At 69.3% G+C, this 45,866-nt stretch carries 45 protein-coding genes and 2 tRNA genes (1 of these 47 only partly in view); 23 read left to right on the top strand and 24 right to left on the bottom strand.

What is annotated here, in order from left to right; genetic code table 11:
• Positions 1-71: 71 nt before the first annotated feature.
• Genes NJ4_RS08265 through NJ4_RS08245 form a run of 5 tightly spaced genes read left to right on the top strand, consistent with a single transcriptional unit; the run spans position 72 to position 5,004 of the window.
• On the top strand, positions 72-1,070 hold the full coding sequence (locus NJ4_RS08265) for a beta-ketoacyl-ACP synthase III (protein WP_067432873.1): 999 nt from the start codon (positions 72-74) through the stop codon (positions 1,068-1,070).
• Between the two features lie 59 nt (positions 1,071-1,129).
• A complete protein-coding gene (locus tag NJ4_RS08260) occupies positions 1,130-1,375 on the top strand; it encodes an acyl carrier protein (RefSeq protein ID WP_067432871.1) in 246 nt (81 codons plus the stop codon).
• A gap of 59 nt (positions 1,376-1,434) precedes the next feature.
• Positions 1,435-2,685 carry a beta-ketoacyl-[acyl-carrier-protein] synthase family protein gene (locus NJ4_RS08255; RefSeq protein ID WP_067432868.1) on the top strand — a complete coding sequence of 417 codons (1,251 nt, stop codon included), beginning with the start codon at positions 1,435-1,437 and terminating at the stop codon, positions 2,683-2,685.
• Positions 2,685-4,103, top strand: a complete 1,419-nt coding sequence (locus NJ4_RS08250; RefSeq protein WP_067432865.1) for an acyl-CoA carboxylase subunit beta — start codon at positions 2,685-2,687, stop codon at positions 4,101-4,103. The genes NJ4_RS08255 and NJ4_RS08250 overlap by 1 nt, the downstream gene beginning before the upstream one ends.
• Positions 4,104-4,134: 31 nt before the next feature.
• Entirely contained in the window at positions 4,135-5,004 is an 870-nt protein-coding gene (locus NJ4_RS08245; protein ID WP_067432862.1) for a crotonase/enoyl-CoA hydratase family protein, read from the top strand.
• 80 nt (positions 5,005-5,084) lie between these two features.
• Here the strand turns inward: NJ4_RS08245 and NJ4_RS08240 are convergent, their stop codons facing one another.
• Complete coding sequence (locus tag NJ4_RS08240) at positions 5,085-5,624, bottom strand: DUF3145 domain-containing protein (RefSeq protein WP_067432859.1); 540 nt, start codon at positions 5,622-5,624, stop codon at positions 5,085-5,087.
• Between the two features lie 180 nt (positions 5,625-5,804).
• Positions 5,805-6,614 (bottom strand): PP2C family protein-serine/threonine phosphatase, encoded by an 810-nt coding sequence (locus tag NJ4_RS08235; protein ID WP_067432856.1) that lies wholly within the window; start codon positions 6,612-6,614, stop codon positions 5,805-5,807.
• A gap of 119 nt (positions 6,615-6,733) precedes the next feature.
• Between NJ4_RS08235 and NJ4_RS08230 the strand changes: the two genes are divergently transcribed.
• From NJ4_RS08230 to NJ4_RS08210, 5 genes are all read left to right on the top strand, one after another.
• A complete protein-coding gene (locus NJ4_RS08230; protein WP_157550933.1) occupies positions 6,734-7,276 on the top strand; it encodes a hypothetical protein in 543 nt (180 codons plus the stop codon).
• 95 nt (positions 7,277-7,371) lie between these two features.
• Complete coding sequence (locus NJ4_RS08225; protein WP_067432850.1) at positions 7,372-8,766, top strand: serine/threonine-protein kinase; 1,395 nt, start codon at positions 7,372-7,374, stop codon at positions 8,764-8,766.
• Between the two features lie 130 nt (positions 8,767-8,896).
• Positions 8,897-9,598, top strand: a complete 702-nt coding sequence (locus tag NJ4_RS08220; protein WP_067432847.1) for a thermonuclease family protein — start codon at positions 8,897-8,899, stop codon at positions 9,596-9,598.
• A 30-nt stretch (positions 9,599-9,628) separates the two neighbouring features.
• Positions 9,629-10,996 carry an FAD-binding oxidoreductase gene (locus NJ4_RS08215; RefSeq protein ID WP_067432844.1) on the top strand — a complete coding sequence of 456 codons (1,368 nt, stop codon included), beginning with the start codon at positions 9,629-9,631 and terminating at the stop codon, positions 10,994-10,996.
• Between the two features lie 38 nt (positions 10,997-11,034).
• Positions 11,035-12,141, top strand: a complete 1,107-nt coding sequence (locus NJ4_RS08210) for a pyridoxal-phosphate-dependent aminotransferase family protein (RefSeq protein WP_067432842.1) — start codon at positions 11,035-11,037, stop codon at positions 12,139-12,141.
• Positions 12,142-12,231: 90 nt separating this feature from the next.
• Here NJ4_RS08210 and NJ4_RS08205 read toward each other — a convergent pair.
• The 3 genes from NJ4_RS08205 to NJ4_RS08195 all read right to left on the bottom strand — a co-directional run bounded on the left by NJ4_RS08205 (position 12,232) and on the right by NJ4_RS08195 (position 15,869).
• Positions 12,232-12,305: transfer RNA gene (locus tag NJ4_RS08205), tRNA-Ile, on the bottom strand.
• Between the two features lie 332 nt (positions 12,306-12,637).
• Positions 12,638-15,154 carry an ATP-dependent helicase HrpB gene (hrpB, locus tag NJ4_RS08200; RefSeq protein ID WP_245644506.1) on the bottom strand — a complete coding sequence of 839 codons (2,517 nt, stop codon included), beginning with the start codon at positions 15,152-15,154 and terminating at the stop codon, positions 12,638-12,640.
• 37 nt (positions 15,155-15,191) lie between these two features.
• The gene (locus NJ4_RS08195; protein WP_067432839.1) at positions 15,192-15,869 is read right to left on the bottom strand and encodes a M15 family metallopeptidase; all 678 of its coding nucleotides are present in this window, start codon (positions 15,867-15,869) and stop codon (positions 15,192-15,194) included.
• Between the two features lie 122 nt (positions 15,870-15,991).
• Here NJ4_RS08195 and NJ4_RS08190 point away from each other — a divergent pair, with 122 nt between their 5' ends.
• The gene (locus tag NJ4_RS08190) at positions 15,992-16,885 is read left to right on the top strand and encodes an NAD(P)H-binding protein (protein ID WP_067432904.1); all 894 of its coding nucleotides are present in this window, start codon (positions 15,992-15,994) and stop codon (positions 16,883-16,885) included.
• A gap of 6 nt (positions 16,886-16,891) precedes the next feature.
• Here NJ4_RS08190 and NJ4_RS08185 read toward each other — a convergent pair whose 3' ends face one another.
• Entirely contained in the window at positions 16,892-17,515 is a 624-nt protein-coding gene (locus tag NJ4_RS08185; protein ID WP_067432835.1) for a CPBP family intramembrane glutamic endopeptidase, read from the bottom strand.
• Between the two features lie 173 nt (positions 17,516-17,688).
• Between NJ4_RS08185 and betC the strand changes: the two genes are divergently transcribed.
• Entirely contained in the window at positions 17,689-19,287 is a 1,599-nt protein-coding gene (betC, locus tag NJ4_RS08180) for a choline-sulfatase (RefSeq protein ID WP_067432832.1), read from the top strand.
• A 103-nt stretch (positions 19,288-19,390) separates the two neighbouring features.
• Here the strand turns inward: betC and NJ4_RS08175 are convergent, their stop codons facing one another.
• The 3 genes from NJ4_RS08175 to NJ4_RS08170 all read right to left on the bottom strand — a co-directional run bounded on the left by NJ4_RS08175 (position 19,391) and on the right by NJ4_RS08170 (position 21,229).
• The gene (locus tag NJ4_RS08175; RefSeq protein WP_082748296.1) at positions 19,391-20,374 is read right to left on the bottom strand and encodes a cation diffusion facilitator family transporter; all 984 of its coding nucleotides are present in this window, start codon (positions 20,372-20,374) and stop codon (positions 19,391-19,393) included.
• Between the two features lie 3 nt (positions 20,375-20,377).
• The gene (locus NJ4_RS25595) at positions 20,378-20,539 is read right to left on the bottom strand and encodes a hypothetical protein (RefSeq protein WP_157550930.1); all 162 of its coding nucleotides are present in this window, start codon (positions 20,537-20,539) and stop codon (positions 20,378-20,380) included.
• Between the two features lie 75 nt (positions 20,540-20,614).
• Complete coding sequence (locus NJ4_RS08170; RefSeq protein ID WP_067432899.1) at positions 20,615-21,229, bottom strand: HhH-GDP family DNA glycosylase; 615 nt, start codon at positions 21,227-21,229, stop codon at positions 20,615-20,617.
• Between the two features lie 147 nt (positions 21,230-21,376).
• On the opposite strand from NJ4_RS08170, the gene NJ4_RS08165 reads away from it, so the two are divergent.
• Positions 21,377-23,767 (top strand): FdhF/YdeP family oxidoreductase, encoded by a 2,391-nt coding sequence (locus tag NJ4_RS08165; protein WP_067432830.1) that lies wholly within the window; start codon positions 21,377-21,379, stop codon positions 23,765-23,767.
• 106 nt (positions 23,768-23,873) lie between these two features.
• On the opposite strand, the gene NJ4_RS08160 is transcribed toward NJ4_RS08165, so the two are convergent.
• Positions 23,874-24,470: a DNA polymerase ligase N-terminal domain-containing protein gene (locus NJ4_RS08160; protein ID WP_067432827.1), complete on the bottom strand. Its 597-nt coding sequence runs from the start codon at positions 24,468-24,470 to the stop codon at positions 23,874-23,876.
• Between the two features lie 65 nt (positions 24,471-24,535).
• Complete coding sequence (locus NJ4_RS08155; RefSeq protein WP_067432897.1) at positions 24,536-25,675, bottom strand: carboxylate-amine ligase; 1,140 nt, start codon at positions 25,673-25,675, stop codon at positions 24,536-24,538.
• 86 nt (positions 25,676-25,761) lie between these two features.
• Between NJ4_RS08155 and NJ4_RS08150 the strand changes: the two genes are divergently transcribed.
• On the top strand, positions 25,762-26,577 hold the full coding sequence (locus NJ4_RS08150; RefSeq protein WP_067432824.1) for a class II glutamine amidotransferase: 816 nt from the start codon (positions 25,762-25,764) through the stop codon (positions 26,575-26,577).
• Positions 26,578-26,864: 287 nt separating this feature from the next.
• Here NJ4_RS08150 and NJ4_RS27150 read toward each other — a convergent pair whose 3' ends face one another.
• The gene (locus tag NJ4_RS27150) at positions 26,865-26,954 is read right to left on the bottom strand and encodes a hypothetical protein (RefSeq protein WP_407668051.1); all 90 of its coding nucleotides are present in this window, start codon (positions 26,952-26,954) and stop codon (positions 26,865-26,867) included.
• 619 nt (positions 26,955-27,573) lie between these two features.
• Here NJ4_RS27150 and NJ4_RS08145 point away from each other — a divergent pair.
• Positions 27,574-28,584 carry an IS481 family transposase gene (locus tag NJ4_RS08145; protein WP_067432821.1) on the top strand — a complete coding sequence of 337 codons (1,011 nt, stop codon included), beginning with the start codon at positions 27,574-27,576 and terminating at the stop codon, positions 28,582-28,584.
• Between the two features lie 63 nt (positions 28,585-28,647).
• On the opposite strand, the gene NJ4_RS08140 is transcribed toward NJ4_RS08145, so the two are convergent.
• The gene (locus tag NJ4_RS08140; RefSeq protein ID WP_067432818.1) at positions 28,648-29,655 is read right to left on the bottom strand and encodes a TIGR03557 family F420-dependent LLM class oxidoreductase; all 1,008 of its coding nucleotides are present in this window, start codon (positions 29,653-29,655) and stop codon (positions 28,648-28,650) included.
• Positions 29,655-30,200, bottom strand: coding sequence for a type 1 glutamine amidotransferase domain-containing protein (locus tag NJ4_RS08135; protein ID WP_067432816.1), 546 nt, complete (start codon positions 30,198-30,200; stop codon positions 29,655-29,657). The genes NJ4_RS08140 and NJ4_RS08135 overlap by 1 nt, the downstream gene beginning before the upstream one ends.
• Positions 30,201-30,434: 234 nt before the next feature.
• Here NJ4_RS08135 and NJ4_RS08125 point away from each other — a divergent pair, with 234 nt between their 5' ends.
• Positions 30,435-30,920 carry a DUF6328 family protein gene (locus tag NJ4_RS08125; RefSeq protein ID WP_067432810.1) on the top strand — a complete coding sequence of 162 codons (486 nt, stop codon included), beginning with the start codon at positions 30,435-30,437 and terminating at the stop codon, positions 30,918-30,920.
• Positions 30,921-31,398: 478 nt separating this feature from the next.
• On the opposite strand, the gene NJ4_RS08120 is transcribed toward NJ4_RS08125, so the two are convergent.
• Complete coding sequence (locus tag NJ4_RS08120) at positions 31,399-32,067, bottom strand: zinc-binding dehydrogenase (RefSeq protein ID WP_082748295.1); 669 nt, start codon at positions 32,065-32,067, stop codon at positions 31,399-31,401.
• 39 nt (positions 32,068-32,106) lie between these two features.
• Between NJ4_RS08120 and NJ4_RS08115 the strand changes: the two genes are divergently transcribed.
• Positions 32,107-32,835, top strand: a complete 729-nt coding sequence (locus tag NJ4_RS08115; RefSeq protein WP_082748294.1) for a hypothetical protein — start codon at positions 32,107-32,109, stop codon at positions 32,833-32,835.
• The gene (locus tag NJ4_RS08110; protein ID WP_067432800.1) at positions 32,832-33,140 is read left to right on the top strand and encodes a hypothetical protein; all 309 of its coding nucleotides are present in this window, start codon (positions 32,832-32,834) and stop codon (positions 33,138-33,140) included. The genes NJ4_RS08115 and NJ4_RS08110 overlap by 4 nt, the downstream gene beginning before the upstream one ends.
• A 36-nt stretch (positions 33,141-33,176) precedes the next feature.
• Here the strand turns inward: NJ4_RS08110 and NJ4_RS08105 are convergent, their stop codons facing one another.
• Both NJ4_RS08105 and NJ4_RS08100 read right to left on the bottom strand, forming a co-directional pair.
• The gene (locus NJ4_RS08105) at positions 33,177-34,472 is read right to left on the bottom strand and encodes a PucR family transcriptional regulator (protein ID WP_067432798.1); all 1,296 of its coding nucleotides are present in this window, start codon (positions 34,470-34,472) and stop codon (positions 33,177-33,179) included.
• Positions 34,466-35,017 carry a flavin reductase family protein gene (locus NJ4_RS08100; RefSeq protein WP_217996798.1) on the bottom strand — a complete coding sequence of 184 codons (552 nt, stop codon included), beginning with the start codon at positions 35,015-35,017 and terminating at the stop codon, positions 34,466-34,468. The genes NJ4_RS08105 and NJ4_RS08100 overlap by 7 nt, the downstream gene beginning before the upstream one ends.
• 231 nt (positions 35,018-35,248) lie before the next feature.
• Between NJ4_RS08100 and NJ4_RS08095 the strand changes: the two genes are divergently transcribed.
• Genes NJ4_RS08095 through NJ4_RS08075 form a run of 5 tightly spaced genes read left to right on the top strand, consistent with a single transcriptional unit; the run spans position 35,249 to position 41,323 of the window.
• Positions 35,249-36,463 (top strand): acyl-CoA dehydrogenase family protein, encoded by a 1,215-nt coding sequence (locus NJ4_RS08095; RefSeq protein WP_067432791.1) that lies wholly within the window; start codon positions 35,249-35,251, stop codon positions 36,461-36,463.
• Between the two features lie 28 nt (positions 36,464-36,491).
• Complete coding sequence (locus NJ4_RS08090) at positions 36,492-37,400, top strand: fumarylacetoacetate hydrolase family protein (protein ID WP_067432788.1); 909 nt, start codon at positions 36,492-36,494, stop codon at positions 37,398-37,400.
• 1 nt (position 37,401) lies between these two features.
• The gene (locus NJ4_RS08085; RefSeq protein ID WP_067432785.1) at positions 37,402-38,316 is read left to right on the top strand and encodes a VOC family protein; all 915 of its coding nucleotides are present in this window, start codon (positions 37,402-37,404) and stop codon (positions 38,314-38,316) included.
• 5 nt (positions 38,317-38,321) lie between these two features.
• On the top strand, positions 38,322-40,274 hold the full coding sequence (locus NJ4_RS08080; protein WP_067432782.1) for an acetoacetate--CoA ligase: 1,953 nt from the start codon (positions 38,322-38,324) through the stop codon (positions 40,272-40,274).
• Positions 40,275-40,327: 53 nt separating this feature from the next.
• Positions 40,328-41,323: an amidohydrolase family protein gene (locus NJ4_RS08075; RefSeq protein ID WP_067432779.1), complete on the top strand. Its 996-nt coding sequence runs from the start codon at positions 40,328-40,330 to the stop codon at positions 41,321-41,323.
• Here the strand turns inward: NJ4_RS08075 and NJ4_RS26900 are convergent.
• The 7 genes from NJ4_RS26900 to NJ4_RS08045 all read right to left on the bottom strand — a co-directional run.
• Positions 41,307-41,435 (bottom strand): CorA family divalent cation transporter, encoded by a 129-nt coding sequence (locus NJ4_RS26900; RefSeq protein WP_281178266.1) that lies wholly within the window; start codon positions 41,433-41,435, stop codon positions 41,307-41,309. The genes NJ4_RS08075 and NJ4_RS26900 overlap by 17 nt on opposite strands.
• The gene (locus NJ4_RS26895; RefSeq protein ID WP_067432776.1) at positions 41,404-42,585 is read right to left on the bottom strand and encodes a CorA family divalent cation transporter; all 1,182 of its coding nucleotides are present in this window, start codon (positions 42,583-42,585) and stop codon (positions 41,404-41,406) included. The genes NJ4_RS26900 and NJ4_RS26895 overlap by 32 nt, the downstream gene beginning before the upstream one ends.
• A 52-nt stretch (positions 42,586-42,637) precedes the next feature.
• The gene (locus tag NJ4_RS25590; RefSeq protein ID WP_169799229.1) at positions 42,638-42,997 is read right to left on the bottom strand and encodes a helix-turn-helix domain-containing protein; all 360 of its coding nucleotides are present in this window, start codon (positions 42,995-42,997) and stop codon (positions 42,638-42,640) included.
• Positions 42,998-43,150: 153 nt separating this feature from the next.
• Positions 43,151-43,223, bottom strand: a tRNA-Asn gene (locus NJ4_RS08060).
• A 69-nt stretch (positions 43,224-43,292) separates the two neighbouring features.
• Entirely contained in the window at positions 43,293-43,832 is a 540-nt protein-coding gene (locus tag NJ4_RS08055) for a hypothetical protein (protein WP_067432773.1), read from the bottom strand.
• Positions 43,829-45,739: a DNA primase gene (gene dnaG, locus NJ4_RS08050; RefSeq protein WP_067432770.1), complete on the bottom strand. Its 1,911-nt coding sequence runs from the start codon at positions 45,737-45,739 to the stop codon at positions 43,829-43,831. Before dnaG ends, NJ4_RS08055 begins: the two co-directional genes overlap by 4 nt.
• 87 nt (positions 45,740-45,826) lie before the next feature.
• Positions 45,827-45,866: the final stretch of a deoxyguanosinetriphosphate triphosphohydrolase gene (locus tag NJ4_RS08045; RefSeq protein WP_067432767.1), read on the bottom strand. The gene runs 1,202 nt beyond the window's last position; the window shows 40 of its 1,242 coding nt (coding positions 1,203-1,242); its start codon lies off the right edge, out of view — the gene reads right to left on this strand; its stop codon occupies positions 45,827-45,829.

The following is a 45,866-nucleotide window of genomic DNA, read 5'->3' as shown; positions in this document are numbered from 1 at the left end:
CTCGTCGAGGACGGCGACCTGGTCTCCCCCGGCCAACCATTGCTCCGACTCCACCCGAAGGGTGCTGCCTGATGACCGCTCTGACTGCCGCTTCCGGATCGGCACACGCTGCCATCCTCGGAGTCGGTGCCTACCGCCCCCGCCGTGTGGTCCCGAACTCCGAGGTGGTCGACGCGATCGACTCCAGTGACGAGTGGATCCAGCAGCGCTCCGGCATCAAGACCCGCCGCTTCGCCGAGGACGACGAGACCGTTCCGATGATGTCGGTCGCGGCCTCGAAGCAGGCACTGGACGCCGCCGGCATCGCCGCCGACCAGGTCGACTGCATCATCGTCGCCACGGTCAGCCACCTGATGCAGACCCCGTCCGCGGCCTCACTGATCGCGCACGAGCTGGGCACCACGGCTGCGGCATTCGACATCTCCGCGGCCTGCGCCGGTTTCTGCCACGGCGTCTCGCTGGCCGCCGACATGGTGCGGGCCGGCTCGTCGCGCCACGTGCTGGTCGTTGGTGTCGAACGCCTCTCCGACATCACCAGCCCGACCGATCGCGGCACGGCGTTCATCTTCGCCGACGGAGCCGGTGCGGTCGTGGTCGGTCCCTCCGACGTACCCGGCATCGGCCCGGTCGTGTGGGGCTCCGACGGCGAGCACTACGACTACATCCGCCAGAACCACGACTGGCGTGACGTGATCGCCTCCGACGACCCGCAGATGCCGCACCTGATCATGGAGGGCAGCGCCGTGTTCCGCTGGGCCGCCTTCGAGATGGCCAAGGTGGCCCAGGAAGCCCTCGACCGGGCCGGCATCACCGCCGACCAGCTCGACGTCTTCGTGCCCCACCAGGCCAACAACCGCATCACCGACACGATGGCCCGCTCGATGAAGCTGCCCGACACCGTGCGCATTGCGCGCGACATCGTCGACGCCGGCAACACCTCGGCAGCCTCGGTCCCCCTCGCCCTCGAACGCATGATGGCCGAGGGAGAGGCGCGCAGTGGTGACACCGCCCTGCTCATCGCCTTCGGTGCCGGCCTGGCGTACGCCGCCCAGGTCGTCACCGTTCCCTAGCCTCATCTGCTACATCTGTAGGACCAACCCACCACCCGCACCACACAAGGAGAACCGGCATGGCCACCACTGAAGAGATCCGCTCCGACCTCGCCGAGATCGTCAACGAGGTCGCCGGCATCCCCGCTGACGACGTCCAGCTCGAGAAGTCGTTCGTCGACGACCTCGACGTCGACTCGCTCTCCATGGTCGAGGTCGTCGTGGCCTGCGAGGAGAAGTTCGGCGTCTCGATCCCCGACGACCAGGTCAAGAACCTCAAGACGGTCGGCGACGCGGTCTCGTTCATCGAGAACGCCGCCAGCTGACCCACCCCGAACACCCCGGGCCCTCAACGGCCCGCATCCCCCAACCGCGAAGGAACCCCATGTCTCTCAAGCGCGTGGTCGTCACCGGACTCGGCACCACCAGCCCTGTCGGCGGAGACGTCGCCAGCACCTGGTCGGCGCTGCTGGCCGGCACCTCCGGCGTACGTCGTCTCGACGACGAGTGGGCCGCGGACATCCCGGTGAAGATCGCCGGGCGCATCGCCGTGGAGCCCAGCGAGGTGCTCGACCGGGTCAAGGCACGTCGCCTCGACCGGTCGGCACAGTTCGCCATGATCGCGGCCATGGAAGCCTGGCGGGATGCGGGTCTTGAGGGTGTCGAGCTCGACGGCACCCGCACCGGTGTCGCCGTCGCGTCGGGCATCGGCGGGGTCACCACCCTGCTCGCCAACTACGACACGCTCAAGGAGAAGGGCGCCCGCCGGGTCTCCCCCCTCTCCGTCCCGATGCTGATGCCCAACGCCCCGGCGGCCAACGTCGGCCTCTACGTCGGCGCACGCGGCGCGGTCAACGCACCGACGTCCGCCTGCGCGTCCGGCAACGAGGCGATCTCGATGGCCCTCGACCAGATCCGTCTCGGCCGTGCCGACGTGGTCGTGGCCGGTGGCACCGAGGCCGCGATCCACCCCCTGCCGATGGCCGCGTTCGCCCAGATGATGGCGCTCTCGAAGACCGGCAGCGAGGAGGGCGGCGACCCGACCACGGTCTCGCGACCGTGGGACACCGGTCGCGACGGCTTCGTGCTCGGTGAGGGCGCCGGCATCCTCGTGCTCGAGTCCGAGGAGCACGCCCTGGCCCGTGGCGCCAGGATCTATGCCCAGGTGATGGGTTCGGGCATCAGCAACGACGCCCACGACATCGCCCAGCCCGACCCCGAGGGCCGTGGTGGCACCCGCGCCATCCAGCTCGCGATCGACTCCGGCGACTTCAGCCCGCGTGACGTCGTCCACGTCAATGCGCACGCGACCTCGACGCCGCAAGGCGACGTGGCCGAGGGTCTGATGCTGCACGCCACGCTGGGTGACCAGGTCGACAACTGCGTGGTCACCTCCACCAAGTCGATGACCGGCCACCTGCTCGGCGGCGCCGGCGCCCTCGAGGCCGTCGCCTGCATCCTGGCGATCCGAGACCGGGTCAGCCCGCCGACGATCAACCTCGACAACAAGGACCCGTTGGTCGAGCTCGACATCCCCACCAAGGCCCGTGACCTGCCCCAGGGCGACATCGTGGCGCTCAACAACTCGTTCGGGTTCGGCGGCGCCAACGTCGCCGTCGCATTCGGCAGCATCTGATGACCGCGGTCGCCACCACGGGGACCAAGCCGGCTCGCGCGGAGGACTCCCGGCACCCGCTCAGGCGGATGGGGGCGTTCTTCGACGAGGGCACGCTCGACACGCTCACCGAGGACGACGGCTCCGGCATGCTGGCCGCCCGCGGCCTGGTCAACGGCTCCCCCGTCGTCGCGTTCTGCTCCGACCCCACGGTCATGGGCGGCGCGATGGGCGACCAGGGCTGCAAGGCCGTGCTGGTGGCCTACCGCCGGGCCCTCGCCGACGACGTGCCGGTCGTCGGTCTGTGGCACTCGGGTGGCGCCCGGCTCGCCGAGGGCGTGCTCTCGCTGCACGCGGTCGGTGAGATCTTCCACATCATGACCCAGGCCTCGGGCAAGATCCCGCAGATCTCGATCGTGCTCGGTGCGGCCGCCGGTGGCGCCGCCTACGGCCCCGCGCTGACCGACGTGGTGATCCTCGGGCCTGAGGGTCGGATCTTCGTGACCGGACCCGACGTGGTCCGCTCGGTGACCGGCGAGGACGTCGACATGGCGCGTCTGGGTGGTCCCGAGCCGCACGGACGTCGTTCCGGTGTCGTGCACATCCTCACCGAGACCGAGGACGAGGCACTCGAGCGTGGGCGCCGTGTGGCCACCCTGCTCGGCGCCCAGGGGGCGATGGACCTGGACACGATCGAGGACCGCGACCTGGCCGCTGTGCTCCCCGAGTCGAAGAAGCGCGCCTACGACGTGCACCCGCTGGTCGAGGAGGTCCTCGACACCGACACGGTCCAGGAGCTGCACGCCCGCTGGGCTCCCAACATCGTCACCGCACTCGGCCGCCTGGGTGGTCGCACGGTCGGTGTCGTCGCCAACAACCCGATGCGCCTGGGTGGCTGCCTCGACTCCGCCTCGGCCGAGAAGGCCGCCCGGTTCGTGCGCATGTGCGACGCGTTCGGCGTGCCGCTCGTGGTGCTGGTCGACGTTCCCGGCTACCTGCCCGGTGTCGGCCAGGAGTGGGACGGCGTCGTACGCCGTGGCGCGAAGCTGCTGCACGCGTTCGGTGAGGCCGTCGTACCCCGCGTGACGCTGGTGACTCGCAAGACCTACGGCGGTGCCTACATCGCGATGAACTCCCGCTCGCTGGGCGCCACCCGGGTCTTCGCGTGGCCCGGCGCCGAGGTGGCCGTGATGGGCGCGGTCGCCGCGATCCGCATCCTGCACCGCCGCAAGCTGGCCGACGTCGCCCCCGACATCCGCCCCCAGGTCGAGGCCGAGCTGGCGCTCGAGCACGAGCGGATCTCCGGCGGCGTGCAGAAGGCCGTCGAGATCGGCGTGGTCGACGAGATCATCGAGCCCGACGTGACCCGCACCGCCCTGGCCCGTGCCATCGCCGGCGCCGCCGAGATGCGTGGCGACCACGGGAACATCCCCCTCTGACTCCCTGCCCCACGACGGATAGCCTGCGGGCATGACCTACCAAACGCTGCTCTACGACGTCGCCGACGGCATCCTGACGCTGACCCTGGACCGGCCCGAGCAGATGAACTCGTTCACGGTGACGATGGCCGATGAGCTCGAGGCGGCATTCCGGCGGGCCAGTGACGATGACGACGTACGCGCCATCGTGGTCACCGGGGCCGGCAAGGCGTTCTGCGCCGGCATGGACCTCACCCGTGAGGGCAACGTCTTCGGCCTCGACGAGACCCAGGAACCCACGCTCGACGACATGCGGGAGCGGCGGGACGACCCGGCGATCCACGACGGCGTCCGCGACACCGGCGGTCGGGTCACCTTGGCCATCTTCGAGTGCAAGAAGCCGGTGATCGCCGCGATCAACGGTGCCGCGGTCGGCATCGGAGCCACCATGGTGTGCGCGATGGACGTGCGCCTGGCCTCCGAGAAGGCCCGCATCGGCTTCGTCTTCGGCAAGATCGGGATCACCCCGGAAGCCGCTTCGACGTGGTTCCTGCCGCGCATCGTCGGCATCTCCCAGGCACTGGAATGGGTCTACTCCGCCGACATCCTCACCGCCGAAGAGGCCCGCGAAGGACGTTTGGTGAAGTCTGTGCACCCGGCCGACGAGCTGCTCGAGGCGGCCTACGCCCTGGCCCGGAAGTTCACCGACAACCGCTCGCCGGTCGCTGTCGCGCTGGCCCGGCAGATGATGTACCGCAACAGTGCCGCCGCACATCCGATGGCGGCACACGAGGTGGACTCGCTGGCGATGTTCTACACCTCCCGGGCGGACGGCAAGGAGGGGGTCGCCTCGTTCCTCGAGAAGCGCGACCCCACGTTCACCGGCAAGGCCTCGGAGATGCCGCCGTTCTATCCCTGGTGAGCACCCGGGCGCTCAGCCCGCTCAGGCCAGGTTGCGTCGCAGGAACCTGACCGTGCGCTCCATGGACTCGCTCTCGCGGGTCAGACGACCTGGTGCAGCCAGCGCACGGGAGCGCCGTCTCCGGCGTGACGGAAGGTCTCGAGCTCGTCGTCCCACGGCTTGCCGAGCAGCTTGTCGACCTCGTTGAGGATCGTCGTGTCACCCAGGGCCGCCTTGACGACGGCTGCCTTGAGCCGGTCCTCGGGGATCATGATGTCCCCGTGCAGGCCGGTCACCGCGTGGAAGACGCCGAGCTCGGGCGTGAAGGAGTAGCGGGCGCCCTCGGTGCTCGAGGTCGGCTCCTCGGTGATCTCGAAGCGCAGATGGTTCCAGCCGCGCAGTGCCGAGGCGACAGCTGCGGCCGAGCCGGCGTCTCCGGTCCAGGAGAGCTCGGCCCGGTAGGTCCCGGCCTGGGCAGGCTGCGGGGTCCACTCCAGGCTCACGGCAACACCGAGTACGCCGCCCACGGCCCACTCGATGTGCGGGCACAGTGCGGACGGCGCTGAGTGGACGAAGAGGATTCCCCTCGTCGTCTGGGTGTTGGTGCGCGTTGCAGTCGTGGTCACTGTGACCTCCTCCATCTCAGGCGTCGAGATACGCCTTCCCCAGCGGTCTACGACAATGCGAGATGAAATCACACAAGTGACACATGTGTAGTTATGAAGCCATTGTGACCCATGTTGCCCCGGAAGACCAGCGGAACGCCCAACATTGCCGCGACCCGGCCGACGGAGCGGCCGACAACCCGACGCGGGAGCGGCTCAGGGAGTCTGGACCGCGGACGGATTCACGACGTTGTGCAGGTCACGAACCGCGCCGAGCAGGACGCCGTCCCCCACGACCCGCGGACCATCGACCACATCGAGGACCACACACGTGATGTTGTCGACCCCGCCGGCGGCCAGGGCCTCCTCCACCAGGGTGGCGGCGGCGGACTGCGGATCGCCCAGTGCGAGCGCCTCGGACAACTGGTCATCCGTCACGAGGTCGCTCAGCCCGTCACTGCACAACAGGAGCCGATCACCCGGGGCGACGTCGAGCTCGAGAACGTCCGCGACCTCGACCTCTCCGACATCGCTGCCGGGCAGGGCCCGCAGCACGACGTTCTTCCACGGGTGCACCCGCGCCTGATCGGTGGTCAGGTGCCCCTGCTCGACCAGCTGCTGCACATAGGTGTGGTCGCTGGAGAGCTGTGCCAACCTCCCTTCGTGCACCAGGTAGGCACGGGAGTCGCCGACATGGGCCAGCGCGACACGCGAACCGTCGGTGGCCACCGCGGTCAGGGTCGTGGCCATGCCGGCACGGCGTACGTCGTGGGTGACGCCTTCGAGCAGCTGGACGCGGGCCAACGCGACCGCTTCGCGCAGGACCTCACGCGGGTCGGCGTCGGGTCGGCCGAGCGCCAGCGCCGAGACGGCGTACGTCGTGGTGGCCGAGGCGATCTCGCCGGCGGCGGCGCCTCCGACCCCGTCGGCGACCAGGGCCAGGTAGGGGCCGACGAAGGCGGAATCCTCGTTGTGGTCGCGCACGAGACCCACGTCTGTCACACCGGAGCCCGAGAACCTCAACATGGCGACACCTCTTCCTTGGTAGGAGGAAGTAGAGCGGTTGACGAGGGAAATCGTCAAGACAATCGTCTCCCCCGACCCCAAACCGGGCCAAAACCGGCGGTTCCCCTTAATCTGTCCGCATGCAGACTCTTGCGGGGCCGACCCCAGGTGGCCTCGTGGTCGCGCGGAGACGCTGGGTGGCGTGGCTGTGGCTGCCGGTGCTCTTCGTGCTCGTGGCCGTCGGCCTCTGGTGGATGGGTCATCCGGCGGCCCTTCCACTCGCCGACCGCACCGTGACCGCGTCAGCGAAGGTGGAGCAGCGGGTCTACGTCGGGGTCACGGTCGACGGCTCGGTCGACCGCGAGCTGGCGATCAGCAAGGCGGCGTTCCGCACGGCCGGCGACTCCACCAACGGTCTGGACGCCGACGGCCTCGAGGTCGAGGCCTGGATCTGCCGCGACGGCGCGATCTCGCAGACCACCGCGCCCGACAGGTTCTGCGACGACGTGATCCCCGCCGAGGGCAACAGCCTGCGGCTGGGCAACGACCAGCTGATGGTGAGCATCCAGTCCACTGCTGCGGTTGCGCTGCACCTCGAGCCGGTGGAGCTGACCTTCCGCGACGGCCTCCAACGCGGCACCGACCCGTTCGGGCCGGAGTACGAGTTCGTCGTCATCGGCTGACCGCACCCTCCGATGACGAGATGAGCCCCGCCGTCGGAGGCGGTGCATGCACACCCGCGGAATAGGATCCGCAGAAGCCGAGGGAAGGAGGTCCTGTGGGCACACTGATTGCTGGTCGCTACGAGCTCGATCGCGAGATCGGACGCGGGGGCATGGGTGCGGTCTGGCTGGCCCGGGACGTCGTACTCGGACGCGACGTCGCGCTGAAGCGGGTGGGACTGCTGCCGGGCACCGACGGCGCCGATCTCGAACGCGTCGGTCGCGAGGCGCGGGTCTCGGCGATGCTGAACCACGAGCACGTGGTCGCGGTCTACGACCTCGTCACCGAGGGTCACGACCACTGGCTGGTCATGGAGTACGTCGTCTCGCGGAACCTGGGCGACGTCATCCGCAGCAGTGGATCCCTCGACCCCGACGAGACCGCCCATCTGGTCGGGCAGGCCGCGATCGCTCTCGCGGCTGCTCACCGAGCCGGCATCGTGCACCGCGACATCAAGCCCGGGAACATGCTGGTCACCGCCGACCGGAGGGTCAAGCTGGGCGACTTCGGGATCGCCCGGACCCGCAACGACCCGACCTTGACCCAGACCGGCATGGTCACCGGCTCCCCGGCCTACCTGGCACCGGAGGTGGCCTCGGGCGCCGGCGCCACTCCGGCGAGCGATGTGTGGTCCCTGGGCGCCACGGTCTTCCACGCGGTCACCGGCGCGCCGCCCTACGAGACCACCGAGAACCTGATCGGCGCCCTCTACCGTCTGGTGCACGAGGAGCCTCCGCGCACCGACCGCGCCGGGTGGCTGGCGCCCTTGTTGCTGGCCACCATGCACCGCGACCCGGCCGGGCGATGGACGGCGCAGCAGGTGGCCGACTTCCTCAAGGCCGGAGCGGGTCGGGCCGTACCGCCCCCGCTGCCCGTGTCGATGGCCCCGGTCTCACCGCCGGCCGCTCACGAGACCGCGGTGATCCCCCAGACCCAGCCGCCTCCCCCTCGGCAGTCGGGTCCGACGCACACGGCGCGGCCGCGCAAGAAGCCGTGGGCCGCGGTCGTGGCCGTGGTGCTCCTCGTCCTGGCCCTTGCCGGGGTCGGGGGCTGGCTGGCGACCCGCGACAACGACTCCCCCAAGGGCAACACGACCACAGGCAGTACGTCGACCGACACCGGGTCCGAGACGGCGACTGACGTGCCGACCGCCGACGGGATGTCGCAGTTCATCACGTCCTATCTCGACACGGTCACCTCCGACCCGGGCAGCAACTGGGAGATGCTCACCCCGAAGTTCCAGGACGCCAGCAACGGCTTCGGGTCCTACACGAGCTTCTGGGGCACCATCGCGCAGGCCCGCGTCTCCGACATCGTCGCGGACCCCGAGTCGCTGGTGATCAGCTATCACGTCGACTACACGATGAAGGCCGGCAAGAACCGCAGCGACGACGTACAGCTCCAGCTGACCTACGACGACGGCACCTACCTGATCGACGACGAGTTCTGACCCACCCCGGCAACCGATCGGTCAGACTCCGTGGCCCGCACGGGGCATCGACACCTCGTTGTGCTGCGAACGGCGACAGCGGCTACCTAGTCTCCTGGCAACGTCTTCGATTCGTCTCTGGGGGAACTCCATGCTGCGCACTGTCCTTGCACCCTTCCTGCTCGCGCTGGCGCTGGTCGCCGGCGCACTCTCGCTGGCCGCGCCGTCGTACGCGCTCGGCGACCTGGACTGCTCCGACTTCTCGACCCAGCGGGCGGCGCAGACGTTCTTCGAGAACCACAACCCCGCTGCCGACCCGCACCGCCTGGACGGTTCGGACAACGACGGCCGAGCGTGCGAGTCGCTGCCCTGCCCCTGCGGCAGCACCGGCTCCGGCGAGACCGGCACCACGAAGCCCAAGCCAAAGGCCGTGATCCGCCAGCTCGCCCGGATCACCAAGGTCATCGACGGTGACACGGTCAAGGTGCGCCTGGGCAACGGCCGTCGCCGGACCGTGCGGTTCATCGGCATCAACACCCCCGAGGTCTACGGCGGCGTCCAGTGCGGCGGCCCGGCCGCCTCGAGGTCGCTGAAGAAGCTGCTGCCCGTCGGCACCAAGGTGCGGCTGCGCTCCGACCCGACCCAGGCCTACGCCGACCGCTACGGCCGCGACCTCCGCTACGTCGTCAAGGCGTCCTCCGGCGCGGACATGAACCGCGTGCAGGTGCGCCGCGGGTTCGCCAAGGTCTACGTCTACGCCGGCAAGCCGTTCCAGCTGACCCGCAGCTACCGCAACGCGCAGGCGGCCGCGAAGGGTGCCCGACTGGGCAACTGGCGCACCTGCCGAGCCTGACCTGGCCCGATCACTGGCACACTCGTGCCCATGGAGGTCGACACCGTCGCCGAGCTGGTTGCCGCGCTGCCCCCAGGGGTGGTGGTGACCGGTGCAGCCGAGGTCGAGAAGTACCGCGAGGACTTCGCGCGGGACGGCTCGGCCGGGGTGCCCCTCGCCGTGGTCCGCGCCGAGACGGCCGGCCAGGTGCAGCAGGCGGTCCGGTGGGCGGCCGCCCACCGGACACCCGTCGTGCCACGCGGCGCCGGGACCGGACTGTCGGGCGGCTCCTCGGCCGTCGACGGCGGGATCACCATCTCGCTGGACCGGATGCGCGCAATCGAGATCGACCCGGCCTGCCAGGTCGCCGTCGTCGAGCCGGGCGCCCTCAACGTCGAGGTCAAGCGGGCCGCGGCCGAGCACGGACTGTGGTACCCCCCTGACCCGTCGTCGTTCGAGATCTGCTCGATCGGCGGCAACCTGGCCACGAATGCCGGCGGCCTGTGCTGCGTGAAGTACGGCGTCACGACCGACTACGTCCTCGGGATGGACGTCGTGCTCGCCGACGGAACGCTGGTGACCCTCGGCGGCAAGCAGATCAAGGACGTCGCCGGGCTCTCCCTGCTCAAGCTCTTCGTCGGCAGCGAGGGCACTCTCGGCATCATCACCCGCGCGATCCTGCGGCTGATCCCTGCGCAGCGGGCGGGGGCGACACTGGTCAGCTCGTTTCCCACGATGACCGCCGCGTCGCGGGCCGTGGTCGCGATCCGCAACCGGGTCAGGTCCTCGATGCTGGAGCTGATGGACAACGCAACGATCAACGCCGTCGAGGACTGGCGCTCCCACGGACTCGACCGGTCGACCGGGGCGCTGCTGATCGCGCAGTCCGACGCCCACGGCGCATCCTGCGAGGCCGAGATCGACGTGATCCGCCGGTGCTGCGAGGAGGAGTCGGCGACCGAGGTCTTCACCACCACCGACGCCGACGAGGCCGACCTGTTCGTCTCCGCACGTCGCAACGCCTTCATGGCTCTGGAGTACCGCGGCAGCGTGCTCTTCGAAGACGTCGGCGTCCCGGTCCCGCTGCTCCCCGACCTGATCGACGGCATGGCCGACATCTCCGAGCGGTGCGGTGTCGAGATCGCCGTGGTGGCCCACGCCGGCGACGGCAACACCCACCCGATCGTCGTCTACGACGCCGCCGACCCCGCCTCCGTGACCGGGGCCCGCACCGCGTTCGACCAGGTGATGGCGCTCGCCATCGCGCTCGGTGGGACCATCACCGGAGAGCACGGCGTGGGGCGGGCGAAGAAGGGCGCGCTCCCCGACCAGCTCGGCGCCGACGTGATGGCCCTGACCAGGCGCGTGAAGGACGCCCTCGATCCCGACGGCATCCTGAACCCGGGCGCCGTGCTGTAGTCGCAGTGCTGTAGTCGCAGTCCGACAGAGGAGAACACATGACATCGATCGTCCAGCGCCACCTGTTCGGCCCCGGACCGACCAACCCCTACCCCGAGGCCACCGAGGGCCTGGCTCGACCGCTGCTCGGCCACCTCGACCCGCAATTCCTCACGATCATGGACCAGACCTGCGACCGGCTGCGTGAGGCGTGGGGCACCGACAACGCGCGGACGCTCCCCCTCTCCGCGACCGGGTCAGCCGGCATGGAGGCGGCCTTCGTCAACACGGTGCACCCCGGCGATGTCGTCGTGGTCGCCGTCAACGGCCTCTTCGGCCAGCGGATGTGCGACGTTGCCGGCCGCTGCGGCGCCGAGGTGGTCCCGGTCGAGCACACCTGGGGCACCCCGGTCGACCCGGAACGGGTGCTGGCCGCCCACCCCTCCCCGAAGATCGTGGCCGCGGTGCACGCGGAGACGTCGACCGGCGTCCGCTCCGACATCGCAGCGCTCGGCGAGGCGGTCCACGCCTCCACCGACGCCCTCCTCGTCGTCGACGCGGTCACCTCGATCGGAGGCATCGAGCTGCGGGCCGACGACTGGGGCATCGACGTGGGCTACGCCGGCACCCAGAAGTGCCTGGGCGTCGCGCCCGGGCTTGCCCCCTTCACCATCAACGACCGCGCGTTTGCCCGGCGCGTGGAGCGGCCCCAGTCGTGGTACCTCGACCTGGGCCTGCTCGGTGGGTACGTCGGCGAGGCCGGCGCGAAGGGCGGTGGGCGCACCTACCACCACACCGCGCCGGTGGCGATGGTCAGCTCACTGCACGCGGGACTTGGCCGCATCCTCGACGAGGGCCTGGAGAACGTCTGGGCGCGGCACGCGGCCGCCGGTCAAGCGCTCCAGGACGGGCTCGAGGCGATGGGCCTCGAGCTCTTCGCGGAGAAGGGCTCGCGGCTGCCCGACCTGACCACGGTGCGCGTCCCGGACGGGGTCGACTCCGCCGCCGTACGACGCACGCTGCTCGAGCGCTACGACATCGAGATCGGCGGTGGGGCCGGCGAGTTCGCCGCATCGGTGTGGCGGATCGGCCTGATGGGCCCCAACGCCCGCCCGGACGCGGTCGTGCTGCTGCTGGGGGCACTGGCTGAGACGCTGGGGCGATAGGGCTCCGTCCCTGATCAGGAGGCAACCGGGTGGATCGCATGCATCTGGCTGGTGCCGGCGATCCACCACGTGCCTTCCGTCGTGCCCGAGTAGGGCGGGTGGGGCTCGAACCCACGACCCAAGGATTATGAGTCCTCTGCTCTAACCGACTGAGCTACCGCCCCTCGGCGGGTGAGCCTACCGGGCGGCGTCGGTCGCCGGGCCCGGGGCAACCAGGTTCACGCGCGAACGATCGGGAAGCAGCCTGCCGGTCGGTCCTAACGATGCTTGTCGTAGCTGTGGACGGCGACCAGCATGCCGATCGCGAGCAGCGACGTGACGGCAACCGTCGTGCAGAGAAACCAGACCATCGTGGTGGACACAGACATGGGACTTACCTTTCCGGCCATCAGGCCAGTGCGAGTTGCGTGGCGCTGAATCCCGGCCCCCGATGACGTCGTGCGGCCACACGTCGAACATACGCCTGCCGTGCCCGCTTCCCACGGGACCAAGGTCCTCAGCTGCCAGCCTTCTTGGTACGCCGGGTGGCCTGTGCCGTGCGCGGATCGTCGGGCCAGGCATGCTTGGGATAGCGACCCCGTAGGTCGGCCCGCACCCCCGGGTAGCCGTTGTCCCAGAACGAGTCGAGGTCGGCGGTGACCGCAGCCGGGCGGCTGGCCGGGGAGAGCAGGTGCAGCAGCAACGGCACTCGCCCGCCGGCCAGCGTTGGGACCGACGACCAGCCGAAGACCTCCTGGAGGCGTACGGCGAGCACCGGCTGCTCGGCCTCGTAGTCGATCCGGATGGTGGACCCACTGGGGACGTCGACGCGTTCTGGGGCGAGTTCGTCGAGCCGGCCGGCCGCGGGCCACGGCAGCAGCCGGCGGAGTGCGCTCGTCACGTCGACGCGTCGCAAGTCCTTCGCGCCGCGCACCCGGGCAAGCTCAGATCCCAACCAGGACTGGAGATTCTCGGTCAACGCGTCATCGCTGACGTCGGGCCACGGATCACCGAGCGACCGGTGCAGGAAGGAGAGTCGGGCTCGCAGCGAGCGAGCCGACTCCGACCAGGTGAACACCTCGAGCCCGTCGACGGCCAGGCCGTCCCGGATCGCTGCCGCCACCAGGTCGGGCGGCGGATCGGCAAGCGGCACCGAGGTGAGCTCGATGGCCCCGAGGAGCGTGCGTTGTCGGGCCAGCACACGGCCATCGCTCCAGCTGACGTCCTCGGTCTCGACCCACAGCGGAGCCGCCGCCTCGAGAGCGAGGTCCTCGGTCAGTGGCGCCGCCGAGCGGATCGTGGCCTCGCGCCGGCCAGGCCGTCGGTCGGCATCGGCCACCGCCAGCCATTCGAGACCGGACAGCGGGCCGGGGTCGCGCGGATCCAGCTCGGCGCCGGTGCCCGAGACCATCAGATAGGTGGTCGCTCCCCTGCGCTTGCGGGCGATCCGGTCCGGGTGGGCGAGGGCGATCACGAGGCCGACGGCGACGTCGTCGGTGAGGGTTCCCGGTGTCGACTCTGTCGGTCCGCCCTCGACCAGGCGTTCCAGGCGTCGAACCTGGCTTGCCCAGCCGGAGTGGTCTCGCCCGCCGCCGCGCAGGGAGCGGAGGGCTGCGACCAGGTCTCCCCCGGGTGCGCGCACTCCCTCGGCGAGCATGGCGACCACTTCAGCGGCTCGGCGTACGCCGACCAGGGGCGCGCCGTCGATCAGGGCCCGGGCGAGCCGCGGATCGGCGGGGACGTCGGCGATCCGCTGGCCGCGTCGGGTGACGCGACCCTCATCGTCGACGGCACCCAGCTCACGCAACACGGATCTCGCCGTGGCCATCGCGTGGGGCGGTGGCGGGTCGAGCAGGGCCAGTCCCGAAGCGTCGGGACTCCCCCATCGCGCCACCTCGAGGGCGAACGAGGTGAGGTCGGCGGTGGCTATCTCGGGTTCGGGATGCGCCGCCAGGTGGGAGTGGTCGGCCTCCGACCAGCAGCGCAGCACGGCACCCGGGCCGAGACGTCCGGCTCGACCCGCTCGTTGCTCGGCCGAGGCCCGGCTCACCGCGACGGTGACCAGCCCGGCCAGGCCGCGGCGATGGTCGGTGCGAGGCTCCCTGGAGAAACCGGCGTCCACGACCACGCGCACGCCGGGCACGGTCAGCGACGACTCCGCGACCGCGGTGGAGACCACCACGCGACGCAACGGTCCCTCGGTGAGTGCGCGGTCCTGCTGGGCGGACGGCAGTCGTCCGTGCAGGGGATGTACGTCGACACCGGCGCCGCTGAGTCGACGTACGGTCGCATCGACCTCGGCGACACCGGGCACGAAGACCAGCACGTCACCGTCGTGCTCGGCCAGCGCTCGCCGTACGGTCGCGGCGACGTGGTCGTGAAAGGCCGGGGTGATGCCGCGGTCGTCGGTGCGCCGCTGGCCCGCCGGCAGCGGGCACCAGACCTGCTCGACGGGATGCAGGGCCCCGGGCACCTTGACCACGGGCGCCGGCTCGACACCGCCCACCAGGGCCGCCGTCCGCTCGGCCTCGATCGTCGCGGACATCGCCACCAGGCGTAGATCCTCGCGCAGGTTCCGCCGGAGGTCGATCAGCAGGGCCAGAGCCAGGTCGGCATCGAGGTGCCGTTCGTGCACCTCGTCGAGGATCACCGCGTCGACGCCGGGCAGCGCCGGATCGCGCTGGACCCGGCGCAGCAGCAGCCCGGTCGTGACGACCTCGATCCTTGTGCTCGGACTGACCCGGCGATCACCGCGGACGGCGTACCCGACGGTCTCGCCGACACGTTCGCCGAGCAGCCCGGCCAGGCGTCGAGCGGCGGCGCGGGCCGCGATCCGACTCGGCTGGGTGACCACGACCCGGCCCTCGACCCCGGCTGCCACGCACGGTGGCACCAGCGTGGTCTTGCCCGTTCCGGGAGGCGCGTGCACGACGGCCAGACCGCGCCCGGCCAGCGCCTCGGCGATCGCCGGCAACCCCGCGACGACCGGCAGGTCGGGCGGGTCGGCGAGCAGTCGGGCGATCGTTGAGGGCACGCGTGCAGTGTGCCCGACCGTCACGCGCCGCGCGTGCTCAGGACTTCTTGGCCTCGAAGTGCTGGTAGTCCTTCAGCGAGTGCCAGCTGCCGCCCCAGTCGAAGCCACGCTTCTTGAACGACTTCACGACCGGGTCGTTCTTGGTGATCATGCCGGGCCGGACGTCGTCGCGGTCGAGGAACTCCGCGCCGGCCGGCGGCAGCACAAGGTCCCCCTTCACGTAGGGGTTCTCGATCGTGTTGATGTCGATCGCCTTGCCGTAGGAGTGGATCGAGAACCTGCCCGGGCTGCCGGTGATCGGACGGCAGTTGAACGACGACGTGTTGTCGGCGGCCATCGACGCGTCGTCGGAGCCGTCGTACTCCTCGATCAGCTGCATGCCCCGGATCGGGAACTCCTCGTCGAACATCTCGCTGAACACCGTGACCACCGTGTCGGCGACGTCCTTGTGCACCATCAGCTGCCCGCCGTCGTGGACCGTGCCGTCGAAGCCCCAGTAGTTCATCTCGATGATCCGCAGATCGTCGATCGGCACCGGGCAGCCCTCCTCCCACGAGACGCCGATCATCCGGTCGCGGTACTCCTCCGACACGGTGGTGACCGACGCGGAGAACTCCGGATCGTCAGGCGACGACGCGGAGACCGGTACGGCGCTGGCTGCCGGAGCGGCCATGACCAGTGTGGCGAGCGCGGCCACGGCGAGTCTGACGAGCATGGGAGTCCTCCCGAGAGGTTCGGCTGCTGGACCTTCGACCCTGCCACGGATGTCGGACTCACTCAACGCCTCATCACGCGAGGCGTGGTCGCGGGCGGTGCGCATCCGCCATGCTGGGTCGCATGACCGACGACGACACGACCGTCCTGCTCACCGGCGCCTCCGGCTTCGTGGGCCGGCGCCTGGCGCCGGTGCTGGTGGAGGCCGGCCACGAGGTGCGCGCCATGACCCGACGACCCGAGGAGTACGCCGGCGCGGGTGAAGCCGTCTTCGGCGACGTCGCCGACAGCGACTCGCTGGCCGCCGCCCTGACCGGCGTCGACGTCGCGATCTATCTGGTGCACTCCCTGGACCGTCCCGACTTCGAGAAGCGCGACGCCGACGCCGCACGCACGTTCGGCGCCGTGGCCGCCGCGTCCGGCGTACGCCAGATCGTCTACCTCGGTGGACTCGGTGCCGAGGACGCCGATCTGTCGGCGCACCTGCGCTCCCGCCGCGAGGTCGAGCAGCTGCTCGGCGAGGCGGGAGTGCCGGTCACCGTGCTGCGCGCCGCGATCGTCGTGGGCGACGGCGGCATCTCGTGGGAGCTCACCCGCCAGCTGGTCAAGCGACTGCCGGCCATGGTCGTGCCCAAGTGGGTCTCGACCCGCACGCAGCCGATCGCGATCGACGACGTGGTGCGCTACCTGGCCGGTGTCATCGGCCAGGAGTCCGCGCTGGGCCGGATCTTCGAGATCGGTGGCCCCGACCAGCTCACCTATCTCGAGATGCTCCAGGTGGTGGCCCGGGTGCAGGGGCGCCCGCTCCCGATCCTTCCGGTGCCGTTGCTCACGCCGCGCCTGTCGTCGTACTGGCTGGCGCTGGTGACCGACGTGGACGTCACGACCGGGCGCAACCTCATCGACTCGATGGGCACCGAGGTCGTGGTCACCGACCACTCCATCAGGGACGTCGTGCCCGGCGAGCCGTTGACCTACGCCGAGGCCGTACGCCGGGCGCTGGCCGACGGTGAGTGAAGGGGATCAGAACAGCCACGGCAACACGTAGAGCATGGTCACCGACCAGGTGACGTGGGTGATCGCCGGCGCGAGCAGGCCGCCGGATATCTGTCGCTGGCGACCGACCACGAGACCGAGCACGAGAGCCGCGAAGGCCAGCATCGGGTTCCCGGTCACCAACGTGACCAGTGCGTACGCCGCGGCCGTGACCAGCACCGGATGCCACGGCACGGCCTCGTAGAGCGCACCACGGAAGAACATCTCCTCGGCCACCCCGTTGACCACCGTCACCGTGAGCACCAGCGGGACGGAGCCCTGCGCGGCGTACTCGAGCACGGCGGCCACCCGGTCGGCGAGCACCGGCAGCTCACGGATCACCAGTGCCCCGGTCACGAACACCAGCGACAGGCCGCCACCGACGACGAGCGCAGGCAGCACAGGGCGCTCGGCGCCGACCCGGCCCAGGTGCAACGGGCCGGATGCCCAGGCTCCCGCGGCCCACACGGCGGCCAGAGCGAGCGTGGAGGGATAGAACCAGGCGCTGCCCGGCTCGATCCGCAGCGAGACCGCCAGCAGCACTGCGCCCAGGGCGGCCGTGCCGACCGTCACCCGCAGCCGGCGTCGCCCCGGCTCCGTGTGGCTCTCCATGCCCGGAGTCTAGGGAGTGGTCCCGAGAGACGAGAGCGACAGTCGTTTCATCGTGGGGGTCTGTTCCACGGGGTGAACGTGGCCGCACTGCGCACCATGTCCAGGGCGACCCGAGGGTCGTGCACGTCGGTGACGCGGTCGCCGCCACGACTACGAGGTGGCACACTCGCATCATGGAGGGCAGAACGGGTCAGTCGCAGCCGAATGTCCTGGTCGTCATGTTCGACCAGGTCGCACCGTCGGCACTGCGCTGCTACGGCAATCCGGTGACCGTCACCCCGACCATCGACCATTTGGCACGCACCGGGGTTGTCTTCGACGCGGCCTACTCCAACAGTCCCCTGTGCACCCCGGCGCGCTACTGCATGATGACGGGGCAGCTGCCCTCAGGGACCGGCGGCTACGACAACGCTGCCTACATGCCGAGCACGCAGCCGACGCTGGCCCACTACGCACGCCTCGCCGGCTACCGCACCGTTCTGGACGGCAAGATGCACTTCGTCGGGCCCGACCAGTTGCACGGTTTCGAGGAGCGGCGCACCACCGACATCTATCCGGCGGACTTCGGGTGGACCCCCAACTGGTTGCAGCCCGACGAGCGCATCGACTGGTGGATGCACAACATGGACTCCGTCAAGGAGGCCGGCACCGCCGAGGTGACCAACCAGCTCCTCTACGACGACGAGGTCGGCCACCAGGGCATCCGGGCGCTCCACGACCTGGCTCGTGCCGACGACGAGCGACCGTGGCTGCTCGTGGTCAGCTTCACCCACCCGCACGACCCCTACGTCACTCGCTCGCGCTACTGGGACCTCTACGACGGCGTCGACATCCCACTGCCGACGGTCGGCCGCGACGACGTGCCGCTCGATCCGCACACGGAGCGGCTCCGACGCTTGAGCGCGATGGACGCGGTCGAGATCACCGCCGAGGACACCCGGCGGGCGCGGCGCGCCTACTACTCCAACATCTCCTACCTCGACGAGTGGACGGGGCGGCTGATGTCGACCCTGGATGCGCTGCAGGTCCGCGACGACACCATCGTGGTGCTGCTCGCCGACCACGGTGACATGCTCGGTGAGCGTGGCCTCTGGTACAAGATGAGCTTCTTCGAGGACTCCGCCCGAATCCCGATGATCGTCAACGCGCCCGGCCGGTTCGCGCCCAAGCGGGTCGCCGATCCCGTGTCGCTGGTCGACGTCCTGCCCACGATCACCGAGCTCGCCGGTGACGGCGTACCTCCCAGTGTGATGCCGCTGGCCGGCCGCTCGTTGATTGATCTGTGTGGTGACCGGCCACTGGCGCAGGACCTCCTTCCCCGTGAGGTCGTCGGCGAGTACTGCGGCGAGGGTGCGATCGCCCCGATCCTGATGATTCGTCAGGGTGATCTGAAGTTCGTGCACTCCCCCGTCGACCCCGACCAGCTCTATGACCTCGCCGCGGATCCGCTGGAGCGGCGGAACCTCGTCGACGAGCCCGGGCTCGCCGGCGCCGTCGCATCATTGCGCCGCAGGGTCGCCGACGAGTGGGATCTCGACGCCCTCTACGACGACGTCGTCGCCGACCAGTCACGGCGCCGCCTGGTCGACACCGCGCTGCGTCTCGGCACCGTGACCCCGTGGGAGTACACACCTCCGGCAGACGCCAGTGGGCAGTACATGCGCAACCATCTCGACCTCAACGACGTCGAGCGTGGCGCCCGCTTCCCGCCGGCACCTGGCCGCGGCCGCACCGAGGATCCACGTCCTGACGAGAGCGCGCCCCGGGCGTGAGGAGGGGCGTTTCGACCCCGCCCTGGCTTTCGCGGTGACTGACGCCTCCTGCTGCGTACCCCGGACCGCCGGCTCGTCAGCACCTGGTCATGTGACGCTCGGCCTACTGTGCGTGTGCGTCGTCCGGGCTGGTCGGGTCGACGAAGACGTGCCGCACCTGTGGGTAGCGTGCCTGGATCCGGGCGTCGAGATCGTCGGCGGCGTGCTCGAACTCGTCGCTGGTCGGACCCTCGGCCAGGTCGATGCGGGCGGCGACCAGCACCTCGTCCGGTGAGAGGCGCATCGTCATCAGCTCCAGCAGGGCCTGGACGCCCGGGGTGCGTTCGATCTCCGCGGCGATCCCCTGCTCGACCTCCGGGTCGATCGCCTTGCCGATCAGGTGCTGCTGGTTCTGCCGGCCCAGCTCCGCGGCGATCCAGATCAGGAGTGCCGCGATGGCCAGGGAGGCGACCGCGTCCCACACCGGCTGCCCGGTCGCGTGCTCCAGGGCCACCCCTCCGGCCGCGAGCAGGATCCCCATCAGCGCGACGCCGTCCTCGTAGACGACCTGTCGCAGCGCAGGCTCGGCCCCGTGCGCCAAGTGGTCGCGGCTGCTCACTCCTCGCTCGCTCGCTTCGTGACTCAGCTGCCACAGGCCGCGCGCCAGCGAGGTCCCCTCGAAGAGGAACGCCACGGCGAGGACGACGTACGACCACATGGGCGGGCCGGACGGCTCGTTCTCGATCAGCACCCGGATCCCCTGGTAGGCGGAGAACCCGGCGCCCAGGACGAAGATGCCGACGGCCGCCAACAGCGACCAGAAGTAGCGCTCCATGCCGTAGCCGAAGGGGTGCTCACGGTCCGCGGGCTTGCGGCTGCGGTGCAGAGCCGTGAGCAGAAAGCCCTGGTTGATCGTGTCGGCCACCGAGTGGGCGGCCTCGGAGAGCATGGCCGCCGACCCGGAGACTGTACCGACGGTCAGTTTGGCGACGGCGATCGCGAGGTTGGCCACGCCCGCGAGGATGACGGTGGGCCGGGACTCCTCGCCCGTGCCGCCACTTCCCTGCCGGGCCGGTCCGGACCGACCAGCGTCGGCGCGCTCGGCCACCGGTCAGCCCTGCCACATGACGATCAGCCAGAAGACCCCCAGCACGACCAGGACGCCGACCACGGTGACCGCGACCACCTCACGTCCGATCTTCTCCCGATTGCGCAGGACGCGCCCTTTGCGCTCGGCGGCGCGATCAGGATCCACGTGCCCGTTGTCGCTCATCTCGTAGCGGTACCCACGCGGTCGGAGACCACACGGAGGCCGGGGGCGCCCGCGCCGTACGTCGACTCTCCGGGATCAGGCCACCCGAGCGAGCGCGGCCGCGAACTCGGTGATCCTCCCCTGCGGCGCCAGATCGGCCAGCCTGCGCGGATCGGTCGGCAGGTCATAGGCCGACGCCCCGCGCAGGGCCCGCTTGTCGAAGAAGGGCGCGACCTCGGGCCAGACCCGTTGCACCTCCCGACAGAAGATGTCGGCGCCGGTCGGGCCGATCCTCGGGAAGGCGCTCAAGGCGTCGCGGAGGCGCGGCAGATCCCGGTGGCAGTCCGGCCTGATCCGGCGGAGGTCTCCCCCGTATTCGTCGATGAGGTGTCTCGCGGCCTCCTCGAGCGCGGTGGACGTGCTCTCGTCGTAGCGCCGGTAGCCACCGCGGCCCAGGGCATCGACCCGCTGTTGCCAGGTCGCGTCCCGCATCCTCTCCGGCGTCCGCCAGCCGGCGGTGTAGAGCTCGCGAGCGGCGGCGACTGCGATCTGGGCAGAGATGCGGGTCGCGGACAACGTGGTGAGCACCAGCAGCTGGTAGAGCGGGGCCGGCTTGTCGCGCAGGGTGATGCCGGCCTCCTCGGCGAAGGTGGTGCCGTGCTCGTCCAGCAGACCGGTCACCCGGTCGGCCTGCGTCGATGCGGTGCTCACCACCCGGTGTGCTCGTCGGCGATGATGATGGCGAGAACGGCGATCTCCATGCCTTCCCGTACCCGTGCCGCGGATCGTCATGCGCCGGCGGTCGTGCCTCGGTCGTCGTACGGCATGGCCGAGGGCACGACTGGGTACCGCGGGCCCATGTCAAAGAACCGGAAGAGTCCCATCAAGGACATCGACGAGAAGGAGCTCTGGGTCCGTCACCCCAAGGACTACGCCGTCGGCATCCCAGGCATCGCGGTGTCGTTGAAACGGACCGTGGCGAGCATGGGCCCACTGCGCGCGGCCAGATCCCTGCTCAAGCTCAACCAGGTCGACGGCTTCGACTGTCAGGGATGCGCGTGGCCGGACCCGGCACCCGAGCACCGCAAGTCCGCGGAGTTCTGCGAGAACGGCGCCAAGGCCGTCGCCGAGGAGGCCACCACCCGACACGTGCCGCCGGAGTTCTTCGCCACGCACAGCATCCAGGAGCTCGAGCGGCACACCGACTTCTGGCTGGGGCATCAGGGGCGCCTCGTGCACCCGGTGGTACGCCGACGCGACGCCACGCACTACGAGCCGATCAGCTGGGACGATGCGTTCGCGCTGATCGGCACCACGTTGCGCGGGCTCGACAGCCCAGGTGAGGCGATCTTCTACACGTCCGGCAAGACGTCGAACGAGGCGGCGTACGCCTATCAGCTGTTCGCGCGGCAGTTCGGCACCAACAACCTGCCCGACTGCTCGAACATGTGCCACGAGTCGACCTCGGTGGCGCTCGCGGAGGCGATCGGCATCGGCAAGGGCTCGGTGCAGCTCCAGGACATCTACGACGCGGACCTGATCGTGATCAGCGGGCAGAACCCGGGCACCAACCATCCGCGGATGCTGACCGCGCTCGAGGTCGCGAAGAAGAACGGCGCCAAGATCCTGGCGATCAACCCCCTGCCCGAAGCGGGGCTGCTCAAGTTCGACAATCCTCAGACGGTGCGCGGGCTGAGCGGGGTCGGCACGCACCTGGCCGACCTGCACCTGCCGGTGCGGATCAACGGCGACCTGGCCCTGTGGCAGGCCTTCGGGCTGCTGCTCCTCGAGGAAGACGAGCGGCGTGGTGGTGGCGTGCTCGACCGGGACTTCATCGTGCAGCACACCTCCGGCTTCGACGACTGGGCCAAGGAGATCCGCACTCTCGACTGGGGCCTGGTCGAACGCGCAACCGGCCTCGACCGGGCCGAGATCGCACGCGGTGCGCGGATGCTGATCGACTCCGGTGCCACCGTGCACTGCTGGGCGATGGGCATCACCCAACACCGCAACGCGGTCGCGACGATCAAGGAGTTCACCAATGTCGCGCTGCTGCAGGGCAACATCGGGCGGCCCGGCGCCGGGCTGTGCCCCGTGCGCGGCCACTCCAACGTGCAGGGCGACCGCACCATGGGCATCTGGGAGAAGGTGCCGAAGCACTTCCTCGACGCACTCCAGCAGGAGTACGGCTTCGAGCCGCCGCAGGAGAACGGGCTCGACACCGTCGACTCGATCCGGGCACTGCGTGACGGCACGGCGAAGGTGTTCGTCGGCATGGGCGGCAACTTCGTCTCCGCGGCGCCGGACACCGTGGTCACCGAGAAGGCCATGCAGAACGCGGAGCTGACCGTGATGGTCTCCACGAAGCTGAACCGTTCCCATGTGCGTTGCGGCCACAGCGCACTGATCCTCCCGGCGTTGGGGCGCAGCGAGAGAGACCGCACCGGTGGCATCGACCAACGGGTCACCGTCGAGGACTCCATGTCGGCGGTGCATGCCTCCCGCGGACCACTCGAGCCGGCCAGCGAGCACCTGCGCTCGGAGGTGGACATCATCGCCTCGATGGCCCAGGCCACCCTGGGCCACGACACCAGCGTGCCGTGGTCGGACTACCGCGCCGACTACACCAATGTCCGTCGGGCGATCTCGCACGTCGTTCCCGGCTGTGCGTCCTACGACGAGAAGGTGGACCGGCCGGGCGGGTTCGTCCTCCCCCACCCGCCGCGCGACTCGCGGGAGTTCCCCACCAAGACCGGCAAGGCGATCTTCACGCCGAGCCCGCTGGCGGTGATCGACGTCCCCGAGGGGCGTCTGCTGCTGCAGAGCCTGCGCAGCCACGACCAGTTCAACACCACGATCTACGGCCTCGACGACCGCTATCGCGGGATCTCACGCGGGCGGCGGGTGGTCTTCGTGCACCGCGACGACATCACCGCGCTCGGCTTCGAGAACGGCGACATGGTCGACCTGGTCAGCGAGTGGGACGACGGCACCGAGCGGTCCGCGCCCTCGTTCCGGATCGTGGAGTACGACACCCCGCGCGGCTGCGCGGCGGCCTACTACCCCGAGGCGAACCCACTGGTGCCGCTCGACTCCACCGCCCGCGGGAGCAACTGCCCGACCTCGAAGTCCGTGGTGATCCGGCTGGAGCCGCCCAGCGGCGACGACGCCACCTCGGAGGGCGGTGGTGCCCCGATCGGCTCCGACCTCGGCCACAAGTCCGACGTGGCGCCGGAACACTTGAGCTAGCGGCTCTCCCGGCCACCACGCTCGAACTCCACGATGACGCGTGGACTGACGTGCGAGTGAGTCCTCAGACGCTCGGCCACGCCGGCGAACGGCTCGACCGGATGGGCTAACCCTCGTCACCCTCGAAGTCCTCGTTGATGTGACCGCTGAGCACCGACTCGTTCTGCGTCGACGTCGGTCGCCGGCGACGGTCGGCGCCATCGTCGTCGACCTTGACCAGCAACCAGTTGGCCTCGTCGCCGCCCATCCGGGTGTGGGTCAGGGCGAAGCCACCGGAGAGCTTCTCGCCGTGCAGCTCCACTTTCAGGTGGCCGTGGTCCAACGCCTGGGCGAGCGCCACCTCCTCGCCGTCCTCCTCGGTGAGGTTGTCGAAGGTTCCGGTGTCCCACACCACGACGGTGCCCGCGCCGTACCCCTCGCCGATGCGACCCTCGAAGTCGACGTAGTCGAGCGGATGGTCCTCGGTGCGGTGGGCCAGTCGCTTGTCGGACGGATTGAGAGAGGGCCCCTTGGGCACCGCCCACGAGACCAGGACGCCATCGATCTCGAGACGGAGGTCGAAGTGCAGGGAGCTCGCGTCGTGGCGCTGCACCACGAAGGACGTGCGCGTGCCCCGCGACGTCTTCCTGCCGCCGGCGGAGGGCTCGCCGGACGAGTCCGTGTCTCGCTTGCGCTCGTAGTCGCGGAGCTTGTCCTCAGTCATTCGCAACCTTCCCCGCACGGCTTCACGTGCTCGTCGTCAACCACGGCAGCATCGGCAGCGCCCATTCACGTCAGGTGCGCCAGACGCAGGACCGCTCGGTCGAGCCGTCCTTCCTCGGCCAGGATCTTGCGTTGTCTGGCCGCCCCCGTCCCACGCGAGAACAGGCGGCGCACCCCCTCTTCGACACGATCCAGGTCCCCGGGAGGCCCCAGCGCGGTCGCCACATGGGCGACCAGGGAGTCCACGACCTCGTGTGCCGCGCGCGGCCGGTGGGTGACCGGGTCGAGGAGATCACCGGAGGTGCCGTGCTTGCCCGCCTGCCACATCGCCAGCCGCAGCACCGCGACGGAGGCGGGATCCGGCTCCACACCCCGTCGCCACTCCGAGGCACCCGTGGAGACCAGCGCCCGTGCCAGCGCAGCGACGAGGACGGCGTCCCTCGGGTCCAGGCACACGTCGGCGACGCGGATCTCGAGGGTGGGGTACCTGCGCGAGGGCCGCGCGTCGAAGTAGGCCATCCCCTCGTCGAGCGGCACTCCCGTGTCCGTGAGCTGTCGCAGGTGCTCGGTGTAGGCCCGCCCGCTGCCGAAGACGTGCGTCGGCCCGTTCGTGGGCCAGCGAGTCAGCGCCTGCGAGCGGTAACTCTCGTAGCCGGAGTCGGTCCCCTGCCAGAACGGCGAGTTGGCACTGATCGCCAGCAGCACCGGTAGCCACACCCGGATCCGGTCCAGGGCGCCGATCGCCTCGTCGTCCGAGGTCACCGACACATGCACGTGACAGCCGCAGGTGAGCTGTTCGCTGGCGGTCAACCCGAACCGTTCGGTCATCTCTGAGTAGCGCTCGTCGTCGAACGTCCGTGGCCGCACCGGCAGCGGCGTGGTTCCGCTGGCCAGCACGAGGGTTCCCGTCTCGGCGGCGGCCGCGCGCGCCTTCTCCCGCCACCGGCCGATCTCGATCTCGAGCAGGCCGAGGTCCTCCTCGGGAGGAGTGTCCGTCTCGACCTGCTGTTCCTGGAGCTCCGGCCCGACCGATCCCCCGACATCGTCCGCATCGGCCTCGGTATCACCGCGCTGGTGGGCCACCCGCAGCACGTGGCTGGCCACCGACCGGGGTGCCCCGGTCTCGGCGTCCACCAGCAGGAGCTCCTCCTCGACCCCGACTGTCCTGAACTCGAGCGGGGTACCGGTCTCAGAAAGCTCGTTCACAGCGTCTCCCAACTGCCGCAGCTCGGTCGGTCCGCCGGCGGGCTCGGTTGCTCGGGACACACCCGCGCCGGAAGGATCCTCTCCAGATGTGCCGCCTCTTCGGATATGTCACCCAGTCCCCACGCTCCGTGGCCGATCTGCTCGGCGAGGACGGCCTGGCCGCCTTCACGTCGTTGACCTCGGTGCACTCCGACGGCTGGGGCATGGCCTGGCACGCGCAGGACGGCACCACCCGCACATCCAGCTCGCCGCGCTCGGCAGACATCGACGAAACCTACGGCCTGCTGGTGCGTGAGTCGCTCTCCTCGGCAGGGCTGGTGCACCTGCGCTGGGCATCGGGCGGTCTCGACGTACGACCCGAGAACACGCATCCGTTCTTCGCCCACGACGCAGCCTTCGCGCACAACGGGCACATCTTCCCGATCGCCGACCTCGAGGCCCTGTTGACTCCCGAGACCCGATCGATGCTGCGCGGCGACACCGACAGCGAACGCTACTTCCGCTTCGTCCACCAGTGCGTCGAGGAGCACGGTGACGAGGCCGTGGGCGTGACCACGGCACTGTCCACGCTGATCAAGAAGTTCCCCCGGTGCAGTCTCAACGCCCTGATGCTCACCCCGACCCACATGTTCGCGATCCACATCAACTCGCGCGCCGACTCCCCCTTGCGGGCGCTGCGTGAGCTGTTCGACGACGAGGGTGAGATTCCTCCACGTCACACCACGGAGTACTTCGCGATGGACTACCGCGAGCACGTCAGTGGGCTCGAGATCGTCTCCAGCGGCCTGGACCAGCCGGGTTGGACCCCGGTCCCGGCGGACACGGCGGTCATGGTCGACCTCGCCACCCGCGAGATCACCCGGTTGGACCCGATCGCCATCCTGGACGTCGACGATCACTGAGCCCACGACGTACGTCGGTGTGCCCTGCATGCGTCCTCCTCCCCATCCCGACAATGCGTCGACGGTCAAACCGGTGCTTGGTACGGCGTCACGGCCAACAGCCCGGCGAGGTGAGAGGCGTTGGCAGCAAGGGGCTCCGGGACGAGACACGTGAGGTTTGCCATGCAGGTAGGTACCCACCGCCGTGCTCGGTATGCCGGCCCGGGACTCGGCGTGCGGGTCAGGGACGAAGTGGCGGCCACTGCCAGCTGTGGCACGTGGATCCAGGACGGGTCGCGCCGGACTCGTCACTCTCGGCGAGGGCCGTCGCAGCCAACACCGTGGATCCACACGTCCTGCCAGGCCGGCGGGACGGCGAGCTCTCGGATCCTCCGCACGTCGGCCTCGGGAAGCCGTTCCCCTTCCGCATCGAGGTGGACGGAACCACGACGCGCGACCCCGGGTCCAGCCGGGCTCGTGTGATGTCACCCGCCGAAGCCGGACCATGGAACCCCGTCCTCATGACATGGACCGCGGAGCCCTCACACGGCGTACGGGAGGGCTCCGCGATCAGGGAGCGGGTCGAGACTTGCTCGACAGCGTCGCGCGCAGGCGCTGCCGGGAAGGTCTACGACCCGTGGTGTTGCCTGGACGTCGAAGCCGATTCGCACTGGCGCAGCGACTTCGACGCCACATGCCTGTACCCCGACCGCACCCGCTCATACCGGGTGAGGGCGATCCGCCAGCCGGCCCGGCAGGTCCGACGACAAGGTGGGTACCGCGCATCGCATGCGCACCTCCCCACACCCACCGCCGACTCGGCACCTGACCTTCGGCCACCTTCCGATCGTGTACGACGACCGCGTGCTGGAACCACGTCCGTGGACGGCAGCCCTGTGATGCCCAGTCAGGTTGGTCGAGAAGTTGTGACGACACGATCTGATGTCGTAGACGGGTGAAGACCTCCCGATGTGGAGTGGAGCTGTCTAGGAACCGCTCACGCATCAGGAGGTCTTCGTGTCCCACGCTACCCACACCAACGCTGCCCTGACACCACGCGCCCGTCTCCGCCTAGCACGTTTGGTCGTCGACCATGGCTGGCCACCAGCCCGTGCTGCTGAGCGTTACGACGTGTCGTGGCGGACCGCAAAGAAGTGGGCTGACCGCTACCGCGACGAAGGCCCGGACGGAATGCTCGACCGGTCCTCGGCCCCACACCACCAGCCCAACCGGACCCCGCAGCCCTTGGTACGCAAAATCGTGCACCTGCGCTGGAAGCAGCGGCTTGGGCCGGTCGAGATCGCCGACCGGCTCGGCATGGCTTCCTCGACCGTGCACGCGGTCCTGGTCCGCTGCCGGCTCAACCGACTCACCCACATCGACCGCGCGACTGGGGAACCGATCCGCCGCTACGAACACGAGAAGCCCGGCGACATGATCCACGTCGACGTCAAGAAACTCGGACGGATCCCCGACGGCGGAGGTTGGCGCTACCTCGGCAGGCAACAAGGCGACAAGAACCGCTCCACGACCGCGGCACGCACCGGTGGGCCCAAGAACAAGCACTACCAGCCTCTGATCGGGACCTGCTACCTGCACACCGTGATCGATGATCATTCCCGCGTGGCCTACGTCGAGGCCCACGACGACGAGAAGAAGGAAACGGCGGCCGCGGTCCTCAAGAACGCGGTTGCTTGGTTCGCCGAGCGTGACGTCGTCGTCAAGCGGGTCCTCTCCGACAACGGCAGCTGCTACAAGTCACACCTGTGGCGCAACACCTGCGCCGAACTCGGCATCACCCCGAAGAAGACGAGGCCCTACCGGCCACAGACCAACGGCAAGATCGAACGGTTCCACCGCACCTTGGCCGAGGGCTGGGCATTCAAGAAGTTCTACAGCTCCGAGAACGCCCGGCTCGCTGCCCTGCCATCATGGATCCACCAGTACAACCACCATCGGCCCCACTCAGCAATCGGGAAGGCCGCACCCATCACCAGATTGAACAACCTGGCTGGGCATCACACCTAGGCGGTCCCCGGCCGGGTCGCCTCCTGGAGCGCCGCTCGGCAGACCTCGACGGTGCGCGGCTCGTCACGCATTCTTCGACCCTGCTGCCCGCCCGCTGACCGCCCCGGGCTGCCCGAGGTCCCGCAACCTGGGGAGCACCTCGGCCCCGAACATGTCGATCATGTCCGCCCAGTGCGGGCCCATGTTGGCGACGTACACCTCCTCGAAGCCGGCGTCGACGTACGGCGCCAGCGCGGTCACGTGCTCGACGGGGTCCGAGCCACAGGTGACCTTGTCACGGGTCTGCTCGAGGGTGACCAGCTCCGCAGCCTGTTCGAAGTGGCGCGGTGACGGCAGCACCTGGGCCAGCTCTCCGGGGAGGCCGCTGGTGCCCCACACGCGGTGGGCGATCTCCAGTCCCTCCGCCGCTGTCGGGGCCCATGCAACCTTGGTGCCGGCCTGAGCGGGCTTGCCGCCCGACCTGTCCCGGAACCGCTCGAGCATCGCGGTGTCGGGTGACGTCGTGATGTAGCCGTCCGCGATGCGTGCGGCCACGTCGACGGCCTGCGGGCCGAATCCCGACATGAAGATCGGTGGTGGCTCGTCGGGGAGGGTGTAGATGCGCGCCGTGTCCACCCGATAATGGCTCCCGCGGTGGCTGACGAACTCGCCGGTCCACAGCCGGCGGATCAGGGCCACTGCCTCCTCCAGCATCTCCAGACGAATGTCGACCGTGGGCCAGGCGTCCCCCAGGATGTGTTCATTGAGCGCCTCGCCCGTGCCGACGCCGAGGGTGAAGCGGCCATCCAGCATCACCGCACAGGTGGCCGCTGCCTGCGCCACGATCGCCGGATTCATCCGAACGGTCGGGCAGGTCACCGCCGTGGTGACCGGCAGAGAGCATGCCTGTGACAGGGCCCCGATCACGGACCAGACGAACGGGCTCTGTCCCTGTTCGTCGTTCCACGGATGGAAGTGGTCGCTGATCCACAAGCAATCGAATCCGGCCGCCTCGGCCTTGACCGCCTGCGCGACCAGATCCTCGGGCCCGAACTCCTCACAGGACAGGAAGTAGCCGAAGCGCGGTCCCATCAGACCGCCCCGAGCTGCTCGAGCAGGGCCTGGTTGAAGGCCGGGATGTCGTCCGGCTTGCGGCTGGTCACGAGATTCCGGTCAACAACGACCTCCTCGTCGACCCACTCGCCGCCGGCGTTGCGCACATCAGTCTGCAGGCTCGGCCACGAGGTGAGCCTCCTGCCCGTCAGCTCACCTGTCTCGACGAGCGTCCAGATGGCGTGACAGATCGCGGCGACCGGCTTGTCCGCCTCGAGGAACGAGCGCACGAACTCGACAGCGTCCTCGTCCGTGCGGAGTTGGTCGCCGTTGGCCACTCCCCCCGGCAGCATGGCGGCGGCGTACGCGTCGGGGTCGGCGTCGCCCACGGTGCTGTCCACGTGGAAGGTGTCCGCCGGGTCGAGATGGTGGAAGGCCTGCACACTCCCCGCCTCCGGAGACAGCAGCCGGGGCTGCCACCCCGCTGCCACGAGTGCGTCCCACGGGCCGGTCAGTTCGACCTGTTCGATCCCCTCCGCGGCGACGAGCACGGCGATCTGCTTCGTGGCCTGTTCAGTGGTCATGCTGTGCAGTCCTTCCGTCGAGGTTTGGGCGGGACCGGTACCCCAGACTGCGAGCGGCAGCCGCCGGCCGCATGAATCAATCGCATGCGGGTACCACGTCGCCATGTCCACACCGCGCGCTCACCGGGCAGGTCGAGCAACTCGAGCTCTTCCACTGGTTCGTTCAGGCCCACCGGCAGGACCAGGGTGGGGAGCTGAAGACGGAGGCGGCCACGACCGAGGCCGGCGCCGTCCGTGACGCCCACGCCTGAGCGGAGCGGCCGCGAAGAGACCGTCGAGGAACGGGCGGACCGGAACTGGAACGAACTGCTGCAGGAGTTCCGGGTGCTCCAGACCGGCGTACAGATCTTGGGCGGGTTCTTGTTGACCCTCCCCTTCCAGCAACGCTTCGCCGACCTCGATGGCCCGCAACGTGTCCTCTACTTGGCTCTGGTTGTTCTGGCAGCCTCGTGCACGACGATGATGTTGGCACCCATTGCGCTGCACCGGCGACTGTTCCAGTGGCAACGCAAGCAGCGGCTGGTGATGGGTGGCCACTGGTTGGCCCAGATCGTGATGGTGCTCATCGGCTGCCTGGTCACCGGGACCGCGGTCTTCGTCTTCGACGTGGTTCTCGATCGCCGGGCCTCCATCATCGTGGGGATCGCGATGGCCACACTCGTGGTCTCGGTCCTGGTCATCGTTCCTCGCTGGGTGGGCGGCAGCAGGCCGCACGCCTGAGCAGGCAACCCGTGCGTCAGTGGCTCGGGTCGGCACGAGAGAGCGCGATCATGCTGCCGTCGACCTTGACGATCAGTCGAGCGCCTCGACGTGGGTGAAGGTCTGGGCCAGAGTGGCGAACAGCCTGTATTCGTCGGAGTTCTTTGCGCACCGCCCAGGGCGGTAGACCTCCACACCAGTGCGCTTGGTGCAGAGGTTCCGCCAGACAGGACCACGGTGACATCGGGGCCGCGCCCGGAGGTTCCGGGGTCATGGCGGTCCGGGGACGTGGTGGCCGGCAAGCCGGCACGCAGCACGCTCGCCGCCGGCGAGCCGGCTCTGTGGTGGTGGCCGAGTTGGCAGCAGGGGTTGGTGGGATCGTCATCGCGAGGTGGAGCGTCGCCACCGCAACCGTGGTCGCCACAACTGCGTGTGCGGCTCACGCGACGCCGTCTCCCGCTTGAGGTCGACCCTGCTTCGGGTCAGCGGCGGCGGCTCATCAAGCCGATTGGCGCCGTCGCCAGATCAGGTCACGAAGGTCGATCGCGGTCGTCGGCCCGCCGATCGCGCCGGAGGTCGTGTAACGCCCACCCCGACGGAGCACCTTGAGGATCGGGCCGAACAGCTCACCGCCGACGACATCCGCGACGACGTCGATCCCCTGCTCCCCAACCAGGCCTTCCACGGACTCCTGAAGGGTGGCGGCGTCGCGGGGCACGAAGTGCTCCGCGCCCAGCGCAAGCAGGCGGTCGCGCTTCGACTCGCTGGCGACGGCGACGACGCGCGCGCCGCGCACCAACGCCAGCTGGATGAGGGCGCTGCCCACACCTCCGGCGACACCGGTGACCAGGATGCTCTCGCCTTCGCCGAGGTCTGCCCGGACCAGCATCTCCTCGGCCGAGTCGTACGAACACGGAAAGGTTGCCAGGTCCGCGTCACTGAGGCCGCTGTCGACGACGTGCGCGTTGAGGGACGGCACAACCACGAACTCGGCGAATTCGCCGCCGACCTCGAGGCGGAGAATCCCTTGCTTGAGCCGGACCAGTTCCGGACGCTGATCACCTCGACCGTGCCATCCAACGCCGAAGCCGTACGGCAGGTCGCCAAGATCATCACGAGCTACGAGGGCCGCTCGGGTGCTGCCGATATCACCATCGGCGACGATCATTCCACCGACGACGCTGAGCTGCGCCTAAGTTCGACCGGCATGCTCTCCATCGAGCCGCTCGGTCTGAACCTCACAGCCACTAGCCTGACTGCCGACGAGGCACGGGCTTGCGCGGCCCTGGTCGACATCACTCGGGAGACGTCGACCGTGCCAATGCCGGTAGGCGGATCTGACTCGCTTGTCGATACGGCAGGGGCACTGAACCAGGGCCTGACCGTTGCACGGCCAGCGGACGGCCCTGCTGGCGACCGATCACTGTTGCCATTGCCCGCCCACGAATACGAGTCGCGCGCGGCCACACTTGCAAAGGACGTTGAGCGCCTCGCCCCGGTGGTCTCTGAGGCCGCTGCGCAGCAGGTGCAGGAGCGGGACCCTCAGCTCGACGAGGACGTCGCCCGCTGGCAGGCCTCCCGACTCATGGGCCCAAACCTCACTATTCTTGGTCCGGTGAGCGCCCGGACGTTGGGTGACGTGCGCAAGATGGCGCATCGTCGTCCCTTCTACGTTGAGCTCCTTGCGTACCTCGTCCTCCACACGAAGGGCGTTACTGCAGACGAAGTCGCAAAAGCCTTTGGACTACAGCCTGAGCGAGCGCGGAAGGACATGGGGATCATCCGAGGATGGCTCGGGAGAGACCAACGGACCGGCAAACCACACCTGCCGAACGCACGCCAGACCCACGCCAGCGGCGTCCAAGGCAGATACGTCGTCCACGGAGTGGCAACCGATGCTGGCTCCTGGATGGTGAGCGACTCGACCACATCATGACTTGCGCCATCGTCGACACCGCCCACATCGTCACGACCCACGCGCTCGCCGTGGGTGACCTGGGGCTGGCCCGATTCGCCGCCGAGACAAGTGTCGAGGCCGCGCCGTATGACGACACCGCTCAGCTGGACATGGTCGCCGTCGACAGAGCCGCAGGAGACGACCAGCGCGCGGAACGTCGATTCGTTGAGAACGTCCTTGAGAGGACTGACGATGACCTCGCCCCCATCGACGTACCAGAACACTCAGCGGACATCAGTCGGCAGCGAAGGTGGGACAAGCGCCGTGCGCGCTCGCCTGGGTAGCAAGATGTCCGGCCAAGCGGAACCAGTGGACGCGCGTCAGGAGTCGAGCACGACACTGCCCGCGCTCTGGGTCAGGCGCAGCGCGCACTCGAACTCCAGGCGTCGATCCCGCAGGTCGCGACCGATCTCCTTCTCCACCTTCTTGACCCGGTAGGCCACGGTGTTGCGCGCGACGTGGAGGATCTCCGCTGCCTGGGCGAGGCTGCGGTCGCAGGCCAGGTAGGTGGCCACGGTCTCCCGGAGCTCGGCTGCCGGCGCGGTGTCGGCGGCCAGTGGACCGAGCTCGCGCGACACGAATGCGCGGGCCAGAGCAGGATCGCTGCTGAGCAGGACGGCGAGCTCGACGTCGTCGTACCAGGTGAGCCAGGTGGGTGAGGAGGCGCCACGGACCAGCTCGGCAGCCTGCAGCGCCTCGTGGTGTGACTGCCGGAAGCCGTCCACGCCGGCGGCCAGGGTGCCGACCGTGACGTTGATGCCCGGCAGGTCCGGGGCGACGAGTTGGGGGCGCTCGATGTCGCCGGAGCGCCACGACGTCCACACCCACACCGACGAGGCACCGAAGGGTACGACGAGGCTGGCGCTGCATCCGCTGTCGGCCAGCAGCTTCGCGGCGACCCTCTGCAGGTCGGTCGCAGTCTCCGCGCTGCCCGGTGTGCGCCACACCACCAGTGCCAGGTGGTGCCGGTCGAGCGGGTAGCCCAGCGTGGTCGATGCATCGGCCACCCGGACGGGGGTCCCGTCGAGGATCGACGCCACCAGCTCCGCGCGCTCGGCGGCTGCGCTGGTCACCCAGCGGTCGTGCTCGGCGAGGTATTCGGCGGACATGGTCGAGGCGAAGTCGTCCATGTAGCCGAAGAGCCACTCGGAGGTGCGCTTCATCTCCTGGGTGCGCAGCGGCTCCTCGACCATCGTCGACGCGGCGTCGAGTAGCGAGCGGGCCATGATCGAGTGGCCGACCCGGATCCCATGCAGCACCACATCGAGTGGGATCCGGCGTTGTGCGAAGACGCGGTCGCCCTCGAGTGACTCCTCGGGAACAGTGCCCGAGGTCGGGTCGTCGGAGACCAGCATCAGCATGGAGTGCAGCGTGGACGCCTCCGTCCCCATCCGCAGCGTGTCGAACGCCTCCTCGCCGCCACCCATCGCCGTGATGTCCGCGATGATCGTGGTGGCCATCTCGTGGCCCACGTCCACGCCCCAGTCGAGTGCACCGGGGCCGAGCACGTCACGCACCCGCGCGACCAGCGGCGGGTGACTGGCCGGCGCGTGCCGACCCGACCCGGTCAGGGTCAGCAGCCATTGCCCGTCGGCCTCCGGCGGGCTCTTCACCATTCGGCGTAGTGGTCGCGCTGCCAGTTGCCCTTGCTGGGCACGGTGCGTGCGTCGAGCTGGCACAGGGTGCCGCGATAGAAGACCAGCGGCTTGCGGGGTACGGGAGGTACGTCCAGGCGCATGACCCGACCCACGACCGCGTCGTGGTCGCCGATGGTGACGACCGAGTGGATCTCGCAGTCGATCCACCCGAGCGCCTCGGCCAGGCGAGGTGCCGGGTGGTCACCGGCGACCAGCGGAACGCCGTCGAACCGGTCGGCGCTCTTGCGGGCGAACGCCTGGCACAGCCCGCCCTGGTGGTCGTTGAGCAGGTTGACCGTGAACGCCCCGGCCCGTCGTACCCGTTGGAACGTGGACGACCCGGAGTCAGCGAAGAAGCCCACCAGCGGCGGGTCCAGTGAGATCGAGGTGAAGCTGCCGACCGTCATCCCGGTCGTGCCCTCATCATCGGCGACGGTCACGACGCACACCGAGGTGGGTACGTGGCCGAGGGCACGGCGGAAGGTGGTGGCATCGAACTGTGGCTTCAGGCTGGTCATGGTCATGGCCGATTCTCCAGACGTGCGGCGGGATCAGGCTTCGAGTGAAGCACATCACGTCGGGGCTGCCTTGGGCTCCGAGTCCAAACATCCGAGGGCCGGTTGCACTCGCGTGACCGTGGTCACACAGAGTCCAAAGGTCGGTCGGAAGTGTGGACTCCCAGCGCAAGCGCGGGGTGTGACCGGTGTCGCATCGTTGCCGCACGACACCGACCGCCAACCACACAGGAGTCCACCATGACTGCCACCTCGACCGAACGCCGTACGTCCGTCGCGGAGCCGACCAGTGACGCGCTGGTCGCCCGCGCCGCCGAGCTGGTGCCGCTGCTGCGCGCCAACGCCGAGACCACCGAGAAGCAGCGTCGCGTGGCGGAGGAGAACATCGAGGCGATCAAGGCCGCCGACCTCTACCGCGTCTCCGTTCCGGCCCGGCTCGGCGGTCTCGAGACCGATGTGACCACCTCGCTGCGGATCAGCGTCGAGCTCGGCCGTGGCGACGGCTCCACCGCCTGGGCCAGCACCCTGATGAACGTCTGCTCCTGGATCGCCGGCCTCTTCCCCGAGCGCGCCCAGCAGGAGGTGTGGGGCGAGGACCCCGCCGCTCGTGTGTGCGGCGTGATCGCCCCGACCTCGACCAGCCGCAGGGTCGAGGGTGGCCTCGTAGTGACCGGCAAGTGGGGCTTCGCCTCCGGGTGCCTGCACTCGCAGTGGGCCGGCCTGGGCGTCCACATCGTCAACGAGGACGGCGAGGCCGTCGACCAGGGCATGGCCCTGATCCCGATGAGCGACCTGTCCGTCGAGGACACCTGGTACGTCGCCGGTATGCGCGGCACTGGCAGCAACACGCTGGTCGCGGACGAGGTCTTCGTGCCCGACCACCGGATTCTCTCGGTCACCCGGGGCATCGGCGGGGACTACGCGACCGAGCACACGGACGAGGCGCTCTACCGCTCGGCGATGGTGCCGGTGCTGGCGCTGGTGCTGGTCGCTCCCCAGCTCGGTCTCGCCAAGCAGGCGCTCGAGCTGGTCCAGGCCTCGCTGGCCAAGGGCCGCGGCATCAGCTACACGTTCTATGACAAGTCCTCGCTCGCGCCGACCACCCAGTTGCAGGTGGCCAAGGCCGCTCAGCTGATCGACACCGCGGAGCTGCACATGCTCCGCGCCGGCGCCGACATCGACCGGGCCGCGGCGTCGGGTGAGTACCTCGACTTCACCACGCGGGCCCGCGTGCGCGCCGACGTCAGCACGATCGCCACGCACTGCCGCGAGGCCGTCGACCTGCTGCTCAACGTGCACGGCGCCGGCAGCTTCGCCGAGGCCAACCCGATGCAGCGGGTGTGGCGCGACCTGGAGACCGGCAGCCGCCACGCGGTGGTCAACCCCGAGATCGGCTTCGAGCTCTATGGCCGGGCACTGCTCGGGGTCGAAGAACAGATCACCGCACTCATCTGACCAATCAGACCTGACGCAAGGAGACACCATGAGACTCGCCAACGTGGACGGCCGCGCCGTCCTGCTCACCAGTGACACCGACGGCATCGACGTCGCCGACGCCAGTGCCGGCAAGTTCGGACCAGACCTCGCCGAGATCTATCTGGAATGGGACGGCTTCCGTGCTTGGGCCGAGGACGCCGTGGCCCGGGAGGACTCCGCCGATGCACGTACGGCGTTCACCCGCGCCCAGCTCGACAGTCCGTCACCGGCACCTCGTCAGATCGTGGCCATCGGGCTCAACTACAGCAGCCACGCGGCCGAGTCCGGCTTCGAGGCACCGACCGGTCTGCCGCCGACCTTCACCAAGTTCGTCACCAGCCTCACCGGTCCCGACACGGAGGTCACCCTGCCGCCCGGCGGCAACACCGACTGGGAAGTCGAGCTCGTCGCGGTCATCGGGCGAGCCGCCACGAACGTCGACGAAGCCGACGCGTGGGACCACGTCGCCGGACTGACCATCGGCCAGGACCTCTCCGAGCGGGTCAGCCAGCTCGCCGGCCCGGCTCCCCAGTTCAGCCTGGGCAAGTCGTTCCCGGGCTTCGCCCCAGTCGGCCCATGGCTGGTCACCACCGACGAGCTGCCCGACCGCGACGACCTCCCGCTCGGTTGCGCCATAGACGGCGAGACCGTGCAGGACGGCCGCACCCGCGACCTCATCCACTCGGTGCCACGACTGATCGCGGCACTCTCCCGCACGATCACGCTGCTCCCGGGAGACCTCGTCTTCACCGGTACGCCGGCCGGCGTCGGCGCCGGACGCTCCCCGCAGCGGTTCCTCCAGGACGGCGAGGAGTTGCACAGCTGGATCGAGGGCCTGGGCGAGCAGCGCCAGCGCTTCGTCGCTACTCCCGTCAGCGCAGACGACTTGGCGACCAACGATTCAGGGGAGGCCTGACATGTCACTGCACCGACTCACCTCCGTCACCATCGGGGTGCCGAACGTCGACGAGACCGTTACCTACTACGAGGAGTTCGGACTCACCCACCATGGCGACGGCAGCTTCAGCACGGCCGACGGTGGCCAGCAGCTGCGCATCGCGTCGTCGTCGCAACGCCGACTGCTCGAGATCGGGATCGGCGTCGACGACCCGGACGACGTGGACCGCATCGCGACCCAGTTGGACAAGCTCGACCTCGCCACCAAGCGGGAGGGAACGAGCCTGGTCACCGAGGAGCCGATCGCCGGCTTCCGGGCCACGGTCTCGGTCAGCCCGCACATCGAGCAGGCCTCCGATCCCACGCCCTACAACTTTCCGGGTCGCATCGAGCGCGAGGGCCGCGCTCCCGGCGTACTCCGAGAAGGGCCGGTCAAGCCGCGCAAGCTCGGGCACGTGGTGATCGGTTCCACCGACCAGGAGGCCACCCAGCGGTTCTTCACCGAGGGCATCGGCTTCAAGGTCAGCGACCGTGTCCCAGGCCTGGCCGCGTTCATGCGCTGCTCGACCGACCACCACAACGTCCTGGTGCAGCAGGCGCCGGTGAACTTCCTGCACCACACCTCGTGGCAGGTCGAGGACATTGACGAGATCGGCCGCGGCGCCACCGCGATGCTCGAGAACGACCCGGACCGTCACGTGTGGGGCCTGGGCCGCCACCACGTCGGCTCCAACTTCTTCTGGTACCTCAAGGACCCGGCCGGCAACTTCTCGGAGTACTACTCCGACATCGACTGCATCGTCGACGACGCCCTCTGGGAGCCGGGGGTCTGGGAGGGTGCGAAGGGTCTCTACAACTGGGGCCCGCCACCGCCCCCGTCGTTCCTGGCGCCCGAGGACCTTGCCGGCATGATGACCGGTGCACACTCGAGCTGACTGTCATGAACCCCGAGCAACCCGACACCAACATCGAGGCGTTCGCCGAAGCCGCGGCCAGCCGCTTCGGCGTCTCGGCCGAGGACTACTGGCAGCTCCACCACTGGTCGGTCACCGAGCCTGAGCAGTTCTGGGAGCTGGTCTGGGAGTTCTTCGGCGTACGCGCCTCCACTCCCTACGACCGGGTCCTCAGCGACCACCCGATGCCGCACCACCGCTGGTTCGAGGGAGCCAGGTTGAACTATGTCGACCAGGTGCTGCGGCATCGCGACCTTCCCGGCGCTGCGGTGGTCTCGATCGCTGAGGACGGCACCCGTGTGGAGCTGGACTGGTCCGAGCTCGCCGACCAGGTGGCCGGGTTCACACGGACGCTGCGCGCCCGCGGCGTACGACGGGGCGATCGGGTGGTCGGCTACCTGACCAACTCGATCGAGGCGATCGTGGCGTTCCTCGGCTGTGCCTCGACTGGCGCAGTGTGGGCAGGCTGCGCGCCTGACTACGGCGCCTCGGCCGCGGCCGACCGGTTGCGCCAGCTCGAACCGACCGTCCTGGTGGCGGTGGCGGCGTACGACTGGGGCGGTGCCGCCGTCGACCGGCGTGAGGTCGTCGGCGTGCTGGCCGAGGAGCTGGGCGTCCGGACCGTCGTCGCGGTCGAACGCTGCGGGCTGGCGATCGACGACTTGCCGGGCGTGGACGTGATCCCTTGGCACGACGCGATCGCCGCCGGCGCGGAGTTGGAGACCGAGCAGCTGCCGGCGGACCACCCGTTGTGGGTGCTGTTCTCCTCCGGCACGACCGGCGTGCCGAAGGGCATCGTGCACGGGCACGCCGGGGTGGTGTCCGCACACCTCGGCCTGCTCGGCCTGCAGCATGACCTGGGGCCCGGCGACACGATGCTGTGGCACACCACGACCAACTGGATGCTCTGGAACGTAGTGGTCTCGGCACTGATAGTGGGTGCGACCACGGTGGTCTGCGAGGGCAGCCCCACGCACCCTGACGGCGATCGCCTCTGGGAGATCGTCGAGCGGGAACGGGTCACCATGTTCGGCACCAGCCCGGGTCACCTGCAGCACACCCGGACGCTCGGACTGGTGCCGCGGGACGAGCACGACCTCTCCGCGCTGACCCAGATCGCGGTCACGGGTGCGCCGGTCGCGGCGGTGCTCTTCGACTGGGTCCGCGACAACGTCGGGCCCGACGTACCGGTCTTCTCCGCGTGCGGTGGCACCGACGTGGTCAGCGCGTTCCTCGGCGGAGCACCCAACCTGCCGGTGCGCGCCGGCGAGATCTCCGGCCCATTGCTGGGCGTCGCGGCCGCGGCGTACGACGCCGACGGTCGACCGGTTCGCGACACCGTCGGCGAGCTCGTGGTGACCATTCCCTATCCGTCGATGCCCTTGAGGTTCTGGAACGACCCCACCGGGGAGCGGCTGCACGACGCCTACTTCGACACCTTCCCGGGCGTGTGGCGGCAGGGGGACTGGGCCACGCACACCGGCCACGGCACCTTCATCGTGCATGGCCGGTCGGACTCGACGCTGAACCGCAACGGCGTGCGCATCGGGTCCTCGGACCTCTACCAGATCGTGGAGAAGGATCCGGCAGTCGCCGAAGCCCTCGTGCTCGGCGTCGAGATGCCAGACGGCTCCTACCGGATGCCGATGTTCCTGGTGCCGGCGCCCGGGCGCAGCCTCGACGAAGCTGACCTGGCGCGGCTGCGTGACCTGCTGCGCACGCAGGGCTCGCCACGCCACGTGCCCGACGAGATGCACGTGGTCGAGGCGATCCCGCACACCAAGACCGGCAAGAAGCTCGAGATCCCACTCAAGCGCATCCTGCAGGGCTCGCTACCCGACGACGTGGTCAGTGCCGGTGCCGTCGACCGGCCCGAGCTGCTCGCCCGCTACACCGACCTGGCCCGCCAGTGGGCTGCCTCCTCGGTGGTCGAGCATTGAGCGCCAGCGAGCGGCCGTCGAGACCACACACACGAAGCAAGGAGACCCCAGAGATGACCGAAGAAACCCCACTGGTCGACGTGCACGCACACTTCGTCACACCCTGGTACGCCGAGGAGGCGACCCGCGCCGGGCACGAACGGCCCGACGGCATGCCGGGGTGGCCCAGTTGGACTCCCGAGGACCACCTGCGGCTGATGGACGAGCATGGGATCGACCAGGCGGTGCTCTCGATCTCCTCACCCGGGGTGCACTTCGGCGACGACGCGGCCGCCGTTCAACTGGCCAGGCGGGTCAACGACTTCGCCGCCGAGGTGTGCGCCCAGTGGCCGGACCGATTCCGGTTCTTCGCGTCGGTGCCACTGCCCGCCGTCGAGGCATCACTGGCCGAGGGGACCCGTGGCCTCGACGAGCTCGGTGCGGCAGGCATCGTGGTCGAGACGAACACGCACGGCACGTATCTCAGCGACCCGTCCTACGAGCCGTTCTTCGCGGAGCTCGACCGACGTGGGGCGGTGTTGTTCGTGCACCCGACCTCACCGCCCGGCCATGAGCAGACCGCGCTCGTCCTGCCCCGGCCGATGCTGGAGTTCCTGGTCGAGACCACCCGGTCGATGGTCGGCATGATGGTCGACGGCACGCTCGCCCGGCATCCCAACGTGCGGGTGATCGCCTCGCACTGCGGTGCCTTCCTGCCGTTGATGATCGACCGGCTCAAGCTCTTCGCAGCGTTCGGCATCGGTCCGGACGACGCGGACGGGCTCGACGATGCGCTGGGTCGGCTCTGGTTCGACATGGCCGGTATGCCGGTTCCGACTCACGCGGAGACGCTCATCGGTCGCGCCGGTAGCGACCATCTGCTCTATGGCAGTGACTTCTGCTGGACCCCGCCATCGGTGGTCGCCCTGCAGGTCGATGCCCTCGATGCGCACTGGCGCTCCGACATCCACGGCCCATGGCGAGACCTGGTCGCTACCAACGCGCAGGCACTGTTCTCGTGGGAAGGGACGGGATCACACATGGCCACCGCCATCAAAGCCAGTGCTTGAACTTGAAGGCGCCCCAGAGCCCCAGACCCAAGCCGAACATCAGCACCATGGCGAACGGATAGCCCCAGGCCCAGCGCAGCTCAGGCATGTGGTCGAAGTTCATCCCGTAGATCGAGGCGACAAGCGTCGGGGTTAACAGGATCGCTGCCCAGGAAGAGATCCGCTTGACCTCCCCCCTGCGCCAGGATCGCGCTGGACATGCGACGCATCGCCTCGTTCTGCTCAAGCGACACCAGCGTCGAGTGGACGGTGAGGGCGTTGCCGAGCAGTGCCCGACATGAGTCGACCCGCTCGGTTGCCCGGATGGTGTGGTCGAGCACGTTGCGCAGTCGGTTCTGCACCTCGTCGCCAGTGCCATACCGATCGGCGCCGCGCAACAAGCCTTCAAGGATCCCGGGGAGCGGCCCGATCGCGCGCTGGAGCTCGATCACTTGCGCGAGCAACCAATAGGTCCGCTCTGACAAGGAAGAATCCACGCGGGCCGCACCGAAGAAGCTGTCCTCGACCTCGTCGATGTCGTTCTCCAGCCCTGCGACAACGGGCGCGTACCCGTCCACGATTCGTCCAGCAGGGCGGTCGACGCTGCTCACCTGATGCCTCCGTTCCTCGGACAGGGCCTGTGTGCTGGGGCTGCGTGACGCGGCAGCACTGGCCTGGCGGCTCTCCTTGGTACAGCGGGGTCTGGCCGACCGCGCGGGGCCTCTCCTGGTCGACAGGCGGTGCCGACGATGAACAACACGAGATCGCGGTAGACAGTCGATGGTGTCGGCCCTGAGGGTCGTGACCCGATCCATTCGTTCGATCGCGGTGAGCACGGCGCTGATGTGTGCCGCGGTGATCTCGCGGTCTTTGGACCGCCGGCCGATGTTGCGGCGTTGGTAGCTCGGCAGTGGTGCCAGCGGGTCTCGGGTGAGGGCACCTTGGACAACAAGCCACTCCACGAACGCGTGCAGGGTTTTGCGAACGTCCGAGTAGCGGGTAGGTGTCACTTCGATACGGAAGTAGCGATCCAGGCGGCCCGAGGTGAGATGGCGAACCTGGAGATTACCGAGATTCGGAACGATCCAGTTGCGGGCCAGGGAACCGTACTGCTTGATCGACCGGGTGCTGGCCCGGCCGATCCCGGTGCGGGCATCCTCCATGCGCTGGTCAAGGTAGATCTCGACCGCGTCCTTGACCAACGTACGGGCATCGACCGGTCCCCCAGTCTCAAGTTCGATACGTTCGCCGATCTCAGCCGGTTGGAGTGGTTCGCGGGACATCTGAAGTTCTCTATTCTGCCCAGCGCCCGGCGGCGACTTCACAGTCGGCGCGTCAGGCGCGGATCTGGTTGCTCTCGGAGGGGCGAGGCTCAGGGCGTGGTCGCCACTGTCTCGTCAGGGGATGTTCAGGGGACGGGTTGGTTCTGGGTTGGTGCGCTTCGATCTCGTCCGGTAGGTCGCCGGCGAGGTTCTCGGTGTGCGCATCGATCCAGACCAACAGGTCCTGGGGGCGGTAGCGGATGTTGCCGCCGAGGTGGACCGCCGGCGGACCGTAGCCGCGGCGACGGGATCGCCACGTGCGCAAGGTGGCGACCGGGACTGCAAGGACCGCTGACGCCTCGTCGGAGGTGAGCAGCCGGTAGTCGGCCGGGTCGGTGGTGAGCATGGACGCTTCGGTAACGTTGGTAGCCATGCCCGGGAGGTACGCGTGCGAGACCCACGAATGCGGCGTGTGAGGGGTGGCCCGGCCACCAAAAGTGGACCAAAAGTGTGAACAAGGCCGTCAACACGTGAAACGAACGAACCCCGTCTGACCTGTTCACACAGGTCAGACGGGGTTCTTCTGCTCCCCCGGTTGGACTCGAACCAACAACCCTCCGGTTAACAGCCGAATGCTCTGCCAGTTGAGCTACAGGGGATCGCTAGGCAGCCCCGGAAGAATAGCAAGGAGGCTGCGGTGGAGCGAAATCAGGTCGAGGTTGGGTGCCTCACAGGTCGAGACCGACCTCGTCGCGCACCGCTTCGAGGGCCAACGCGGCCCGTCTCCGCACCTCGGGGTCGTCGGGATCGACGCCCTCCTCGAACTCGTAGACCCACTGCACCGGCTGGTCACCGCGTGGCGCCCGACGCGCGATCACGAACACTCCGCGCCGGCCTCGGATCGGCACGTGCCGCTGGAGTACGACGCTCGCGGTGACCCGTTCACGGACCAGCTCGAGCAGTCGCCCCGGCTCCTCGAGCAGAACGGTGTGCACCGGGCGGACCTCGCCCCAGCTGCCGACCTCGGTGACGGTCAGTCGTGAGTCTTCCTGCGACCAGTCGGCCTTCTCGACGCTCTCCCACGGGATGCGTCGACTGCCGACATGGAGCGCGTCCCGGGTGCCGACCAGCACCACGTCACCCGTGCTGCCCTCGGCGTCAGCGTCGGCCCCGTCGGCCTTGCCGACAGCGCCCGCCAACGCCTTCTCCCCCGCCGCCAGCTCGACAGCGAGGACCTCCGCAGGCAGCGGTGCACCGAAGAGCCTCACGTGCCCATCGCCGCCTCACGCATGGCCCGGCGGTGCTGCTCGAGCTTCATCAACTCTCCGAACATGTCGTTGTAGCCGCCTGCGTCGTCAACGGGGTTGGTGCGCTGCAGCTTGCTCTTGACGTCGGCGATCGCGCGCAGCGCGGTCAGCTCGCGGAGACGGTAGACGTGGGCGTGCACGTAGGCCAGGTCGGGCTCCTTCTTCGACAGCAGGGGCTCGACGCTGAGCTCGGTGAGCGCGGATGAGACAGCCGGGTCGGTGGCGTGGTCGCGCAGTCCCGCGGCCCAGCCGGCCTTGGCGCTCTCGGGGCCGCCACCCGCGCGGATCGCCGCCCACACCTCGCGGTAGGTCGGGTGGGTGAAGTCGTCGGGGCCGACGTCGCGGGCCGCGCGTACGACGACCTCGGGGTGGTGCAGCACCAGCTTGAGCGTCTCGCGCTCGATCGCGAAGCGTGGGTCGCGCAGGTGCGGCAGGGGCGGCTTCGCGGGCTGCTCGGGAGCGGTCGGCTCCTGCGGACGCGCAGTGGCACCGGAGGCCCGGCCAAGGGCGCCACCGGGGGTCTGGCGCGGCGCACGGGACTGCCGGCTCGCGGCCCGGCGTACCTCGGTGCGGGCCTCGTCGACGTCGACCCCGATCGAGGAGGCGATCTCACGGGCGAAGGCGTCGACCTTGGACTTGTCGCGCACGCTGCTGACCAGGACGGCGGCCTCGCGGAGCGCGTCGACCCGTCCGTCGGCCCGGTCGAGGTCATAGCGGGAGAGCACGTTGCTGAGCACGAAGCGATAGAGCGGCACCCGTCCGGAGACCAGCTCACGGACCGCCTCGTCACCCTTCTTGATCCGCAGGTCGCACGGGTCGAGACCGTCGGGCTCGATCGCGACATAGGTCTGGGACACGAAGTTCTGATCGCCGCCGAAGGCCCGCAGCGCCGCCTTCTGCCCGGCCGAGTCCCCGTCGAAGGTGAAGATCACCTCACCGCGGAACTCCTCGTGGTCGTGCAGGAAGCGCCGCAGCACCCGCGCGTGGTCGTCGCCGAACGCGGTTCCGCAGGTGGCCACGGCGGTGCCGACGCCGGCCAGGTGGCAGGCCATCACATCGGTGTAGCCCTCGACGACCACTGCCTGAGAGGAACGTGCGATCTCGCGGCGGGCCAGGTCGATGCCGTAGAGCACCTGGGACTTCTTGTAGATCGGCGACTCGGGGGTGTTGAGGTATTTCGCCTCGATGCGGTCGTCGTCGAAGATGCGGCGGGCTCCGAAGCCGATCACGTCGCCCGAGGCGTCGCGGATCGGCCACAGCAGACGCCCGCGGAACCGGTCGTAGAGACCGCGTCCCCGCCCGATCAGGCCAGCGGTGACCACTTCGTCCTCGCTGAAGCCCTTCTGGCGCAGGTGCTTGAAGAGCGCCTCACCGTCACGGGGCGCGAACCCGACGCCGAACGTCGCCGCGGCGTCCTGGTCGAACCCGCGACCGTCGAGGAACTGTCGTGCCGCCAAGGCCTCGGGAGTCGCCAACTGGTCGGCGTAGTAGGCCTGCGCCTGCTTGTGGGCATCGATCAGCCGGCTGCGCTGCGGGCCGCGGGGTGGCGTGGGCGCGCCGCCCTCCTCGCGTCGCAGTTGGACGCCGTACTTGTCCGCCAGCCGCTCGACTGCCTCGGCGAAGGTGATGCCGTCGATCTTCATCAGGAAGCTGAAGACGTCGCCGCCTTCCTGACAGCCGAAGCAGTGGAAGAACGCCCGCGCGGGGGTGACGTGGAACGACGGGGACTTCTCGTCGTGGAAGGGGCACAGACCCTTCATCGAGCCGCCGCCGGCGTTGCGGAGCGTGACGTAGGAGGAGACGACCTCGTCGATGCGGGCCTTCTCGCGGACCTCCGCGATGTCGTCGTCCCTGATCCGTCCTGCCACGTCGCGGAGTCTACGTCGCAGACCGCGCCGTCCGGGTGCCGGTGGCCACGGGCTGTGGAGAAGCAAGCACGAACGGGCGCGGATCGGTCAGGCGGTGCCCACGAAACGCTCGTGCCACGCGTGCGCG

This window comes from Nocardioides jensenii JCM 1364 = NBRC 14755 (assembly GCF_001552535.1).
In the GTDB taxonomy this organism is placed as follows: domain Bacteria; phylum Actinomycetota; class Actinomycetes; order Propionibacteriales; family Nocardioidaceae; genus Nocardioides; species Nocardioides jensenii.
This window is presented reverse-complemented; position numbering and strand designations above follow the sequence as displayed.

Coding starts and splice junctions, on each gene's coding strand:
- NJ4_RS08265 (WP_067432873.1), top strand. CDS start 72: ATGACCGCTCTGACTGCCGCTTCCGGATCGGCACACGCTGCCATCCTC.
- NJ4_RS08260 (WP_067432871.1), top strand. CDS start 1,130: ATGGCCACCACTGAAGAGATCCGCTCCGACCTCGCCGAGATCGTCAAC.
- NJ4_RS08255 (WP_067432868.1), top strand. CDS start 1,435: ATGTCTCTCAAGCGCGTGGTCGTCACCGGACTCGGCACCACCAGCCCT.
- NJ4_RS08250 (WP_067432865.1), top strand. CDS start 2,685: ATGACCGCGGTCGCCACCACGGGGACCAAGCCGGCTCGCGCGGAGGAC.
- NJ4_RS08245 (WP_067432862.1), top strand. CDS start 4,135: ATGACCTACCAAACGCTGCTCTACGACGTCGCCGACGGCATCCTGACG.
- NJ4_RS08240 (WP_067432859.1), bottom strand. CDS start 5,624: ATGGAGGAGGTCACAGTGACCACGACTGCAACGCGCACCAACACCCAG.
- NJ4_RS08235 (WP_067432856.1), bottom strand. CDS start 6,614: ATGTTGAGGTTCTCGGGCTCCGGTGTGACAGACGTGGGTCTCGTGCGC.
- NJ4_RS08230 (WP_157550933.1), top strand. CDS start 6,734: ATGCAGACTCTTGCGGGGCCGACCCCAGGTGGCCTCGTGGTCGCGCGG.
- NJ4_RS08220 (WP_067432847.1), top strand. CDS start 8,897: ATGCTGCGCACTGTCCTTGCACCCTTCCTGCTCGCGCTGGCGCTGGTC.
- NJ4_RS08215 (WP_067432844.1), top strand. CDS start 9,629: ATGGAGGTCGACACCGTCGCCGAGCTGGTTGCCGCGCTGCCCCCAGGG.
- NJ4_RS08210 (WP_067432842.1), top strand. CDS start 11,035: ATGACATCGATCGTCCAGCGCCACCTGTTCGGCCCCGGACCGACCAAC.
- NJ4_RS08195 (WP_067432839.1), bottom strand. CDS start 15,869: ATGCTCGTCAGACTCGCCGTGGCCGCGCTCGCCACACTGGTCATGGCC.
- NJ4_RS08190 (WP_067432904.1), top strand. CDS start 15,992: ATGACCGACGACGACACGACCGTCCTGCTCACCGGCGCCTCCGGCTTC.
- NJ4_RS08185 (WP_067432835.1), bottom strand. CDS start 17,515: ATGGAGAGCCACACGGAGCCGGGGCGACGCCGGCTGCGGGTGACGGTC.
- betC (WP_067432832.1), top strand. CDS start 17,689: ATGGAGGGCAGAACGGGTCAGTCGCAGCCGAATGTCCTGGTCGTCATG.
- NJ4_RS25595 (WP_157550930.1), bottom strand. CDS start 20,539: ATGAGCGACAACGGGCACGTGGATCCTGATCGCGCCGCCGAGCGCAAA.
- NJ4_RS08165 (WP_067432830.1), top strand. CDS start 21,377: ATGTCAAAGAACCGGAAGAGTCCCATCAAGGACATCGACGAGAAGGAG.
- NJ4_RS08160 (WP_067432827.1), bottom strand. CDS start 24,470: ATGACTGAGGACAAGCTCCGCGACTACGAGCGCAAGCGAGACACGGAC.
- NJ4_RS08150 (WP_067432824.1), top strand. CDS start 25,762: ATGTGCCGCCTCTTCGGATATGTCACCCAGTCCCCACGCTCCGTGGCC.
- NJ4_RS08140 (WP_067432818.1), bottom strand. CDS start 29,655: ATGGGACCGCGCTTCGGCTACTTCCTGTCCTGTGAGGAGTTCGGGCCC.
- NJ4_RS08135 (WP_067432816.1), bottom strand. CDS start 30,200: ATGACCACTGAACAGGCCACGAAGCAGATCGCCGTGCTCGTCGCCGCG.
- NJ4_RS08120 (WP_082748295.1), bottom strand. CDS start 32,067: ATGATCGTCGCCGATGGTGATATCGGCAGCACCCGAGCGGCCCTCGTA.
- NJ4_RS08115 (WP_082748294.1), top strand. CDS start 32,107: ATGCTCTCCATCGAGCCGCTCGGTCTGAACCTCACAGCCACTAGCCTG.
- NJ4_RS08110 (WP_067432800.1), top strand. CDS start 32,832: ATGACTTGCGCCATCGTCGACACCGCCCACATCGTCACGACCCACGCG.
- NJ4_RS08105 (WP_067432798.1), bottom strand. CDS start 34,472: ATGGTGAAGAGCCCGCCGGAGGCCGACGGGCAATGGCTGCTGACCCTG.
- NJ4_RS08100 (WP_217996798.1), bottom strand. CDS start 35,017: ATGACCATGACCAGCCTGAAGCCACAGTTCGATGCCACCACCTTCCGC.
- NJ4_RS08095 (WP_067432791.1), top strand. CDS start 35,249: ATGACTGCCACCTCGACCGAACGCCGTACGTCCGTCGCGGAGCCGACC.
- NJ4_RS08090 (WP_067432788.1), top strand. CDS start 36,492: ATGAGACTCGCCAACGTGGACGGCCGCGCCGTCCTGCTCACCAGTGAC.
- NJ4_RS08085 (WP_067432785.1), top strand. CDS start 37,402: ATGTCACTGCACCGACTCACCTCCGTCACCATCGGGGTGCCGAACGTC.
- NJ4_RS08080 (WP_067432782.1), top strand. CDS start 38,322: ATGAACCCCGAGCAACCCGACACCAACATCGAGGCGTTCGCCGAAGCC.
- NJ4_RS08075 (WP_067432779.1), top strand. CDS start 40,328: ATGACCGAAGAAACCCCACTGGTCGACGTGCACGCACACTTCGTCACA.
- NJ4_RS26895 (WP_067432776.1), bottom strand. CDS start 42,585: ATGTCCCGCGAACCACTCCAACCGGCTGAGATCGGCGAACGTATCGAA.
- NJ4_RS25590 (WP_169799229.1), bottom strand. CDS start 42,997: ATGGCTACCAACGTTACCGAAGCGTCCATGCTCACCACCGACCCGGCC.